This window comes from Pseudoalteromonas sp. S16_S37 (assembly GCF_014694405.1).
In the GTDB taxonomy this organism is placed as follows: domain Bacteria; phylum Pseudomonadota; class Gammaproteobacteria; order Enterobacterales; family Alteromonadaceae; genus Pseudoalteromonas.
In genome coordinates this window covers 57,672-115,342 of sequence record NZ_JAAUWV010000008.1, presented here as the reverse complement: position 1 = coordinate 115,342, position 57,671 = coordinate 57,672, and the positions used below count along the sequence as shown (strand labels likewise).

Annotated in this window: 51 protein-coding genes (2 of these 51 cut by a window edge); 30 read left to right on the top strand and 21 right to left on the bottom strand. The window is 41.9% G+C overall.

Annotated features, from left to right (window positions below; genetic code table 11):
• From HC733_RS06235 to dnaA, 7 genes are all read right to left on the bottom strand, one after another.
• Window positions 1-236, bottom strand: partial view of a hypothetical protein gene (locus HC733_RS06235; RefSeq protein ID WP_190364190.1) — the 5' portion only. It extends 205 nt beyond the left edge of the window; the window shows 236 of its 441 coding nt (coding positions 1-236); the start codon lies at window positions 234-236; the stop codon falls past the left edge of the window.
• Between the two features lie 136 nt (window positions 237-372).
• Complete coding sequence (gene glyS, locus HC733_RS06230) at window positions 373-2,442, bottom strand: glycine--tRNA ligase subunit beta (RefSeq protein WP_190364189.1); 2,070 nt, start codon at window positions 2,440-2,442, stop codon at window positions 373-375.
• A 2-nt stretch (window positions 2,443-2,444) separates the two neighbouring features.
• Entirely contained in the window at window positions 2,445-3,344 is a 900-nt protein-coding gene (gene glyQ / locus HC733_RS06225; protein WP_190364188.1) for a glycine--tRNA ligase subunit alpha, read from the bottom strand.
• Window positions 3,345-3,523: 179 nt separating this feature from the next.
• On the bottom strand, window positions 3,524-5,947 hold the full coding sequence (gyrB, locus tag HC733_RS06220; RefSeq protein ID WP_190364187.1) for a DNA topoisomerase (ATP-hydrolyzing) subunit B: 2,424 nt from the start codon (window positions 5,945-5,947) through the stop codon (window positions 3,524-3,526).
• 12 nt (window positions 5,948-5,959) lie between these two features.
• Entirely contained in the window at window positions 5,960-7,048 is a 1,089-nt protein-coding gene (gene recF / locus HC733_RS06215; RefSeq protein ID WP_190364186.1) for a DNA replication/repair protein RecF, read from the bottom strand.
• A 1-nt stretch (window position 7,049) separates the two neighbouring features.
• Window positions 7,050-8,153, bottom strand: coding sequence for a DNA polymerase III subunit beta (gene dnaN / locus HC733_RS06210; RefSeq protein ID WP_190364185.1), 1,104 nt, complete (start codon window positions 8,151-8,153; stop codon window positions 7,050-7,052).
• A gap of 14 nt (window positions 8,154-8,167) precedes the next feature.
• Window positions 8,168-9,568, bottom strand: a complete 1,401-nt coding sequence (dnaA, locus tag HC733_RS06205) for a chromosomal replication initiator protein DnaA (protein ID WP_190364184.1) — start codon at window positions 9,566-9,568, stop codon at window positions 8,168-8,170.
• 563 nt (window positions 9,569-10,131) lie between these two features.
• On the opposite strand from dnaA, the gene rpmH reads away from it, so the two are divergent.
• From rpmH to HC733_RS06170, 7 genes are all read left to right on the top strand, one after another.
• Window positions 10,132-10,266: a 50S ribosomal protein L34 gene (gene rpmH, locus HC733_RS06200; RefSeq protein WP_008488847.1), complete on the top strand. Its 135-nt coding sequence runs from the start codon at window positions 10,132-10,134 to the stop codon at window positions 10,264-10,266.
• Between the two features lie 5 nt (window positions 10,267-10,271).
• Window positions 10,272-10,733, top strand: a complete 462-nt coding sequence (rnpA, locus tag HC733_RS06195; protein WP_190364183.1) for a ribonuclease P protein component — start codon at window positions 10,272-10,274, stop codon at window positions 10,731-10,733.
• A gap of 58 nt (window positions 10,734-10,791) precedes the next feature.
• A complete protein-coding gene (gene yidD, locus HC733_RS06190) occupies window positions 10,792-11,085 on the top strand; it encodes a membrane protein insertion efficiency factor YidD (protein ID WP_190364182.1) in 294 nt (97 codons plus the stop codon).
• 8 nt (window positions 11,086-11,093) lie between these two features.
• Entirely contained in the window at window positions 11,094-12,728 is a 1,635-nt protein-coding gene (yidC, locus tag HC733_RS06185) for a membrane protein insertase YidC (protein ID WP_190364181.1), read from the top strand.
• A gap of 335 nt (window positions 12,729-13,063) precedes the next feature.
• The gene (locus tag HC733_RS06180; protein WP_190364180.1) at window positions 13,064-13,753 is read left to right on the top strand and encodes a cytochrome c biogenesis protein CcdA; all 690 of its coding nucleotides are present in this window, start codon (window positions 13,064-13,066) and stop codon (window positions 13,751-13,753) included.
• 9 nt (window positions 13,754-13,762) lie between these two features.
• Window positions 13,763-14,224: a TlpA family protein disulfide reductase gene (locus HC733_RS06175; RefSeq protein ID WP_190364179.1), complete on the top strand. Its 462-nt coding sequence runs from the start codon at window positions 13,763-13,765 to the stop codon at window positions 14,222-14,224.
• 10 nt (window positions 14,225-14,234) lie between these two features.
• Window positions 14,235-15,083, top strand: a complete 849-nt coding sequence (locus tag HC733_RS06170; RefSeq protein ID WP_190364178.1) for a TlpA family protein disulfide reductase — start codon at window positions 14,235-14,237, stop codon at window positions 15,081-15,083.
• 177 nt (window positions 15,084-15,260) lie between these two features.
• Here the strand turns inward: HC733_RS06170 and HC733_RS06165 are convergent, their stop codons facing one another.
• The 12 genes from HC733_RS06165 to HC733_RS06110 all read right to left on the bottom strand — a co-directional run bounded on the left by HC733_RS06165 (window position 15,261) and on the right by HC733_RS06110 (window position 29,933).
• On the bottom strand, window positions 15,261-16,436 hold the full coding sequence (locus HC733_RS06165; RefSeq protein ID WP_190364177.1) for an iron-containing redox enzyme family protein: 1,176 nt from the start codon (window positions 16,434-16,436) through the stop codon (window positions 15,261-15,263).
• A 27-nt stretch (window positions 16,437-16,463) separates the two neighbouring features.
• Window positions 16,464-17,201: an SDR family oxidoreductase gene (locus HC733_RS06160; RefSeq protein ID WP_190364176.1), complete on the bottom strand. Its 738-nt coding sequence runs from the start codon at window positions 17,199-17,201 to the stop codon at window positions 16,464-16,466.
• A gap of 15 nt (window positions 17,202-17,216) precedes the next feature.
• The gene (locus HC733_RS06155) at window positions 17,217-18,158 is read right to left on the bottom strand and encodes an MBL fold metallo-hydrolase (RefSeq protein ID WP_190364175.1); all 942 of its coding nucleotides are present in this window, start codon (window positions 18,156-18,158) and stop codon (window positions 17,217-17,219) included.
• Window positions 18,159-18,168: 10 nt separating this feature from the next.
• Complete coding sequence (locus tag HC733_RS06150; RefSeq protein WP_190364174.1) at window positions 18,169-19,176, bottom strand: 3-oxoacyl-ACP synthase III family protein; 1,008 nt, start codon at window positions 19,174-19,176, stop codon at window positions 18,169-18,171.
• Window positions 19,173-20,276, bottom strand: coding sequence for a 3-oxoacyl-ACP synthase III family protein (locus HC733_RS06145; protein ID WP_190364173.1), 1,104 nt, complete (start codon window positions 20,274-20,276; stop codon window positions 19,173-19,175). Before HC733_RS06145 ends, HC733_RS06150 begins: the two co-directional genes overlap by 4 nt.
• Window positions 20,273-21,067, bottom strand: a complete 795-nt coding sequence (locus tag HC733_RS06140) for a hypothetical protein (protein WP_190364172.1) — start codon at window positions 21,065-21,067, stop codon at window positions 20,273-20,275. Before HC733_RS06140 ends, HC733_RS06145 begins: the two co-directional genes overlap by 4 nt.
• Window positions 21,064-21,780 carry a glutathione S-transferase family protein gene (locus tag HC733_RS06135; protein WP_190364171.1) on the bottom strand — a complete coding sequence of 239 codons (717 nt, stop codon included), beginning with the start codon at window positions 21,778-21,780 and terminating at the stop codon, window positions 21,064-21,066. Before HC733_RS06135 ends, HC733_RS06140 begins: the two co-directional genes overlap by 4 nt.
• Complete coding sequence (locus tag HC733_RS06130; protein ID WP_190364170.1) at window positions 21,777-23,372, bottom strand: class I adenylate-forming enzyme family protein; 1,596 nt, start codon at window positions 23,370-23,372, stop codon at window positions 21,777-21,779. Before HC733_RS06130 ends, HC733_RS06135 begins: the two co-directional genes overlap by 4 nt.
• 18 nt (window positions 23,373-23,390) lie before the next feature.
• Window positions 23,391-24,023, bottom strand: coding sequence for an anthranilate synthase component II (locus tag HC733_RS06125; RefSeq protein ID WP_190364169.1), 633 nt, complete (start codon window positions 24,021-24,023; stop codon window positions 23,391-23,393).
• Window positions 24,014-25,438, bottom strand: a complete 1,425-nt coding sequence (locus tag HC733_RS06120; RefSeq protein ID WP_190364168.1) for an anthranilate synthase component I family protein — start codon at window positions 25,436-25,438, stop codon at window positions 24,014-24,016. Before HC733_RS06120 ends, HC733_RS06125 begins: the two co-directional genes overlap by 10 nt.
• The gene (locus tag HC733_RS06115; RefSeq protein ID WP_190364167.1) at window positions 25,438-26,934 is read right to left on the bottom strand and encodes an AMP-binding protein; all 1,497 of its coding nucleotides are present in this window, start codon (window positions 26,932-26,934) and stop codon (window positions 25,438-25,440) included. The genes HC733_RS06120 and HC733_RS06115 overlap by 1 nt, the downstream gene beginning before the upstream one ends.
• Before the next feature lie 632 nt (window positions 26,935-27,566).
• Window positions 27,567-29,933: a winged helix-turn-helix domain-containing protein gene (locus tag HC733_RS06110; protein ID WP_190364166.1), complete on the bottom strand. Its 2,367-nt coding sequence runs from the start codon at window positions 29,931-29,933 to the stop codon at window positions 27,567-27,569.
• Between the two features lie 195 nt (window positions 29,934-30,128).
• Here HC733_RS06110 and mnmE point away from each other — a divergent pair, with 195 nt between their 5' ends.
• On the top strand, window positions 30,129-31,493 hold the full coding sequence (mnmE, locus tag HC733_RS06105) for a tRNA uridine-5-carboxymethylaminomethyl(34) synthesis GTPase MnmE (protein WP_190364212.1): 1,365 nt from the start codon (window positions 30,129-30,131) through the stop codon (window positions 31,491-31,493).
• 38 nt (window positions 31,494-31,531) lie between these two features.
• Here the strand turns inward: mnmE and HC733_RS06100 are convergent, their stop codons facing one another.
• Complete coding sequence (locus HC733_RS06100; protein WP_190364165.1) at window positions 31,532-32,305, bottom strand: EAL domain-containing protein; 774 nt, start codon at window positions 32,303-32,305, stop codon at window positions 31,532-31,534.
• Window positions 32,306-32,945: 640 nt separating this feature from the next.
• Between HC733_RS06100 and mioC the strand changes: the two genes are divergently transcribed.
• The 20 genes from mioC (at window position 32,946) to HC733_RS06000 (ending at window position 52,614) form a co-directional block, all read left to right on the top strand.
• Entirely contained in the window at window positions 32,946-33,392 is a 447-nt protein-coding gene (gene mioC / locus HC733_RS06095) for an FMN-binding protein MioC (protein WP_190364164.1), read from the top strand.
• Between the two features lie 423 nt (window positions 33,393-33,815).
• The gene (gene mnmG, locus HC733_RS06090) at window positions 33,816-35,705 is read left to right on the top strand and encodes a tRNA uridine-5-carboxymethylaminomethyl(34) synthesis enzyme MnmG (RefSeq protein ID WP_190364163.1); all 1,890 of its coding nucleotides are present in this window, start codon (window positions 33,816-33,818) and stop codon (window positions 35,703-35,705) included.
• 15 nt (window positions 35,706-35,720) lie between these two features.
• On the top strand, window positions 35,721-36,341 hold the full coding sequence (rsmG, locus tag HC733_RS06085; protein ID WP_190364162.1) for a 16S rRNA (guanine(527)-N(7))-methyltransferase RsmG: 621 nt from the start codon (window positions 35,721-35,723) through the stop codon (window positions 36,339-36,341).
• Window positions 36,342-36,355: 14 nt separating this feature from the next.
• Window positions 36,356-37,141, top strand: a complete 786-nt coding sequence (locus HC733_RS06080) for an AAA family ATPase (protein WP_190364161.1) — start codon at window positions 36,356-36,358, stop codon at window positions 37,139-37,141.
• A 15-nt stretch (window positions 37,142-37,156) separates the two neighbouring features.
• Entirely contained in the window at window positions 37,157-38,080 is a 924-nt protein-coding gene (locus HC733_RS06075) for a ParB/RepB/Spo0J family partition protein (RefSeq protein ID WP_190364160.1), read from the top strand.
• A 139-nt stretch (window positions 38,081-38,219) separates the two neighbouring features.
• Complete coding sequence (locus HC733_RS06070; protein WP_190364159.1) at window positions 38,220-38,600, top strand: ATP synthase subunit I; 381 nt, start codon at window positions 38,220-38,222, stop codon at window positions 38,598-38,600.
• A gap of 15 nt (window positions 38,601-38,615) precedes the next feature.
• Window positions 38,616-39,467 (top strand): F0F1 ATP synthase subunit A, encoded by an 852-nt coding sequence (gene atpB, locus HC733_RS06065; protein ID WP_190364158.1) that lies wholly within the window; start codon window positions 38,616-38,618, stop codon window positions 39,465-39,467.
• Window positions 39,468-39,523: 56 nt separating this feature from the next.
• Window positions 39,524-39,757: a F0F1 ATP synthase subunit C gene (gene atpE, locus HC733_RS06060; RefSeq protein ID WP_070988097.1), complete on the top strand. Its 234-nt coding sequence runs from the start codon at window positions 39,524-39,526 to the stop codon at window positions 39,755-39,757.
• A gap of 57 nt (window positions 39,758-39,814) precedes the next feature.
• Window positions 39,815-40,285 carry a F0F1 ATP synthase subunit B gene (gene atpF, locus HC733_RS06055; protein ID WP_190364157.1) on the top strand — a complete coding sequence of 157 codons (471 nt, stop codon included), beginning with the start codon at window positions 39,815-39,817 and terminating at the stop codon, window positions 40,283-40,285.
• A gap of 15 nt (window positions 40,286-40,300) precedes the next feature.
• Complete coding sequence (gene atpH / locus HC733_RS06050; protein ID WP_190364156.1) at window positions 40,301-40,834, top strand: F0F1 ATP synthase subunit delta; 534 nt, start codon at window positions 40,301-40,303, stop codon at window positions 40,832-40,834.
• Window positions 40,835-40,848: 14 nt separating this feature from the next.
• Window positions 40,849-42,390, top strand: coding sequence for a F0F1 ATP synthase subunit alpha (atpA, locus tag HC733_RS06045; protein ID WP_190364155.1), 1,542 nt, complete (start codon window positions 40,849-40,851; stop codon window positions 42,388-42,390).
• A 58-nt stretch (window positions 42,391-42,448) separates the two neighbouring features.
• Window positions 42,449-43,309: a F0F1 ATP synthase subunit gamma gene (atpG, locus tag HC733_RS06040; protein ID WP_190364154.1), complete on the top strand. Its 861-nt coding sequence runs from the start codon at window positions 42,449-42,451 to the stop codon at window positions 43,307-43,309.
• A 32-nt stretch (window positions 43,310-43,341) separates the two neighbouring features.
• Window positions 43,342-44,727, top strand: coding sequence for a F0F1 ATP synthase subunit beta (atpD, locus tag HC733_RS06035; RefSeq protein ID WP_190364153.1), 1,386 nt, complete (start codon window positions 43,342-43,344; stop codon window positions 44,725-44,727).
• Window positions 44,728-44,741: 14 nt separating this feature from the next.
• A complete protein-coding gene (locus tag HC733_RS06030; protein ID WP_190364152.1) occupies window positions 44,742-45,158 on the top strand; it encodes a F0F1 ATP synthase subunit epsilon in 417 nt (138 codons plus the stop codon).
• Window positions 45,159-45,479: 321 nt separating this feature from the next.
• Entirely contained in the window at window positions 45,480-47,618 is a 2,139-nt protein-coding gene (locus tag HC733_RS06025) for a winged helix-turn-helix domain-containing protein (protein WP_190364151.1), read from the top strand.
• 639 nt (window positions 47,619-48,257) lie between these two features.
• Window positions 48,258-48,416, top strand: coding sequence for a hypothetical protein (locus tag HC733_RS06020; protein WP_190364150.1), 159 nt, complete (start codon window positions 48,258-48,260; stop codon window positions 48,414-48,416).
• A gap of 45 nt (window positions 48,417-48,461) precedes the next feature.
• Window positions 48,462-49,016, top strand: a complete 555-nt coding sequence (locus tag HC733_RS06015; protein ID WP_190364149.1) for a hypothetical protein — start codon at window positions 48,462-48,464, stop codon at window positions 49,014-49,016.
• Between the two features lie 860 nt (window positions 49,017-49,876).
• Window positions 49,877-50,563, top strand: coding sequence for a helix-turn-helix transcriptional regulator (locus tag HC733_RS23375; protein ID WP_274602015.1), 687 nt, complete (start codon window positions 49,877-49,879; stop codon window positions 50,561-50,563).
• A gap of 60 nt (window positions 50,564-50,623) precedes the next feature.
• On the top strand, window positions 50,624-51,220 hold the full coding sequence (locus HC733_RS06005; RefSeq protein ID WP_190364147.1) for a hypothetical protein: 597 nt from the start codon (window positions 50,624-50,626) through the stop codon (window positions 51,218-51,220).
• A 275-nt stretch (window positions 51,221-51,495) separates the two neighbouring features.
• Window positions 51,496-52,614: a cupin-like domain-containing protein gene (locus HC733_RS06000; protein WP_190364146.1), complete on the top strand. Its 1,119-nt coding sequence runs from the start codon at window positions 51,496-51,498 to the stop codon at window positions 52,612-52,614.
• 40 nt (window positions 52,615-52,654) lie between these two features.
• Here HC733_RS06000 and HC733_RS05995 read toward each other — a convergent pair whose 3' ends face one another.
• The gene (locus HC733_RS05995; RefSeq protein ID WP_190364145.1) at window positions 52,655-53,482 is read right to left on the bottom strand and encodes a class I SAM-dependent methyltransferase; all 828 of its coding nucleotides are present in this window, start codon (window positions 53,480-53,482) and stop codon (window positions 52,655-52,657) included.
• Between the two features lie 531 nt (window positions 53,483-54,013).
• On the opposite strand from HC733_RS05995, the gene HC733_RS05990 reads away from it, so the two are divergent.
• A complete protein-coding gene (locus HC733_RS05990) occupies window positions 54,014-56,449 on the top strand; it encodes a penicillin acylase family protein (protein ID WP_190364144.1) in 2,436 nt (811 codons plus the stop codon).
• Window positions 56,450-56,463: 14 nt separating this feature from the next.
• Window positions 56,464-57,671, top strand: partial view of a cyclic peptide export ABC transporter gene (locus HC733_RS05985; RefSeq protein WP_190364143.1) — the 5' portion only. 544 nt of this gene lie beyond the right edge of the window; the window shows 1,208 of its 1,752 coding nt (coding positions 1-1,208); the start codon lies at window positions 56,464-56,466; its stop codon lies beyond the right edge, outside the window.

Sequence of the window (57,671 nt, the reverse complement as noted above, 5' to 3'; positions counted from 1 at the left end):
AACTCATACACCTTGCCTGGCGTCATAAATTTCGCTTTAACGGTATAAATGCCAGCACCTTGTGGTTTAAGGATGTAGTGAGGTTCAGCATCCCATAGCGTAAAGTCACCACGTAGGTACATGGTACGCTCAAGTGTCTCTGATATTGTCGGACCGCTGGTACTATTTGATAAACTGATCTGACTTGAACAGGCAGACAACAGCAATGCCAATACAGCCAATGTAAGTTTTTTCATATCACCACTCCACTATTATTGACCAAGGTTAAGTACATCTTAGTGAATACTTGCTTACTCTTAGCCTAATAATTTTATTCATTCTCTCGAAAAAAAAGCCAGCACACTCGTGCTGGCCTTCTTGTTAAAATCCGTATTAGTTTTGCAACACAGAAATATCAGCAGTGTTTAAGAATAAACGACTTAGCTGGCTTAGCAGTGCCAAACGATTTTGTTTAACTGCTTCATCGTCGGCCATAACCATGACATTATCAAAAAAGCTATCAACCGCATCGCGTAAGCTTGCGAGTCGAGTTAACGCTTGTTGATAGTCGCCTTGCTCATAGATAGGTGCCAATTCAGTCGTCAGCGCCGCTACTTGCTCAGCCAGTACTTTCTCAGCATCTTCACCTAACAATGCACTGTTAACTTTTGCATCAGAGGTAACATTGTTCTTAGCCAGTATATTGTTCACTCGCTTATTTGCTGCCGCTAATGCTTCGGCCTGCGGTAACGTACGGAAGTGGCTTACGGCTTTTACGCGACGGTCAAAATCAATAGGTGCGGTTGGACGACGTGCCAACACGGCCTGAATAACGTCAACGCTAATTCCTTCGTCTTGATACCAAGCACGGAAACGACCCAGCATAAACTCAAGTACATCGTCAGCAACATTATCGTTACTCAGTTTATCGCCAAATAGCGCTCTAGACTTAGCAACGATATCGTTGATATCAAGCGCGAGCTCTTTTTCAACCATAATACGTAGTGCACCAATCGCAGCACGACGTAGAGCAAATGGGTCTTTATCGCCTTTTGGTGCTTGGCCGATACCAAAAATACCCACTAAGGTATCAAACTTATCTGCCAATGCGACGGCATAACTAATTGGGTTAGAAGGCAGAGCGTCACCTGCAAAACGCGGCATGTATTGCTCATTTTGTGCAAGTGCAACCTCTTCAGCTTCACCGTCTACTCGAGCGTAATGCATACCCATCACACCTTGCACATCGGTAAACTCCATGACCATTTCTGTCATTAAGTCGGTTTTACTTAACAAACCTGCACGCTCAGCAAGTGCCTTATCTGCACCAACTTGCTCAGCAATGAAACCCGCAAGGGCTGAAATACGCTCAGACTTGTCTTTTAATGTTCCTAATTGCTTTTGGAACAGAACGGTATCTAAAGAAGCTAAACGACTTTCAAGGGTTTTCTTCTTATCGGTTTCGAAGAAGAATTGCGCATCGGCTAAACGTGGACGCACTACCTTCTCGTTACCAGAAATAACCACACTTGGGTCTTTACTCTCGATGTTAGAAACAAATAAGAATTTGTTGATTAACTTACCTTGCTCATCTAACAGCGGGAAATACTTCTGGTCGTCTTTCATGGTGTAGATAAGTGCTTCAGCCGGCACGTCTAAGAACGACTCTTCAAATGAAGCAGTTAACGTCACAGGCCATTCAACAAGTGAAGTTACTTCTTCAAGCAAGTCTTCATCCATCGCAACTTTTGCATTAACTTTGGCTGCGGCTGCTTCAATTTGTGTTCTGATCAACTGCTTACGCGCCTCATAATCGGCAATAACATAAGCGCCTTTAAGCACCTCAAAAACTTCGTCAGCGTGGTTTACTGTAACACGCTCTGGGTGATGAAAACGATGGCCCTGTAGTTCGTTGCTGATCTGCTTATCAAGCACTTCACCCGAGATTTTCGTACCACCAAGTAGTGCTGCAACCGTATGCACTGGACGAATAAATTGCGTCTTATTTGCCCCCCAACGCATCGGTTTAGGAATTGGTAATTTAGCCAAAGCCTTGTTGATAGCATCAGCAAGTAATTCGGCTGCTTGCTGACCTTTTACCGTAGCTCGATGTATTAACCACGCACCTTTATCTGTTTCTAAAGTTTGTGCTTCAGAGACTTCAACACCACAACCACGCGCCCAGCCTTGAGCCGCTTTAGTGGGGTTACCCTCTGCATCAAACGCAGCATTGGTTGCTGGACCACGTTTTTCAACAACTTTATCTTGCTGCTGGGTTTCTAACGCATTTACTCGCAGACCCAAACGGCGAGGCGACGCATACCATTCGATGGCTTGGTAGCCCAATTCAAGCGCAGCAAGTTCACTTGCCATATTATCGCGAAATGCCTCAGCAAGCTTACGTAAGGCTTTTGGTGGTAGCTCTTCAGTACCAATTTCTACTAATAGATTTTCAGTCAACATGCTTAATCCTTACAAAGCGGGAAACCAAGTGCTTCACGTGCATCATAGTATGCCTGAGCACATGCTTTAGACAGTGCGCGCACACGTAAGATATAACGCTGGCGTTCTGTTACTGAGATGGCATGTCGCGCATCAAGTAAGTTAAAGGCATGAGATGCTTTCATTACCTGCTCATATGCAGGTAAGGCTAAACTAGCTTCAATGAGCTTCTGGCTCTCTTTTTCACATTGATCAAATTGTGCAAACAATGCGTCTACATCAGCGTGTTCAAAGTTATAAGCAGACTGCTCTACTTCATTTTGATGGAACACATCGCCATAGGTCACTTTACCCATAGGACCATCCGTCCAAACTAGGTCATAGATGCTGTCTACACCTTGTATATACATGGCAAGACGTTCTAAACCATAGGTAATTTCGCCAGTCACCGGTGAGCACTCTAAGCCACCAACTTGTTGAAAGTAGGTGAACTGTGTTACTTCCATGCCATTTAGCCACACTTCCCAACCTAGGCCCCAAGCACCAAGAGTCGGTGATTCCCAGTTATCTTCTACAAAGCGCACTTCATGCGTTAGAGTATCAATACCCATCGCTGCAAGAGAGCCTAAATATAGCTCCTGAATGTTATCTGGAGACGGTTTAAGTACCACTTGAAATTGATAGTAGTGTTGCAAACGGTTTGGGTTTTCCCCATAGCGGCCATCTGTTGGGCGACGACACGGTTGCACGTACGCACTCGACATTGGCTCAGGGCCAATAGACTTTAGGAAAGTCAGTGGATGAAACGTCCCCGCACCTACTTCCATATCTAATGGTTGTGCGATCACACAGCCTTGCTGCGCCCAATAATCCTGTAAAGCCAGGATCAACCCTTGGAAGGTTTTTACGTCATATTTTTGCATAGTTGGCTTAATTATAATTAGGATCTTTATTGCCCTTGAAACAAGCGCAAAGCAAGTACGCGCCAGCAAGGAATAATGATTGAAAATTATGCTCAGTATACCGCGAGCTGTGTCACGTTTTAAGCGTTAAAATACAAAAAAGCAGCCATTTGGCTGCTTTTTTTCAACGTTTGAGAGTATTAAACGTCTAAGTTAACTACGCGCAATGCGTTAGTTTCAATAAACTCTCTACGAGGCTCTACTTGGTCACCCATTAGTGTTGCAAAAAGCTGGTCTGCAGCGATGGCATCTTCAATGGTTACACGTAGCATACGACGAGCGCTTGGGTCCATGGTGGTTTCCCAAAGCTGGCTTGGGTTCATCTCACCCAGTCCTTTATAACGTTGTGTATACAAGCCGCGTTTCGACTCACCAATTAACCACTCTAAAGCATCTACAAAGTTATCAACTGGATAGGTTTTTTCGCCACGCTGAATATAGCCATCTTTACCAAGTATCTTACTAATGTTTTTACCTGTGTGAGCAATACGCACATAGTCTTTAGAAGTGATAAAGTTGTAATCAAGCGTATATGACTTATCTACACCATGTTGGCGAATTTTCACCACTGGGTAATACATATTTCGTTCGTCATCAAAGCTAACGTCGGAGCTAAAGATAGTCGCGTCTTCATCGCAGTGGACTAAATCTGCTACCAAAGATTCAGTCCAAGCTTGAACTTTAGCTTGATCAGATAAATCCGATTCCGTTAATTCAGCTTGGTAAATCAAGCGATTGGTAACCGATGCTGGATATTTACGATTCAGTCTATCTATGATCTTAACGGTATTTTGATAGTCATTAACGATTTCAGCAAGCGCTTCTCCTTCAACCGCTGGCGCACCTTCACTTGGGTATAGCGCCGCACCGTTTAAAGCTAATGAGGTTAGATAAATCGTCAACGCAGCGTCATCTTTAATGTACTGCTCTTGCTTACCTTTTTTCACTTTGTAAAGTGGCGGCTGAGCTATATATACGTAACCACGCTCAATGATTTCTGGCATTTGACGGTAAAAGAAAGTCAAAAGAAGCGTACGAATGTGAGAACCATCGACGTCAGCATCGGTCATGATAATGATACGGTGATAACGAAGTTTGCCTGGGTCATATTCATCACGACCAATGCCACAGCCTAGTGCGGTGATAAGAGTTGCCACTTCTTGAGAAGAAAGCATCTTGTCGAAACGCGCTTTTTCAACATTCAGTATTTTACCTTTCAATGGCAAAATAGCTTGGTTTTTACGGTTACGACCTTGCTTTGCAGAACCACCCGCAGAGTCACCCTCCACTATGTATAGTTCAGAAAGCGCTGGATCTCTTTCTTGACAGTCAGCGAGCTTGCCCGGTAGACCAGCTAAATCCATGGCACCTTTACGACGTGTCATTTCTCTCGCTTTTCTCGCCGCTTCACGCGCACGTGCTGCATCGATAATTTTGCCAACAACTGTTTTAGCATCTGCAGGGTGTTCAAGTAAGAACTCAGTTAGCTTTTCAGCCATCGCCTGTTCTACTGCAGCTTTAACTTCGCTTGAAACTAGCTTGTCTTTCGTCTGCGATGAGAACTTTGGATCTGGTACTTTAACACTTACAACAGCGGTTAAGCCTTCACGTGCATCATCACCTGTAGCATTACTTGTGGTCTTAGCTTTTTTATTAAAGCCTTCTTTTTCCATGTAAGTATTTAGCGTACGCGTTAACGCAGCACGGAAACCAGCTAAGTGTGTTCCACCATCTCGTTGCGGAATGTTATTGGTAAAACAATAGATGTTTTCTTGGAAACCATCATTCCACTGCATAGATACTTCTACACTGATACCATCTTCACGCTCAGTAGTAAAATGGAAGACGCTTTGATGAACTGGCGTTTTCTTACGGTTTAGATACTCAACAAAGGCTCTAATACCACCTTCGTATTTAAAGTGATCTTGTTTATTTTCTTCTCGCTCATCGAAAAGGATGATGCTTACGCCCGAGTTCAAAAATGATAGTTCTCGTAAACGCTTAGCAAGAATATCGTAATGGAAGTTTATGTCTGTGAAGGTTTCACTACTTGGCCAGAAACGAAGTTCAGTACCCGTTGTGTCCGACTCTCCAATCTCTGCCAATGGCGCATCTGGCACACCCATCGTGTACTTTTGCTGATGCACTTTGCCTTCGCGGCGGATTGTTAATTGTAGTTTTTCAGAAAGCGCATTTACAACCGATACACCTACACCGTGTAGACCACCAGATACTTTATATGAATTGTCATCAAACTTACCACCAGCGTGTAATACGGTCATGATAACTTCAGCAGCAGACACACCTTCTTCTTCATGGATTGAAGTAGGAATGCCTCGACCATTATCGCGAACTGATACAGAACCATCCGTGTGGATAGTAACAAAAATATCATCACAGTAGCCCGCTAAAGCTTCGTCGATGGAGTTATCTACAACCTCGAACACCATATGATGTAGACCTGTCCCATCATCAGTATCCCCTATATACATTCCTGGACGCTTTCTTACTGCATCCAATCCTTTCAGTACTTTAATACTGGACGAATCGTAATTTTCAGACATGGTTTCTTCCAATTATTTTGTTATTAAGCTGCCATGTTTCACGTGGAACATACTACATGCTCTTTGCATCGGTTCCACAACAGCAGAAATACTTTCAGCGGTGATGGCTGTAATGAACAATTGAGATTGACATTGTGCCAGTAAAGCAGAAACACTCTGCATCGCTTCTTCACCTAACTCTGAAGGTAAGTCATCAATAAGCAGTATTGACTGCTTATCCGTCTCCGACTCAATTAAGCTATTTTGCGATACTTTCAACGCATACAAAAGCAGCTTGAGTTGACCTCGAGACAGAATATTTTCCACACCGTGACCTTGACTAAAAAAGCTAAAGTCAGCCTTATGGGGCCCTCTACTTGTATAGCCAAGCTTAATATCACGTTCAAATTGTTGTTTTAGTTGTGTCGCAAGACAATCTTTCCATCCTGCATCATAACGTAATTCTAACCCAGAAAATATGGGTATCTGACCAACTATTTTATCAAAAAATAGCGCCTCAAACCTACTTATATACGCTTTTCTATGATTATTTATTTGTTCAGCAAGCCTAACAAATTCCTTGTCCCAATATTGGATCTGTTCCGCGTAGTTTGACGGCCTAGACTTAAGAAGCGCATTCCGCTGCTTCAGCACTTTATTAAAATCACGCCAAGCAGAAAAAAACGAATGTTCCACGTGGAACACACCTAAGTCTAAAAACTTTCTACGCTCTTTTGGCCCGCCAAAAAACAATTCATAGCTTTCTGGTGTAATCACCTGAACCGGAATGAGCTGAGCAAGTTCAGACATTCTTCTACTAGACTGTCCTTGAATTTTCAGCTTAGTTTCACCCGCTTGGTCTTTACTTATACCCACTGGTATAGACAAGTTATGTATTTGTTTTTTTGCATGAACTACACATCGAGCTTGTTCATGGCGGATAAGAATTTTATGCTTGTTTGTTCGAAAGGATTTTCCATGGGAAAGAAAATAAATGGCCTCAAGTAATGAAGTTTTACCGCTGCCGTTAGCCCCATATATAATATTGATGTCAGGACTTGGCTCAAAAGCCAGCGCCTCGATGTTACGAAAATCACCGAGGCTTAAATGCGTTAAGCTCATATTACAAACGCATTGGCATCACAACGTAGGTTGCTTCTTCATCCCCAACACCTTCAATCAAAGCGCTGCTGTTAGAATCAAGCAAGGTAAACTGAACATCTTCTGTTTTTAATGTATTGAGTACATCCAAAACATAAGAGACGTTAAAACCAATTTCTAAATCATCACCTTGATATCCAACTTCAACCACTTCTTCCGCTTGTTCTTGTTCTGGGTTATTTGCACTGATTTTTAAAATACCGTTAGATAAATTCAAGCGAACGCCGCGAAATTTCTCATTTGACAAGATTGATACGCGTTGAAATGCACTGCGCAACCATTCACGATTGGCATGTACAAGTTTGTCGCCACCTCGTGGTAACACGCGACGATAATCAGGGAAGCGACCATCAACAAGCTTACTTGTGAATGTAAACTCGGCATCTATTAGACGAACATGATTTGCGCCAAACTGAATTGTGATGCTCTCATCATCTGCAGGTAACAAGCGCATAATTTCTTGTACGCCTTTTCTTGGGATAATCAATTGGCGCTGAGTGTTTACTGAACTCGCTAAAGTTTTTTGCGCGATAGCTAAACGGTGCCCATCGGTTGCTACCGTTTTAATTTCATTATTATCTACTTCAAAAGACATACCATTTAGATAATAACGAACATCTTGGTTAGCCATCGAGAAATGCGTGCTTTCTAATAATTTACGCAATTCCAACCGAGAGCATTGAAACTCTACTTCACCGTCCCATTGTTCTAGGTTAGGAAAATCTTCCGCAGCAAGCGTTGTCAATGAAAAACGACTTTTACCACTCGTAATTAAAAGCTGATGTTCTTGGCTTTCAAGTTTTAGCTCACTCCCATCGGGCAAGCTCTTACAGATATCAAGTAACTTTTTAGCTGGCAAAGTTACTTTCGCATCTGGACATGGCTGTTCCAAGTTTACAGTCGCGACTAACTCAATTTCTAAGTCAGTCCCTGTCATTGCCAAGGTACCATTATTTATCTCTAACAACACGTTAGATAAAATAGGTAATGTATGCTTGCGCTCAATAGCGCCAGACACTTGCATGAGCGGCTTTAAAAATTGCTCTCTTGAAATGATAATTTGCATAACTTAAACAGCCCTTAAGATGACAATGTTCTGATCAGGTTTTGATAATCTTCTTTTACTTCGTGAGATTCATCACGAAGTGCCTTCACTTTGCGACATGCATGTAAGACCGTTGTATGGTCTCTACCACCAAATGCATCGCCTATTTCAGGCAAACTATGGTTGGTTAATTCTTTAGATAATGCCATTGCTACTTGGCGAGGTCGAGCCACTGAACGGCTACGACGTTTAGATAGTAGATCGGATACGCGAATACGATAATATTCCGCAACCGTTCGCTGGATATTATCAATAGTAACCAACTTATCTTGCAGTGCTAAAAGATCTCGAAGTGCTTCTTTAACAAAATCAATAGAGATAGGACGACCGGTAAAGTTGGCATTTGCAATCACACGGTTCAATGCACCTTCAAGCTCGCGCACATTTGAACGTAGCTTTTTGGCAATAAAAAACGCCACTTCGTGAGGCAAATTAATATTACTTTGCTGCGCTTTTTTCATTAGGATTGCGACTCGAGTTTCAAGCTCTGGAGGCTCTATTGCAATCGTTAAACCCCAACCAAAACGAGATTTTAGCCTATCTTCAACGCCCTCGATTTCTTTTGGATAACGGTCAGAAGTTAAGATAATTTGCTGGTTACCCTCAAGCAGCGCATTGAAGGTATGAAAGAACTCTTCTTGAGAGCGTTCTTTATTAGCAAAAAATTGAATGTCATCAATCATTAATGCATCTACACTGCGATAATAACGTTTGAACTCTTCAATGGCGTTATTCTGTAATGCTTTAACCATATCCTGAACAAAACGCTCTGAATGCATATAGACAATTTTTGCGTCTGGCTTTTTATCTAAAATACCGTTACCAACAGCGTGTAACAGGTGCGTCTTACCTAAGCCCGTGCCACCATAAATAAACACAGGGTTAAATGCAGAACCAGGATTATCCGCTACTTGCGTTGCTGCCGCTTTTGCTAATTGGTTAGATTTACCTTCAACAAAGTTATCAAAGGTATAGTTTTCTTTAATATTCGACTTGTAGGCAGATTTGGGAGCGGGTTCAACTTTTTCACTACTTACTGGCGCTTTTGGCGCAGCAGTCGAGTGATGACCATTTTGCGTATGTGTAGCTACCTGCGCAGGCTTATCTTGCGCTCCAGCTTGCCCAAGAATAGGCTTACTACCAACATCAAAGCGTAACTCTGGTGCTTCATCACCACAGATCTCAATCAGTAGTTCGTTAATACGATTAAGGTACTTCTCACGAACCCAGTCCAATACGAAGCGATTAGGCGCGTAAATCGTTAAGGTATCTTCGGTACTCTCTGCTTGTAGTGGTCTAACCCACATACTAAATTGCTGAGATGGTAATTCATCTTGCAATACATATAAACAACTTTGCCAAACCGACAGATACACGCTGAACTCCAAAAGCAGTTAATATTCCCGGACACCAAAAAACTGTGATGTGAATAGATACGGGAATTATTATTTATTATCATTAAATTATTTGTGGAAGCCGAGTATTATGAAGCGATCTTATCCACAACTTCAATATTGACTTTTCTAAAAATGAGGATCTTGTTGATAAAAAAATACAAACCTTTGTTTTTATATACATTTTATTTTAGATCCAAGAATTAGATCATAGCAAAAAACCACCAAGATCTCATTATTAATTTACGATCTATTTCAGTTTTCCAGAGCTTTCTGCCAGATTTTGCGCAATACCTGTGGAAAACTTCAATTAGATCAGATCGATCACGATCTACTAGGTCGATCCAAAGATCTTGCTATATAATAGTGCCAACCCTAACTGACAGGCTTATTATCGCTATGGACGTAAAAAACCACCAGCGATGTAAGATTATGATTGACTTTAGGGCCTGTCGGCATTACTATCTCGCGCTCGCAATGGCACCTGTGCCAGGATCGCGACCTGCATAGGATGTTTTAAACTTAACCGATCGGATGGAATTGTTATGAAAAGAACTTTTCAACCTAGCGTATTAAAGCGCAAACGTACTCACGGTTTCCGTGCTCGCATGGCAACTGCAAATGGCCGTAAAGTACTAGCACGTCGCCGTGCTAAAGGCCGTAAAGTACTTTCTGCTTAATATTAGTGGAAAGCTTTAGCTTTGGCAGGGAGTTACGTCTGTTAACTCCCTCGCATTACTCCCGTATATTTCAAGAACCTGCTCGCGCAGCAACCCCCTTCTTTACTTTACTAGCAAAACCAAACGATGTTGGACGTCCGCGTCTAGGTCTAACAGTGGCTAAAAAACGTTGTAAGTTAGCCTGTCAACGTAACCGTATTAAACGACTTGCTCGCGAAAGTTTTCGTTTAAACCAACATAAGCTCGACAATATAGATATTGTTTTAATGGTTAAAAGTGGCATTGCAGAACAAAGTAATGAAGAGTTAACCAAACAACTCGACAAGCTATGGCGAAAAATCAACGAGCGCTGTAAACCTGGAGCGGCAAAACCTCAGCCGTTTAAAAAGCGCCCAGCGAAAAATGCTAAAGCAAATAAATCGCCAGCAAAAAACCTGCAAAAGCGCGATAATCCCTCTGATTCATAGCTTTAAAAGGCTATTTAAGGTATCTTTAGCTCACCTTTTGAACATAGTTAATGTGACAATGACAAATAAAGTGTTTCAGCGTTGGTGCCTGCAGATAATTGCTCTACCCAAAGCTGCCTTAATTTTTATCATTAGGGGTTATCAACGCTTTATTAGCCCAATGCTGGGTCCGCACTGTCGATTTAACCCAACCTGCTCAAGCTACGCAATTGAGGCAATTAATTGTCATGGATTGCTAAAAGGGAGTTGGTTAGCAGTTAAACGCATATTAAAATGTCACCCTTTAAGCGCAGGCGGGGATGATCCCGTGCCTGATAAATCAACCCAAGTTAAACACCAACACGAGAAATAAGAGCTGTTATGGAATCACAACGCACGTTTTTATTTATTGGTTTATTGCTTGTATCGTTTTTATTGTTTCAAGAATGGAACAATACGTATAACAAGCCAATTGCCGATACCAGTGCCACCACGCAAGTGACCACCCCTACATCAACCCCTGTATCGGAAGACGTTCCGGCTTCTAGCCAAGGAGATGTGCCAGTTGCAGCAACTAAGGCCATTCGTTCAACCGTATCAGTGACTACAGATGTATTTGAAGTAAAAATTGATACTAAGGGCGGTGATATTGTTGAGGCGAAACTTCTACAGCATGCCGAAAGTCATGGCAGCGAAGAACCTTACTTATTACTGGGCGAGTTTGAAAACAAACAATACATCTCACAAAGTGGTTTGATTGGCTTAAACGGCCCTGATGCTTCTCGTGATGGTCGCCCTGTTTATCAAAGTGAGCAAACAGCCTACACACTAAACGGTGATGAATTACGCGTGCCACTTACCTTTGTTGATAGTAAAGGTATCACTTTTACAAAAACATTTGTGTTTAAAGCAGGCAAGTACGATGTTGGCCTAGAGTACAACGTAAATAACAGCTCAGCCGACCCAATTCAAATACAGCTGTATACACAAGTAAAACGTACTATCCAAAGCAAAGGCAGCATGGTTGACCAAACCTATTTAGGTGCAGCTTATGGTACATCTGAAGAGCCATACGAGAAGTATAGCTTTGACGATATGAGCGAAGCGAATCTGAATAAAAATACTCAAGGCGGTTATATTGCTTTTATTCAACACTACTTTGTAAGTGCTTGGGTACCTGACCAAACTATCAACAGTACTATTTATTCTTTACTGCGTAATGGCCAAGGTATTGTGGGGATCAAAAATGAGCCTCAAAATATCGCAGCCAATAGCAGCGCGACACTATCGGCAACTTATTACATGGGTCCAAAAGATGGCGATGCACTAGAAGCTATTCAAAAAGACCTAGATTTAACCGTAGACTATGGTTGGTTATGGTTCATTTCTCAGCCGCTATTTGTACTATTGAAGCTGATATACAGTGTCGTAGGCAACTGGGGTGTGGCGATCATTGCAATCACCATTATCGTAAAGACGGCACTTTACCCGCTTACCAAAGCGCAATACACCTCTATGGCTAAGATGCGCATGCTACAGCCAAAAATGCAGGCATTAAAAGAGCGCTATGGTGATGACCGTCAAAAGTTCGGTCAAGCAACGATGGAGCTATACCGCAAAGAGAAAGTAAACCCTATGGGTGGCTGTTTACCGCTGTTGCTGCAAATGCCAATTTTCTTGGCGCTGTTCTACGTATTCTTGGAATCAACAGAACTTCGCCATGCCGAGTTTATGCTTTGGTTAACTGATTTATCATCAAAAGACCCATACTATGTGTTACCAATCTTGTTTGGTGCAAGTATGTTCCTAACGCAAAAACTGCAGCCAATGACTGTGACAGATCCAATGCAACAGAAGATGATGACGTATATGCCATTGGTATTTACTTTCTTCTTCATTATTTTCCCATTCCCATCAGGTCTTGTGCTGTACTGGTTAGTATCTAACTTGATCACCATTGCACAGATGCTAGTTATCTACCGCGGTATGGAGAAAAAGGGTCTGAAAGTTAGATAAGCCCTATTAAGATTTAATCACCATAAAACGCTCACTACCATGTGAGCGTTTTTATTTCCGACTTTCCTTCGTTGTCATATCTCCCATTAACCAAACCGCTTCCTTTGAACTGGGCTTTCGCAGCAACCACACATTACAGCGATAACAATCACACATCGTCACACAACGAATAAATGAGTGTACCCAAAACCAAATTCATATCAATTTAAGCAACACAACATATTGATTTAGCTGTTTTTATTTATTTTATATATATTTCAGTCGTTATTGATACCAATCTGGGACAATTCAATTAACTTTGAGGCGACCTTTACAACAACGCAGCGAAAAAGAGCATGTCAGAATCATTCTTTATTGATTTACTACAGCAAGACACACCCAGCTTATATTGGCTTGGGATTGCATTATTGATGGGGGTTTTAACTAGTCTCTCGCCTTGTATCTACCCGATTATCCCAATCACCGTTGCAACTTTAGGACAACAACACAGCGGCTCTCCAATTGCTTTGAGGGCTTTACTGTACTGCTTGGGGGTAGCGCTGGTATATACCGCTTTGGGTGCGACCGCCGCCATAACGGGGCAATTTTTTGGCACAGTTGCAAGTAACCCATATGTTCAAATCGTCTTTGCCAACGTCTTATTGCTCTTTGCTTTTATTTTAAAGGGCTGGATACCTCTCCCAGCTTTTATTACGCAGCATAGTTTTCAAACAAACTCAAAGTCGGCATTTTTGATGGGCGTCGCCAGTGGCTTTGTTGCAGCTCCCTGCAGCTCTCCAGTGTTGGCTGCAATTTTGCTGTTTGTAGCCCAAAAGCAAAGCCTCTCATGGGGCGTATCTATTCTGTTTATGTTCTCAGTTGGTATGTGCTTACTGCTATTTTTAGCGGGTATTTTTAGTGGCTTTATTACTAAGTTGCCAAAATCAGGAAAGTGGCTGAGCACCATCCAATGGGCTTTATTTTTGCTGTTTTTATTGATGAGTGAATACTACTTACTGCGCGCCGGACAACTTTTATATCTATAAGGAAAGATAATGAAATATCGAAACTCACTGAGTGCGATGGCACTGGCTATAGCGAGCTTTTCTAACCAAGCTGCAGAGCCTGTCAAACCGCCTTTCAAAGCAACCTCTATCTCGGGTGAAACTTTGCCTACTGGCAAATCACCTATTTATCTCAAGTTTTGGGCTACTTGGTGTAGCTACTGCTTAGAGGAAATGCCGCATCTTCAAGGCACATATGAACATACCAAAGACACCTTGGAGGTTATCTCCGTTAATATCGGCTTTAACCAAAATTTAGGACTTGTTAAGCGCTATATGGCGAAACATGACTACACAGTACCGACGATTTTCGATGAGCGCGGGGAATTAGTAAAAAAATACAATGTCACGGGTACTCCAACGCATATTTTGCTCGATTCACAAGGCAAAGAGGTATTTCGCAGTGCACTGTTAACCGATGAATTAAAGCAACGTCTTAGCGCATTAAAATAAGGAGTCTGTGATGAAAAAAAAGCACATCTTAGTAGGTTTATGTACCCTGTTAGCCTTTAGTAACGCAAGTTTTGCACAGAATATTCCCAAGCAAGGCGGCGCCTTTAGCATGTTTAAAAAAGACGAAGCGATAAGCTCTTTAAAGCATGGCAAAGTAGAGGTGATCTTTATTAATCTATGGGATGAGTACTACACCCCTACCACACTGCCTCCTAAGCAAGCTGATGTAACGCGCGTGTTTTTACAGCCCGATATTAATGTTGATAACAACGTGCTCAACGGCTTTGTCGAAGCCTATCCACAGTTTTCAGGGTTACAAATAGACAAAAATCAAAAACTAGCGCTATCACTGGGAGTATGGCAAACCCCCTCGCAAGTAATTATGAATGATGGTCAGGTGCAACAAATCAACTTTCTTGGCAAACAATCATCACCCGATACAGTGGTAAGTCACGACAATATTTTACTTGATGACAAGCCAGACACCGACATTACGCTCAAAGACACAAATGGTAAAGCGCACCATTTTGGTCCTAGCAGCAACTCACAAGTGCTCTTTTTTAGTGACGCATTATGCCCTTTTCAACACCTACCTAAATGCGAGCAAAAAATTAATGCGAACAATCAACTCGTTGATTTAAGCGAGATACCGGTAAAAACAATCATTAAACCTTTTTACATCACAGCGCAGGATGTGACCTCTTATCAGCAACGCTTTGAGCTAAATCATCCGGTGATCTTAGATGCGCATAACCAGCTGTTTCAAAAGTATGAGATAACCAGTTTACCGTATTGGATTGTATTAAACAGCGACGACAAGGTTATATATCGTGGCGAAAAGCCACCAAAACGACTTTAGTTCCCTTAAGTTCATCCCCAAACAAATCGACTGCTATGGCAGTCGATTTTTTATCTGCTGTTATATTTGTATCATCACAGCAGCTAATTTATTACGGCCATAGCCGAGAATAAGACACAAAAAAGCCACGCACTATGTGCATGGCTTATGTTGTTTACTGAGCGATTGCGCTAAAGCTTATACCGCTACATTATCTGGCTGTTGGCGATAGCTACGCTCGGTGTTTTTCGCAAAGCAGCGAGTAAAGCCATAGTCTGTTAACGCCAAGACTCTCAGCGGCGTGTCACCCGTGTTTTGCGTGTAATGATCGTACCAACGCGGCACATAGGCTAGGTCGCCAGCAGAGACTTTGATCTCTTGATCATCCACGTGCACGATACCCGAACCACTGAGTACATAAAATACAGACTCATGCGCATGGCGATGCTTTTCATTTCGTTTACCCACTGGGATCTCTAACAAACGTGGGTCAATCACTTCACTGGCCACTTTAAAGCGCGTTACCTCAAAACTTACATTTTGATCTTGCGCATCGTTTTTATAAAGTGGTACGCCTTGTTTATTAGTCACACTCGCATATAAATCATTTAGCTGAGTTAAGTTGGCGTACGGCTTTTCATCAGTAACCTGCTTTACTAACTGTTTGAGCTGACGAGCTTCTAACTCTTCATACAGCTTTCTAAAGTAACGGTCACGCAGTGTAAGTGAATGATCAATAGCTTCTTCAATGGCCAACCAATGTGTTTCGGTATCATCATTACAGGCATCTAACGCAATGGCTTCGATCACCTCAGAATGTTCATCATCACATTCCATATGTAGGCTTAAGTACAATAGCTCTTCTGCTGGTACCCCTAGCTGCGTTAAGCCATTAAAAAAGTGGCTGTAAATGCGTGGTACAACCCCTTCAGTACCCCACCCTAAAAATGCCGCGGCGCGGATCAGATCGCTATTTTTTAAGTAATCTAAGCAATCGTTAAAGTAGCCTATTGTGTAATCTCTAAATTCAGTCGCATCTGGATTATCTAGAGAAAATGTATTGGTGATCATGCGGCGCAGCAAGTTTGAGTGGCAGTTTTCTTGGTCTTCTTCCCCAGCCTCTTCCCATAAATTGTGAGATAACTCTGCGCGGTAGTAATCGTTATCACACTGCATCATTAATGCTGATAACAAACGGGTAAACCCTCGTGAATAGTAAAAGTGCTGACTAATCACAAAACCATAGTCTTCCAAGCTTAATTTGTTGTTATTGCAGGCGATGAATAACGGGTTATTCCAGATCGGATGCTTTGCTACGAATGATTCGAATCGTTCACCAATACGCTGATGACGGCTATTTTCATGTTTACTCATTATTTCTTTCCTTAGTGACAAAATGACTTACCAAGCCAAAAGCTGGCTATCTAAAACAAACTTACCGTGATACTTATCTGAGGGTTCTAATGCAGCATTAACGATACTTCGGGCGCCTTGCTCTGCACTTCTAGGGGCCGCATCAGTGCCCATATCAGTTTGGCACCAACCTGGAGATACCACGCTGACCACTAAATTAGATTGCGCGTACTCTTTGGCAAGCTGGGTTGAATACATGTTTAGTGCCGCTTTTGAAATTCGATAAGCAGTGCCATTCACGCCGTAATATTCATTATTTGTGTCAGCAGCAAAAGAGACCGATCCTAGGTCGCTGCTCACATTAATGACTTTGCCAGACGGCGATCGCGCCAACAGTGGTAACACGCTTTGGGTTACCTCAATGGTGCCAAACAGGTTGGTTTTAAGCGTGTCATTGAGATCATCGAGCTTAAGCGTTGCCGCGCTCGACTCCCAATCAAAAAACACCCCTGCGTTGTTGATCAGTACATCCAAACGCTGATAACGATCGGCAAGAATTTGTGTAAATAATTTGATACTGGTGCTATTGCTAATATCTAGTGGAATAAAATCAGCTTCTAGCCCTTGCTCTGAAAGTAAGCGACAAGCCGCTTTCCCAGCTTGTTCATTTCTCGCCGTCAGGACCACTTGATGCCCTAATGCAGCCAACTTTTTAGCCGTTTCAAAGCCCAGTCCTTTATTTGCCCCTGTGACGACAATCACTCTGTTATCTTGATTATTGCTCATACTCATATTCCTTATTTATTCGACCAATTCGGGTTGTGGTACCACGCCAAGCAAAGTGAGCATTAGCAAAGTACCGTTATAGTGAAGCTTTTTAGAAACGAACGTGCCTGTGGAGTCGCGCGTTAGCTCAGAGATATGTTGTGCGGTCTTTTGTGTGTCTTGGTCATGCGCCAGATAAGCCTCTTTGGCTTGCTCAATAAAGCGATATACGCCCTGCTCGGCAAGCTTCGGGGCTTGTTGCGCAAGGGCGCCGTATAGCACACCATGATGACCCAGCACCAATTGCGCAATTGCTAAACCTTGTAATTTAACTAAGGAGTCAATATAGGCTGGATAGTCTTGGAATATGAGCGGCTCCCATTGGCTAGGAGAGACCATTTCACCCAAGGTATCAGACACATATAAGCGCCTATATCGCGGCTCATAAAAACTCAGTAAGCACTTGGCATGACCAGGCGTAGCCAACGCAACCATGCTGTGGTCCGCATCAAAATGTACTTCATCACCATCCTCAAGCACCGTCACCGGAATATCGGCCAGCGCCATTCGATGCTGTTCTAGTTCCACATCAGGTCGCTCAGCCTCTGGCATGATGCGATACAAGCTTTGCGTTAATTTGTAAGTCACCTCATTCGCCTTGGGATTACGCAACGCTTTTTTAGTCAGTGCCGAGGCATAGACCTTTGCATGTGGTAGCCAAGGTAAAAGCAATGGCACGGCACCGATATGGTCATAGTGTGAATGGGTGATAAACCAATGCTTTATTAAGCCAAGATCCGACACAATACTTTTTAATTGTCGTAAGATAAGCAGCGCGAGCGGCTCAACCGAGCCTTCAATTAATGCCCAACCATCTGACACTTTTAATAAGAATATTGGTACATCAATCGTGCCTAATAAGTGTAAGCCGTTGTCATGCTCACCCATATGCGTTTGCCACTGTCGTGTATTTTGCATAATACCCTCCTTAAAACTGCACCAATGCGCCAGCCCATGTGGCTCCGGCACCGTAAGACAATATCAATACCCGATCAGCAGATTTAACAACGCCCTCATGGCAGCTTTGAGCCAAGGTAACGGCTGTAGATGCTGAGGCCATGTTTCCGTATTTCGTGACATTGATAGGCATTTTTTGCGGATCAATATCTAATCGCGCTTGGATCTCTTCTAGCATTCGTAAGTTAGGTTGATGGACTATAAACTTGTCGATATCTCCAACCGATAACTGGTTTCTCTCAAGCAACTGCTGTGCAATTTCACAAAATTTACTCACACCATGCTGAAATACATCTGGGCCGTTCATACGCATAAAGCTATGCCCTTGCTGGTTATCATCAGCACGATGGAATTGACGTTGTGCGGTGCCAGGTACGCGTGTTACTAGGCTTTCCCATTGACGCCCATCGCCGTTGATCACCACATCGATGATTTTCCCGGTCATCGGGCTGTTATCGCGAGGCTGATCAGAGATAACCGCAGCACCACAACCATCACCAAGCATTACCGCCAAATTACGACCATCGTCGCTGGTATCCATACGCTTAGATAGCAACTCGCCAGCCACCACCAAAATGCAGCGTTTATCATCTGCGGCAATAAAGTTTTTAGCGATGTTAATGCCATAAAGCAGGCCACTACATTGCGCTCGAATATCAAATGCAGGGACCTCTTTAAGGCCTAATTTGCTCGCTAAAATGCAGGCTTGAGACGGGTCATGAACATCAGGGCTGAGGGTATTCACAATCAGCATATCGATGTCTTCGATATTTATGCTTGCCGTTTCAATGGCCATTTTTGCTGCTTCTAGCATCAAATCGCTACATGCTTGCTCAGGCTGCGCGTGAAAACGTGTTTCTACACCAATGCGCTTGCGAATAAACTCATCAGAGGTATTGATAACCTTTGATATCATATGGTTATCAACACAGTTACTTGGCAAATAAAAGCCTGTGCCTAAGATATATGATGGCTTCATTGGGATTCATTCCTTGTTGTGTTTTGACTATCTAAAATGCTTTGGTGTATTTGCGGGCTGCATTTGGGTAGCTCCCCTAACTGCCAAACTTGGGCACCAAATCCCCAGCCCACCGATGGGCTTGCAATCACAATTTGGCTCCCTGCAGCAATTTTTTGCTGCAGCAGTGCGAGGTTGAAAGCCAGTGGCATAGCAGCAGATACGGCGCAGCCATACTCTTGCATGATTTTGATGGTTTTTTCGCTAGGGATCTTTAAGTAGGCACACCACGCATCGATCAGCTTTCTGGCAGGTTGATGAAACACATAAAAGTCGATATCCGAAGGTTGTATCGCGCTTTTTTCTAATGCGCTATACACCAATTTAGGTAGCGTTTTTGGTACGAATTTACCCATTTCACTGGCTCCCTCTTCTGGCATGTGAAAGCTCAATCCAGTCGGGGTTTTCGGTTGCTCGTCCCATTTCACCGTTGCCAAAGAATAGTTGTTTGGAAAACTTTGATAGGATTGAGATTGAATGCCCAAATTAGGGTCATCATGGCGGCTAAGCACGATGGCGGCATAGCCATCGCCAAAATTCATACCATTGGCTTCGGTTCTATTCAAAGAGTTACTGGACGTTTCAAATACCACCAGCAACACCTGTTTTGCACGTCCTGTTTTTATCGCATTGTGGCCAATTTGCATGGCATCCATCATAGTTGAACATTCATTTTGAATATCAAATTCAATGGCATTTTCAAGCGCTAACGTCTGTTTAAGCGCTTGGCTAACGCGAGGATATAACAGCTTTTTAGGCAAACCACACTGCTCATTTTGCGACAATTGCACCACATTGGTCGTGCCGCTTATGAGCATGTCTATATCCTGCGCTTGCAGCTGAGCCAGCGATATCGCCTCTGCCGCAACGCTATGGGCAAGTTGTAGTGGCGTATGACGTGAGCTATCTGTAAAAAATCGCTGCTCAATTCCCCACTTATCTTGCCATGCCAGTTGGTCGGCTTCACTTATTTCACTAAACCACTGCTCATCAAAATTCCTAACCGCAATACTTGGCACTCTGGCCGCAACGGCTTTGATGGTTACACCACATGTATTCATAACTCATCCTTAATCAATAATTCACGCGCCACTACACGCTTGCGAAACACTTCATAGCTCACCCACAACACCTTGCTTGTGGGATTACCTAACAACGCCCAAAGTAGCCATTGCGTCTGTGGCAACTCGTTTTGTAAGCGCGAATGAACAGCCTCTTGCAGGTACCTAGGTAAGTCAAGCAACACGGGAGTAGTAACGTTGCTTTGCTTGACCACTTGTATGATGGCATCACTAAGCAATACGCTCTCCTGTTCATCAACTTCAGATAAACTAATATCATTGTCATCAGTAAGTACTAACGTACGGACATGTTCTAATGGCAGTTCTTGGCTCACCATCATGCAGCTTGCTGTCTCGTCAGCTTTATCAAGCAACGCGGCGCGAGCGCCATTAAATAATTGCGAAGCCACAGGTTGAGTAAATGAATTGGCTTCAACCACCAGCACTCGCTGCATGTCAGTACAACTTAAATAGCCATTGGCAATCTCAAATGCTTGTGCCCATGAGGTGTCTTGAAGGTCCAACACAAAGGCATTACTTGCAGCTAAATGATGTTGGATTGGATAACCTAAACGTGGCGACTGAATCGCAGTGTCATCGGTTAAATGATCTATGCTCATACTCAGTGTGAGGATCAAATCAATGCTTTGTGCGCTCACTTGCTGCTCAGATAACAAGCTTGGAACAACATCACTGATATAATTCATGCATGTTCCACGCGTGTGACCCGTCGCCAGTAACTCAGCTGACAGCCCCATCAACCGCAAAGTATTGCTTGCTTGTGTATTCATACTGCGCATTCCTTTTGCATTGTCATCTCTAAAAAATTGCCGTAATAACGGCTTCGTTTGCTCAGCATCTCGCTCAGTTGTTGCACATAATCTACGGGAAGTAAGGCTGAAAATTTGCTGCTCGGTGCCTGTATCGCTTGCTGCAAATTAGGCAATGAACGAATAGCCGCGATGGCATCACTAAGCTGCCCATCAAAAAGCTGATCTAAGCTTTTAAGCAATAATGTCAATGGCATCACCCATACATGCCTTAAAGAAGCTTGGTTATTATTAAGCTCGTTCAACAAGGGTAAAATGCCGTGTAATGACTCGCTCAGTGCATCAACACTGGCGTTAAACTCCTGCTGATCGGAGGCCCCCATTAAGGTGCTAATTTTGCTATGCACAAAATCAATCGCCGCCATGTCATTCATCACTTTTGCTTGTGACCAAGCATCCGTAGGTAGTAGGTTGTATTCTCGATAAACTTGAGCGAGCCACAGCGCAATAACCGTTGAGTCGCAAATACTATCGCTATCAACCACTAACGTTGGAACTCGGCCAAGCGGGTTGTAACGTAATAAAGCCGCAGGTTTTGCTTTATAAATATCGAGCTCCACATAATGATGATCGAGGTCCAGTAACGCCAATATGTAGCGTACGCGCATTACATAGGGGCAAATACCGTAGCCAAATAACTCTATGCGAGGGGGTAATAAATGTGATTTGTTCATGCAACCTCCATTAGTTGACGAAGTCGACGTTTAAGCTTTTTACCCGTGACACCCGTATGGGCATGAGCAGACTGAAATGTCAGTGCACTCAGAGGTGGAATTTCATTTAGTTCAAGTACTTGATTTATTTTTTGCAGTAACTTATCGGGGATCACTAATTCGGCTTCTGGGATAAGCTCAACGCAAATATGGGCTTCGCTCACCCCCGCCTTATCTGTTGGCGCGCCATAGATACTGCATTCAAAGATGTCGCCAAAATGCGTTAGGATAAGCTCTTCGGTTAAGCAGCTATAAATAGTGCCCAGCTCGGTATGGATAGGGTCGGTAGTACGGTCAACATGATAGAAAAACCCTCGCTCATCAAAATAAGCCAGATCCCCGGTTAGCCAGTAGCCCGCTAATTTTGCCTGCGCTGTTAATTCTGGGTTGTTCCAATATCCAGCTGTCACCGTATTCGATTTCACACCTAGCTGACCGATTTCTCCCGCTGGCAACTGCTCGCCATTGGCCCCCAAAATAGCAGCCTCCACCCATTCAAAAGGTCGACCAATACATCTATTAAACTTGTTTTGGCTCAGTGAGTGGATGTTTCTAAACATCGCAAAACCAAATTCAGAAGACCCTAAATTATCGATAAAAACAGAGCCCTCTTGACGCTGACCATTAACGTAATGATGGCCAAGCGCGATCAGCTTACGGATATGCGATTCATGATTTGCATCCCCAGTTGCTATCCAGTAACCCACCGACTCAAAATCTTCTTGATTGAGCGTTTCTCGGCATAAATCGACGTATGTTTTAGGAAAGGCAACAACCAAGTCATGGCGATACTCTCTCATGCTTTGCGCAATGGCACTGGCGCGTTTATCGCTAAGTACATGTACTTTTGCACCTCGTAGCAAACTCGACATAAGTACTGAAATAGCCGAGCTATGTGAATGAGGCAGCGCGCTTAATACTCGCTCTCCTTTTTGTTTGTGCAGTTGACTTCGAACACCAAAGAAAAACCCTTCATGACTGAACATCACCGCTTTTGGCACCCCTGTTGTGCCTGAGGTATGAGCTAATAACACCACATCATCTGCTTGATACTGCTTCATAGGAGGAACAGGCTCGGAGCACAGCGCCATCAATTGCTTATCAGTCAAAAGTTGCATAAAGTCGCAATCCAACTGGCGCAAAGCGGTATGATTATCTTCATCACTGATCAGCACATTAACTTTGTTCATCTTGCAAAATGCTAAGGTGATGTCTGGCGCGAGCTTATTATTGATGGCCACCGCAATCGCGCCTAAACGTGTCAATGCCAAGTAATGTAGGAAGTAGCTCAAGTTGTCTTGTAAATACAAGCCAACTAAATCACCTTCATGCACCCCAAGCGCGCAGTATTTGCTGGCTATTTGTGTGGCGCAGTGCTGTAGATGCCTGACACTAAATGAGGTTTGCTGCCCCACATACAGTGGAATAGCTTGATCAACCTGTAATGCCGTGGCATTGATATCGATGGGCAAAGTGGCCAGCATGTCCAAAAAGTTACCTGCGCCAATAGTTCTATCTTCTTGTATTTGTTTGATTACTTCTTTAGAAAACATCGTTCACATCCTATTGAGTTAAGCGGCTTCAACGGTACGAGGCTTATTACTAAGCTTGCTCAGACCTGTTTCTTTGAGCCAGTTTTTCAACATGGCTTTGCCCCCTTCAGAGGCAATGGATTCTGGATGAAATTGCACGCCATAAATGGGCAAGGTTTTATGCTTTAGTGCCATGATCTGAGATGAGCTCACATCACTGATGGCATCTTGGGAAGTCATGGCAATAACATCGAGTGAATGAGGCAGTGGCCAAGCCAAACTTAAACTGTGGTAGCGAGTAACACGCAAAGGAGATGGTAGACCTGCAAATAAACCAGAACCATCGTGCACTATGCTTGAACACTTGCCGTGGACAGGCTTATCAGCATGTTTAACCTTAGCGCCAAAGACATGGCCAATCGACTGATGCCCAAGACACACGCCTAAAATAGGAATTAGGCCAGCAAAGTAACGAATCGCTTCGCAGGAAATACCCGCTTGCTCGGGGCCAAAAGGACCCGGTGAGACAATCAAGCCATCGGGTCGCAAAGCGATAAGGTCATCGATACTCACCTCATCGTTGCGTACCACCTTTACCTCTTGACCGAGTTCCGCGACATAGTGGACCAGGTTATAGGTAAAGGAATCATAATTGTCTATCATCAGTAACATGTTGATTCTTCCTTATCTTTTTTAGTTTCTTCAATACCTAACGCTTCCAACATGGCGCGGCTTTTATTGAGGGTTTCCTGCCACTCATTGACAGCCACAGAGTCAGCAACAACCCCAGCACCAGCTTGGATATGTAAACATCCGTCTTTAATTAATGCCGACCGTATCACGATGGCTAAATCCACATTTTGCTCAGATAAGACCCCAACGCCGCCGCCATAAAGGCCTCTGCGTACTGTTTCATATTGATCTATCAATTGCATGGCTCGAATTTTTGGCGCGCCACTTAGCGTGCCCGCAGGGAGTGTGGCGCGAATAACATCCAGTGCCGAGGTGTGGGCTAATTGCTCTGCGCGAACCTCAGAGGTGATGTGCATCACATGAGAAAAATGCTCTACGGACATCATTTTTGGTACCGACACGGATGCCAGTTTTGCCACTTTACCCACATCATTTCTTGCCAAATCAATGAGCATTAAATGTTCAGCACACTCTTTTTCATCGTTAAGTAGCTCTGCTTCTAAACGCTGATTGGTTTGCTCACAGCTGGTTCTATGCCGTGTGCCGGCCATGGGGAATGACACGATCTGCCCATCGTGGGAGCGCACCAGCGTCTCAGGGGAAGCGCCAAAAATGCAACTGTTGTCCATCCGGACATAAAACGCATAGGGTGAGGGACTGGCTTTACGCAGTTTGGCAAAAAAATCAATGCCCTGACCGCTAACATCGATACACATCCGCTGTGACAACACCGCCTGCATAATTTCGCCATCAGTAATATGTTGCTTGAGCTGCTCTACGGCTTGCATAAAGTATTGCTTATCAAACTGATAGCGAACATCTCCTGTTGTGCAATCTGCTAGCCAGTCAAAGCCGTTGGCGGTTAGCTCAAGATCAGCTAACGCTCCTTTTGGTGCATAAGAGACTAACCACATACGAGCTTGCTGATGATCCAAAATCAGCAACTGTTTAGGCAGCATTAAGGCAATATCAGCAGAGTCGGTTAGATCTTGTTTATTTGGAAACGGCAATTTTTGAGGTTCAAAATAGCGAACACTTTCATACCCCCAAAAACCAAACCAACCACCTGAAAAACAAGGTAAATGAGCAGGTGTATTAATATCGAACTCGTTTAGTAGTTGCTCAAGGGTTGGCCAAACTTGTGTCGCGTCTTCAATTGGATAATGTGTGTCTTCCTGAGACGTTTTTAACACCAATGCATTGTTCTTAACTCGAATACTGGCAAGCGTAGACAAACCTATCACCGAAAAACGCGGTGGCATGGTTTTGTTACCAGCATTGTTATATTCAAAGATAAAAGACTGCGTTGGTTCTGCGTAACGTTTATATAAATCAATCACTTGATCTATTTGATAAGGCAGCTCACGCAGTTGATGTGAATAACTAAACTGCATTACGCCACCTCTTGTGTAACACAGTGAAGCTGTTTGCGAATCACCTTGCCATTATCATTGCGAGGTAAAGCATCAAGCAGAGAAATAGTAATAGGACGTTGATAACCAGATAAGTTATTTTGACACCAAAGTTCGACCTTTGAGATAAGCTCATTTGCCTCAGGCGTGTGTGTCACTGCATATAAAGCCGCTTTTGTCAGGCCGTTTTCATCTTCGCTCGGCACTAACGCCAGCTCTGTTATCGCACTAAAATCATTGAGTATTCGTGCTTCAATGTCACTGGGTACAACCCAACGACCATTGACCTTGAATAAGTCATCGGCACGCCCTTTAAAGTGAATAAACCCCTGCTCATCACGCAGTGCAAGGTCGCCGCTGTTATACCAACCATTTTGAAACTTAGTCTGTGTTGCTAGAGGATTGCGCCAATAACCTTGCGAAAGCGTTGGTCCTTTCACCCACATAGTGCCAGACTCACCATCTTCAAGCACATTCCCTTGGGCGTCACGGATCTCGATTTGATATTCTTGTAATGGCTTTCCTATCGTCCCCGCGGAAGCCGTTTCAGCGCTGTGGCTACAAAAGATATGACATAACTCAGTGGACCCTAAGCCATCTAGAATCGTGGTATTGTGATTGTGCTGCCATTGTTCAAAGAGCTTTTTAGGTAACGGGGCCCCCGCTGAAACAGCCCTTCGTACACTTATAAAAGCATTATGTGTATGGCTATCGTTTAGCAACGCTTGATACATCGCCGGTACGCCACAAAATATGGTTGGTCGATATTGCTCTAAATTAGCAAGTACCTTTTCTTTACTAGGCCAATCACTATCAAGTACCACACTGGCACCAGATGCCAATGGGAAGAACAAGCTATTGCCAAGCCCATAACCAAAGAATGATTTAGCCAACGAATAAAATCTATCTTCACTTTGCGCTTTTAATACATCCTGAGCATAATAACGCACACTGTTGAGCGCATTACTGCTGCTATGCATCACCCCTTTTGGATTGCCCGTTGTACCTGATGTGTACTGCATAAATGCCACATCATCAGCTTGCTTATAATGAAAGTTGTTCCAGCCGTTGTGGCTATATTTCAGGAGTTGTTGATGGGTGTATGATTGCGCCACCACGCCGTTGTGATAAAGCTCAAATTTAACAGCTTGATTGCGCTGGCTGACAACTAAACTAGCCTGACTATCATCAATGATAAAACCTAAACTCTGTTGCGAGAGTTTTGGGTTGACCACAATCGGAATAGCACCCATGGCGATACACGCTAAAAAGCAGCTATGTAAAATAACCCCATCGTTCAGCGCTATCACAACTCGGTCATTCGCTTTGATATCTAGATGCTGCAATGTACTTGCTAAGGCACAAACCTGTTCTAACAAAGCCTGATAAGTCAGTGAGCCTTGCTGTGTACAGATCACTTCTTTTTGTTTGTTGTCAGCATCGACGAGCCATTTAACAGCTAAGTTTTCAAAGCCCATAACTGTGCCTCCACCAGCTTAAACATGCTGCACGAAAAAACCTCATTAAAGTGCAAATCATTCCTTTTGCCTCCTTTTGTTGTCATCAGAAACTACTGCATAAAGCTTAATAGTGTGCGTTGCCCTACTACTCGATTTTCGAGTGTTGAGACCCTCATCCCAGGCTAATTTTGCGCAGGCAAGACCTTATAACTAAAATGGTTTTTATAGCGACACAAAAACGCTAAAACATGAGTAAAATTTAAATTTTGAATATAAAGACGAGATAAAAAATAGATTAACTATATGAATAGTTTCATTAAATTTTATTTTTTAAAACACAGTTAATTGCAAAAGAAATGACAAATGTTCTAGGTACTAGACACGCTTACGATAGCTAGTATTAAAAAGGTTTCGACAATAATCAGAGCCTGGCATTTGGCATATCTGAAAACACGGTTTATTGAGTGCTTTGCGTTAATGCGATGAGCATCGCATCACTCATTGCCGGCTAACACACGTAATACCTCGTTAACCTCAAGTTTGGATGCGCGTTTTGAAAGTGAGAAATGTATGTACAGTGAGAGGATAACCACCTAACACTTGTCAACAAAAAAGGCCCATATGGGCCTTTTCGTTATCCAAATTAGAGGTTATTTAAGCCCAGATTGTAAGTTCCACTCTGACTCACAATACACAGAGTAAGGCTTTTGCAGCGCTTTGAACCACTTCTGAGGCCTTATTTGCCCCTGTCCACTGAGTAGTTGCTTTAGAATTGATTCATCCTGCTCACGCCAGTAGGGTGCAAAATGCTGTTTGGTTTTTTTCAGCTGTGCAATGGAGTTGTCTATGTCTTTGGCTCGAAAATAAGCAAATGCGGCATAGTCGTAAATAAGCTTTTTATTAAATTGACCAGACTCAGCAAGCGCGATTGCCTGTTTATCATTACCCAGCTGCAGTTGCGTATAAATCAAAGAATACACGGCATAACTCTGCGAATCTTTCATTTTTAAATCATCATAAAGGCGGTTTGCTTGTGTCAAACTCTCAAGTGCTCCTTGATATTGCGCTAAAGCAAGTTGGCTCCAGCCTTTTAATAGATAAGCATCCGCTTTGATGTTTGCGAAGTTATCAACACCTGACAACTGAACCAACAGCCTTGTAAATGTATCCTTAGCACTTTCTAGAGCCTGTATATCGTCACTCGAAATACCTTTGTCCATCTTCGCCATAGCCAGCAATAGTTGGTTGTAATACCGCAGCGGCGCAATATCGAGTTCGTGTTTTAATACATCGGCAGCGAGGTTGATATATTGCAGTGCTTTGTTTCCTTCATGCAATTGAATAAAGTAAAAACCAAGGTAATTGGCTATTTTTATTTGATAAACAACCTCTTGTTGCTCAGCAGCCAAATCCAACGCACTTATCAATGCATTGAGTCTTTCATCTAACGGGGCCAAGTAGTTTTGCCCAAGGGCAAAATAGGTCTTCATCAATAGGCTCAGATTGCCATTCGCTGTGTAGTAACGCACTGATTTATGTAAGCTCTGCAAGCTGGCTTCTAAATCAAGTGGTTGATCTTTATCAGGCCTTGCAGTTGGTGGATTGCCTATGTAATACAAACGTTGTGCTTCGGACTCCGTCATATCATGTATATCAAATAATCGCTTGGCTTGCAGAGCAAAATGTTCAGATCGCCCTTTATCTTGCTGTAACCATGCAATCGCTGATAGTTTGTGATAAATTTTTGATCTGAGCACATCGTTATCAATCTCATCAACGCCCATCAAAGCCTGCTCTAACAAACTATTGGCTGTGTCATAATCCCCTTGTGCCAGTTTAAGTTCTCCCCAATATTCAAGCATTCTTGCTTTGAGCATGGATTGCGCTTCTAATTTAGGATCGCTATTTAACTTATTAAAAATCTCATTTGCTTGCGCTAAGCGACCGGTATGCCAGTATGTTCTGGCTAACTCCACTTGCGAGTGTAAATTGTTGGGGTCGTGCAATACCGACGCTTCAAAATAGCGCATGGCTAAGCCAACCCCTCTGGTTTCTAGCGCATACAAACCTTCAAGGTAATCTTTGGTAGAAAAATCATTGTCAGACACCTGATATGTGCTGACTATGCCATTTTTACCTATTATTTGTTTGGCTAACGTTGCAGCTAAATCTGCCAAAGGGTGTGTCAAATCATCGCTATAAATAACGCCTTTTTTGGCCTTACCCGCTTTATCCGACAAGGTATAATGAAATACAAATAAGCCATTTTCTTGCGAAACGCTGGCTTCTAACCAACGATCTGCGTGCCCTTGCTGAACCAACGCTTCAAGTGTTTCTCCCATGTTTTCATGGGCTTCATGCTCTTGTGAAAACAGATGGTAAGCAGGTTTGTCGGGGATCACGGTAAATACCCCCGAATCTTTTAGATTCTGTATCAATAAATGACGTAAACCATAATTTAACCAATCAAACTCGGTTTCCCCTGTTAGATTTTTGAAAGGTGCGATAAGTAATCGATCATTATGATTTTTTTCATATTTAGAATCCGCAATAAAGCTATTTTTTGATACTAAAAAAGTCACAGCGCCGCTAAAGAATACTAACGACAATGCACATAAAAAAATAACGATAGGCTTTTTAAACCAATCAGCAAGCGTGTACTCACTTTTCTTAACGGTCGAAAGTACATTTTCGTTGGAATCAACATGCAGTGATTGTGGCTCACTGATCCAAACATACCCTCTTTGTGGATAGGTTTTAATAAATATGGGGTTTTGTACATTATCTTTTAGTTGCTTGCGCAACTCCCTGATGCTTTGCGTTAAAGAACTCTCTCGATACTCGCCATTAACCCACAGGGCTGATAACAGTTCGTCACGTGTGATCACACGTCCTGAGTTTTGCAAAAAATACTCTAATAGCTGAGCCAACTTAGGCCTAAGCTGAATTTCCTCCTGTTCGCTATACAACACACCCAGTTCAGGGTCAAAAGTGTAAGTCTCAAAAATGTACGCCATATATTCCTTCACAACTTCCATAATGTAATAAAATTACTACATTTGTAGTAAAGTAAACCAATCGTATTGTATTATGATCATAAGCTTACAGTCCAATAAATGAGACAAAAGCATGATAAACCCGCCACCATAGCTGCGCTGTCCAGTTTGAGATACAATTGACTATTATGTAACGCTCAATTGATACTCAGCATGATCACAAATCAAGATACTATTGTTGCCCAAGCCACAGCACCAGGACGAGGTGGTGTCGGTATTATTCGTGTTTCCGGTCCACTTGCAAGCCAAGTGGCGCAAACCATCATTGGCAAGACACCAAAAGTTCGCTACGCCGAATATGTACCATTTAACAACTTAGCAGGCGAGCAACTAGATCAAGGTATTGCATTATTTTTCAAAAATCCCCATTCATTTACGGGCGAAGATGTACTTGAGCTGCAAGGCCATGGTGGTCCAATTGTCATCGATATGTTACTGAAAGAGATTTGTCAGATCTCTGGAGTAAGACTCGCGCAACCAGGCGAATTCTCAGAGCGCGCCTTTATGAATGACAAAATGGATTTAACCCAAGCTGAAGCCATTGCGGATCTGATCAACGCCACCAGTGAACAAGCAGCAAAGAGCGCCCTACACTCTTTACAAGGTGACTTTTCAAAACATATCAACACGCTGGTGGAAAAAGTGATCCACTTACGTATGTATGTTGAAGCGGCGATTGATTTTCCTGATGAAGAAATCGACTTTTTGTCAGATGGTAAAGTCAGTGGCGACCTTAATGCCATTATTGAACAGTTAGACGAAGTACGTAAGCAGGCTAAGCAAGGCAGTATCATGCGTGAAGGTATGCGTGTGGTCATCGCGGGTCGCCCCAACGCAGGTAAATCAAGCTTACTGAATGCCTTAGCAGGTAGAGAAGCGGCCATCGTTACCGATATTGCGGGCACCACCCGTGATGTTCTGCGCGAACATATTCACATTGATGGTATGCCACTGCATATCATAGATACCGCAGGCCTACGTGAAAGCCCAGATAAAGTAGAACAAATAGGTATTGAGCGCGCCTGGGAAGAAATCCGCCAAGCCGACCATGTGCTGTTTATGGTCGATGGCACCGACACTCAAGAAACCGACCCTACCAAGATCTGGCCTGAGTTTATGCAGCAATTACCGCAAGGGATGGCCGTTACAGTAGTGCGTAACAAAATTGATTTATCAGCAGAAACGTCGGACATGTGCCAACAAGGCAACTACCCTGTACTGCGTTTAAGTGCTAAAAACACCGAGGGGATTGATTTGCTGCGCGATCATCTAAAAGCCTGCATTGGCTATCAAGGCGCAACCGAAGGCGGCTTTATGGCACGCCGTCGTCACTTAGATGCACTAGAGCGTGCCGCAGAGCATTTAGATATAGGTAAAACCCAGTTAGAAATGCATGTTGCGGGTGAGATCTTGGCTGAAGAGCTACGCTTAACCCAACAGTATCTAAATGAGATCACCGGTGAATTTACCTCTGATGATCTGCTTGGCAAAATCTTTAGCTCGTTTTGTATTGGTAAATAATTAAGCAAACACCAATAAGTATCCGCTTATTGGTGTTTTCATTGAATTAGGGATTGAAAATCAACGCTTGGTAAGCTCTCAAACCCAGGCTTTGCAAATAAATAGCCTTGCATTAAGGTAACACCCGCCGTTTTTAGCCATTGATATTCTTCAACCATCTCTATGCCTTCGGCCAATGCGGTAATGTTAAGCTCTTTGAACATATTCAAGCAGTGACCAACGATTGACTGACGCACGGGATCAAGATGAATATCACGGATCAACGCCATATCGAGTTTTATTATATTGGTTTGAAAATCAGCCAATAGATTTAGCCCTGAATACCCCGCACCAAAATCATCAGTCGCAGTTAAAAAGCCAAGCGATTGATAGTATTTCACAACCAGTTCAATATGATGGCTATCTTCTACCTTTTCCACTTCTGTGAACTCAAACATAATACGTTCAGTAGGAAAGTTGTATTTCTTTGCCGCCTCTAAAGTTGTACGAATACAACGTTCAGGCTGATAAATGGCATTTGGTAAAAAGTTAATACTTAAATAGCTATCCACATTAAGCTTTGCAGCCAGTGCAATGGCTTTTACACGGCATAGTTGATCAAAGGTATAGCGATTTGTCTCATTTACTTGGGAAATAACAGACCATGCAGACTCGTTATTAAGCCCTCTAACAAGAGCTTCATAACCAAATATAGTGTGCTTATCTACATCCACAATAGGCTGAAATGCCATTGTAAAATCGAAACTTAGGGAGTCTGCATTTTCACAATTACGACATGTTTGTCGCTCGCAACCGATGGAATGTTCTGTCATTTCTAGTCCTTGCCCGCGCTATGTTACTAAAGACTAGCGCTCATAAATGTACATCGCAACCGCAAAACGTTGCTTTATAGCGATCTTATACGAGCAACAACGGGTAAAAGCACACACAAAATAGCACTCACTAATTGAAGATCTTGCTGTCACTGTCAGGTGCGCAACTCGCCCTTATGAGAAAAAGAGTAAATAACAACCAACCTAAACGCTGTTCAAAAGCAATTTAAGATCATTTTTTGTATTTTTTAGATTATTTAATTATATAGACAGAACTTAGTAGATCCAAAACGCTCAAAGCTATTTTGCAGATCTACGTGTTATTCACATCTAGACTGTCCACACTATACATTGTTCATAGCAAATCCTTTCTTTGTAATTGGAATTAACCTCTTGGCATGCATTTTTAAGGTTAAAAATAAAGTTATGGTACACATATAGTCAGTTTATCCACAAAATTCACACCAAAAACAAAACCAGAATAAAATATTCACTCTTTATTTTTCAGTAGGTTACATATAAAGCCACCTAGTTGTTCATTTAACACGCTAATATTTTTATCCCAATAAAACCGAACAACACTTTACATCTATCAAAAGCGCTTTATGATGTCGCCATTCGCATATAGGGTAGAGAAAACATGCACCATATAGAGATCATTATTGGCAGCCAAATGGGTTCTGCTGAATATGTCGCTGAACAGCTCCAAGAAGCGCTTGAAGATCAAGCCATTATTGCGACATTGCATGAACAACCTGTGGCAAGTGACATATCACATCCAATATGGTTAATAGTGACATCCACCTATGGTGCTGGAGACTATCCAGATAACCTTATCCCGTTCATTAATGAATTAGATCAAAGGGATAGTTTGGATCAGGTATATTTTGCAGTGGTTGGTTTAGGTGACTCTAGCTACGATACCTTTAATTATGCGGCAAAAAATTGCGAAAAATTGCTGATCAATAAAGGTGCCAAGCAGCTTCTACCTAATTTAGAGTTAAATGTGCTTGATGAAGCTTTACCTGAAGAGACGGCTTTAGCTTGGCTACCTAAGTTTATTGAAGAAGTAACCAAGGCTGCTTAATAGATCTTTTCAATAAGTTATACACAATTTTTAAAAAAATAAGATCGTATTGTGGATAACACTTGATCTAATGGCTGATCTAAACATAGTTATCCATGGGATAAGTTTAACCGGATCTTGCCCTGTGTATAAAAGAGCGCTTTGATCAGAGCTTGTACGCCCTTAGATCCGATCTAATTCACATCTATTGATCTGGTTTAATTTATTGTTTTATATAAAATATATAGCCTTACTCACAGAAAAGCCGATCACTAGTAGTAAGATCTAATAAAAGATCTTTAAAAAGATCCTTATATATAATTAGTGATCAAGTTTCGCTTTTTAGGTGTTGCTCAATATTTAAACATTTCACTTCTGAGCATTTCTAGGTAGAATACGCTCCCTTTCAGAATTTGCTGGTTGTTTTTAAGTAGGATCCCGTAAATGATTTATCATGAACATTTTGACGTAATCGTAGTAGGTGGTGGACATGCAGGCACAGAGGCAGCACTTGCTTCAGCTCGTATGGGCATGAATACCCTATTGTTGACCCATAATATGGATACTTTAGGTCAGATGTCATGCAACCCTGCTATAGGTGGAATTGGTAAAGGTCATTTGGTTAAAGAGATTGATGCTTTAGGCGGTGCGATGGCCAAGGCTATCGATAAAGGTGGCATTCAATTTAGAACATTAAATTCTTCAAAAGGACCTGCTGTGAGAGCAACGCGCGCTCAAGCAGATCGCGCTTTGTACAAAGCGGCAATCCAAGATATTTTACAAAAGCAAGAAAACCTAAAGATCTTCCAGCAATCTTGTGACGATCTTATTGTTGAACAAGATCAAGTAAAAGGTGTTGTTACGCAAATGGGACTGCGCTTTAGCGCCCATTCTGTTGTGTTAACTGTAGGAACTTTCCTTGGTGGTCAAATCCACATCGGTATGGAAAACTACAAAGGTGGTCGTGCAGGCGATCCTCCTTCAATTGCACTTGCACAAAGATTGCGTGAATTACCATTTAGAGTTGATCGCTTAAAAACAGGCACACCGCCACGTATTGATGCCCGTACCGTAGATTTTTCTGTGATGCAGGAGCAACCTGGCGATACACCGACTCCAGTATTCTCGTTTATGGGTAAACAGTCTGATCATCCAACGCAGATCCCTTGTTATATCACTTATACCAATGAGCAAACTCACGATGTAATTCGTGCAAATTTACATCGCTCACCTATGTATGCGGGTGTTATTGAAGGGATTGGACCACGCTACTGTCCGTCTATTGAAGACAAGATCGTACGTTTTGCTGATAAAGAAAAACATCAAATCTTTGTTGAACCTGAAGGGTTAACCTCTTATGAGTTATATCCAAATGGCATCTCAACCAGTTTACCATTTGATGTGCAACTTCAGATCGTGCGTTCTATCAAAGGCTTTGAAAATGCTCATATTTGCCGCCCAGGATATGCAATTGAATATGACTTCTTTGACCCTCGTGATCTAAAACAATCTTTAGAAACTAAGTTTATCAGTGGATTATTCTTTGCTGGTCAAATCAATGGTACGACAGGGTACGAAGAAGCGGGTGCACAAGGGTTGATAGCTGGTATGAACGCAGCACTTAAAGTACAGGGTAAAGAAGCTTGGACACCTCGCCGTGATCAAGCTTACGCTGGCGTATTGATTGACGATTTAGCCACATTAGGAACTAAAGAACCTTATCGTATGTTTACGAGCCGCGCTGAATATCGTTTGTTATTACGTGAAGATAATGCTGACTTACGTTTAACCGAAAAAGGCCGTGAGCTGGGTTTAGTAGATGATGAACGTTGGGCTGCATTTAACAATAAGCTTGAAGTTATGGAGCAAGAGTCGCAACGAATAAAGTCAACTTGGATCCATAAAGATCACCCTGCACTTGCGCAGGTGAATGAATTATTGAAAACTCCGTTGATCCGAGAAGCGAGTTTAGAAGATCTGATCCGTCGCCCTGAAGTGTCTTATCATGAACTGATGAAAATTGAAGGATTGGGATCTGATTCTGATAATATTCAAGCACTTGAACAAGTTGAGATCCAAACTAAGTATGCGGGTTACATTGCTCGTCAGCAAGATGAGATCAATAAACAACTTCGTCATGAAGAAACGGTACTGCCTGAAGATTATGATTATTCTTTAGTGAGCGGGTTATCAAATGAAGTTGTCGCTAAACTTAGCGATGCTCGTCCGCAAACCATTGGTCAGGCTTCGCGTATTTCTGGTATCACCCCAGCCGCTATTTCGCTATTATTAGTATATCTGAAAAAGCAAGGGCTCCTGCGCAAGTCTGCGTAGTTGCATAGGAATACTGTGTTACAGCAACAACTGACTTCTTTGTTAGCGCAAACGGAACTTGCGCTAAGTGAACATCAACAAGCGCAATTAGTGCAATATGTTGAGTTATTAGATAAATGGAATAAAGCCTACAATTTAACCTCCGTTCGCGATCCAAAAGAGATGATGGTAAAACACATCATGGATTCTTTGGTGGTAGCCCCCCATTTAGCCGGTAAACATTATATTGATGTCGGTACAGGCCCTGGATTACCAGGTATTGTGTTGGCAATTGCCCTACCCGATACGCAATTTGTATTGCTTGATAGTTTAGGCAAACGTGTTCGTTTTTTAATGCAAGTAAAACATGCGCTTGGGCTAGATAATGTGACTCCTGTGCAGTCTCGTGTTGAAGAATATCAGCCAAGTGTTAAATTAGATGGGGTACTCAGCCGTGCTTTTGCATCTTTGCAAGATATGGTTGATTGGTGTGGACACTTAATAGACCAGTCTGGACATTTTTTGGCACTTAAAGGGCAGTTCCCAGCGCAAGAGCTTGAACAGTTACCTGCTGGAGTTAAATTGCAGCAAGATATTCATCTTCACGTGCCAAAGTTGGATGCAGAGCGACATTTAATTATTCTTTCTAAAGATTAGTATTCGAGGGCAACGTGGCAAAAGTCATTGCAATTGCAAACCAAAAAGGTGGCGTTGGCAAAACCACCACGGCTGTAAATTTAGCAGCGTCTATGGCGGCAACTAAGCGCAAGGTTTTATTAATAGATTTAGACCCGCAAGGTAATGCAACCATGGGTAGCGGTGTCGACAAATATGGCGACGTAGCGACCATCTATGACTTGCTCATTGAAGAGCAAGCAATTGACGACGTGATCTGCAAAGAAACATCTGGTGAATATCACCTTATCGCTGCAAACGGTGATGTAACGGCTGCTGAAGTAAAATTGATGGAGCTGTTTGCCCGCGAAGTGCGCTTGCGCAATGCTTTGGATGCAATACAAGATAAATACGAGTTCATTTTTATCGACTGTCCACCTTCATTGAATATGCTTACCGTTAATGCCATGGCTGCTGCAGATTCAATTTTAGTGCCTATGCAATGTGAGTATTATGCACTGGAAGGTTTGACGGCGTTGATGGATACCATTACACAATTGGCTAAGCTGGTTAACCCCGAATTACAAATTGAGGGGATTTTAAGGACCATGTATGATCCGCGCAATCGTCTAGCTAATGATGTATCTGAGCAGCTTAAACAACACTTTGGTGACAAAGTATATCGCACCGTGATCCCAAGAAATGTACGTTTAGCTGAGGCGCCAAGTTTTGGTGCGCCCGCGATGTATTATGACCGGGCATCAAGTGGTGCAAAAGCCTATTTAGCTTTGGCAGGCGAAATGTTACGTCGTAAAGAAAAACAATCCGCAGCGGTTGCCTAAGAGGATAATAACAACATGTCGGTAAAAAAACGCGGTTTAGGCCGAGGCTTGGATGCTTTATTGAGTTCATCGAAGCCAGCGCAAAGCGCTGAGCCTGTTGAAACTGTACAACAGGCCTCTAGTTCATCTAGTGAGTTAACACTCGATGGTGACCTAAAACGTATTCCCATTGAATTTTTGCATCCTGGAAAGTATCAACCGCGTAAAGATATGTCTGAGCAGGCGCTAGAAGAGTTAGCCAGCTCGATTCGAGCACAAGGGGTGTTACAGCCGATTGTGGTGCGCCCTATTGCAGATAAACAGTTTGAGATCATTGCTGGTGAGCGTCGTTGGCGTGCAGCGCAGATAGCCCAGTTAGATGTTGTTCCTTGTATTTTAAAAGATGTTCCTGATGAAGCCGCAGTGGCCATTGCTTTGATTGAAAATATCCAACGCGAAGACCTTAATGCGATGGAAGAAGCGGTTGCGCTAGATAGGTTGTTACATGAATTTGAGCTAACACATCAGCAAGTAGCCGATGCGGTTGGCAAGTCGCGTACGACAGTCACTAATTTACTTAGGCTCAATAATCTTAACGATGATGTTAAAATTTTGTTGGAGCATGGTGACATCGAAATGGGCCATGCACGCTGCTTATTGGCGCTCAATGATGAGCAACAGTCAGAGGCTGCTAGAACCGCGGTTGCCAAAGCGCTTACTGTGCGTGAAACAGAGAAGCTGGTGCGCTCAATTTTAGAGCCTGTGGAGAAAAAACAGGCAAGAGAAAAAGATCCAGATGTCAAATTGTTAGAACAACAATTAGCCGAAAATTTAGGCGCCAAAGTAGAGATAAATTATAACCAAAAAGGCAAAGGTAAATTGGTTATTTCATATGCCAATTTAGATGAATTAGACGGCATACTGGGTCGTATTCAATCTGATATGCAGCAACCTTCCTAAAGTGCGAATAATCAACAAATGTGGCGGTGAAAAAGCGCCACATTTTGTCTCATCAAGTTGCAAAATCACCAAATATAAGTATAATCTCGCCAGTTTTAGTACCCTGATTAAATTTTACGCCACTAAAGGTTAACTAAAAGTGACTCAATCGTTAGCAAGCCCATACAGGCGTGCCGCATTAAAAGGTGTTTTATTTCAGGGCGTCGTGGCATTAGCCATCGCAGTTATCGTTTTTATATGTTGGGGAGCTTTGGCAGCTCAGTCGGCTTTGGCCGGTGGAGTGATAGCCGTGCTTCCCAATTTAGTATTTGCCATCTACGCCTTTCGTTATATGGGCGCAAGTAAGGCAAACCAAGTGCATCAATCGTTCAAACGAGGCGCTGGGTTAAAATTTTTGTTAACTACTGCACTGTTTTTAGTGGCATTTAAAGTCCTGGTTTTGACACCTTCATGGTTGATAGTCAGTTTTGTCTTGGTGACCATAGTGCATTGGTGTACATCGATTTTTTTTAATCATTAACTTTTAGGAAAAACAATGGCTGCAGAACAAAGCTTACAAGGCTATATTCAGCACCACCTTACGAATGCCAAAATGTGTTCGACCGACACCGGTCTAGCATTTAACAAGGCATGTAGTGAGGCTGGTTTCTGGACTTGGCATGTAGATACTTTGGCTTGGTCAATTCTATTAGGTCTTGTTTTTATCTGGATTTTCAAAAGTGCCGCTAACAAAGCAAGCACTGGCGTGCCAGGTAAAATGCAATGCTTCGTAGAAATGATCGTTGAATTCGTTGACTCTAACGTGAGAGATACTTTTCATGGTAAGAGTAAACTGATTGCTCCTTTAGCCCTGACTATTTTTGTTTGGGTATTTCTGATGAACTTGATGGATTTGATCCCAGTTGACTTCCTACCATTTGCTGCAGGGCAAATCGGTGCGGCAACTATGGGCATGGATCCGCATGACGTTTACATGAAAGTGGTACCAACTACTGACGTTAACTTAACGTTTGCGTTGTCACTGGGCGTATTCGCACTCATTATCTTCTACACCATCCGTACTAAAGGTGTGATGGGCTTTGTAAAAGAGCTAACACTACACCCGTTCACGGCTAAGAACCCAGTTGTTCAGGCGTTACTTATCCCTGTTAACTTTGTGATGGAATTTATTACACTGATTGCTCGCCCTATTTCGTTGGCGCTGCGTCTACACGGTAACTTATTTGCGGGTGAATTGATTTTCATCATCATCGCATCTATTGGCTTGTTCCAGTTACCATTGCACTTTATCTGGGCAGTATTCCACATCCTAGTTATCGTATTGCAAGCATTCGTATTTATGATGTTGACCGTTGTTTATTTAAGTATGGCAACGTCGGATCACTAATAAATATAAAACACCAAATTCATTAACTTTTAATTTTTAAATAATCGGAGACAAAAATGGAAATCGTACTAGGTCTTAAATATATCGCTGTAGCACTATTAATCGGTTTAGGTGCGTTAGGTACTGCAATTGGTTTCGGTACTCTTGGTGGTAAATTCCTAGAGTCAGCTGCTCGTCAACCTGAGCTTGCGCCTCAACTTCAAGTTAAAATGTTCATCGTTGCTGGTCTTATCGATGCGATCGCGATGATCGGTGTTGGTATCGCAATGGTATTGTTGTTCGTAATGTAATTACTGGTTTTCTAAGCCAATTTGTTTATCGAACAACTAATTTGAGGAGGAGCGGTTGTGAACTTAAACGCCACTCTACTAGGTGAATTAATCGCGTTTATCGTTTTCGTATGGTTCTGCATGAAGTATGTATGGCCACCGCTAAACGGTGCGATTGAAGCTCGCCAAAAGAAAATTGAAGACGGCCTAGCTGCTTCTGACGAAGCAGAAAAAGAACTTGAGCGCGTACGTCTTGAGGCTGCTGAGCAGCTTAAAGAAGCGAAGTCTCAAGCGGCGGACATCATCGAACAAGCGAAAAAGCGTGCTGCGCTAATCGTAGATGAAGAAACCACGCGTGGTCAGCAAGAGCGTGAGAAAATCATTGCTCAAGGGCACTCTGAAATCGAAGCTGAGCGTAACCGTGTGACAGAAGACTTGCGTAAGCAAGTTGCTATTCTGGCAATGGCAGGCGCAGAGAAGATTTTAGAACGTGAAATCAACCAAGCTGCACACAGTGACATCGTTGAAAAACTTGTCGCTGAGCTGTAATAAGGAGGTGTGAGCATGTCTGAATTGGCTACTATCGCTCGTCCTTACGCAAAAGCAGCTTTTGAGTTTGCTGTTGAAAAAAGCGCGATTGACGCTTGGAACGAGATGCTGGTTTTTGCTGCTGAAGTAGCAAATAACGAGCAAATTAAAGGTTTCCTAGCTGGTAGCGCTTCTGCAGAAAAACAAGTAGATATTTTTACTAAAATTTGTGCAGAGCAAATTAACGACCAATTTACCAACCTGTTAAAGGTGATGGCTGAAAATGGTCGTTTGATTGCACTTCCAGCAGTTGCAACTTTGTATGCTGAATATAAAGCAGAATACGATAAAGAAATCGACGTAGATGTGATTTCTGCAACTGAACTGGCTGAAGAACAGCAAACAAATCTAGTAGCGGCACTTGAAAAACGTTTCGCACGCAAAGTTAAGCTAAATTGTAGTGTTGATGAAAGCACAGTTGGTGGCCTTGTTATCAAGGCTGGTGACACAGTCATCGACGGCTCAGTTCGCGGTAAATTAAACCGTTTAGCTACTACACTACAATCGTAATTGGGAAAAAGAGCATGCAACTTAATTCCACAGAAATTTCTGCGCTGATCAAGCAACGTATTGAACAGTTTGAAGTTGTAAGTGAAGCTCGTAACGAAGGTACAATTGTATCTGTTACTGACGGTATCATCCGCATCCACGGTCTTGCAGACTGTATGCAGGGTGAGATGATTGAGCTTCCTGGCAACCGTTATGCTATCGCACTAAACCTTGAGCGTGACTCAGTAGGTGCTGTAGTAATGGGTCCTTACGCAGACCTTAAAGAAGGCGTAAAAGTACAAGCAACTGGTCGTATCTTAGAAGTACCTGTTGGTCGTGGTCTACTTGGTCGTGTTGTTAACACACTAGGTCAGCCTATTGATGGTAAAGGTGCATTAGAGAACGATGGTTTCGAACCAGTTGAAAAAATCGCACCAGGTGTAATCGAGCGTCAATCAGTAGATGAGCCAGTACAAACTGGTTATAAGTCTATCGATGCGATGATCCCTGTTGGTCGTGGTCAGCGTGAGCTTATCATCGGTGACCGTCAGACTGGTAAAACTGCACTAGCAATCGATGCTATCATCAATCAAAAAGGTACAGGCGTTAAGTGTGTGTACGTAGCGATTGGTCAAAAAGCATCTACTATTGCTAACGTAGTACGTAAGTTAGAAGAGCACGGAGCACTTGAAAACACAATCGTTGTTGTTGCATCTGCTTCTGAATCAGCTGCGCTACAATTCTTAGCGCCGTTTGCTGGTTGTACTATGGGTGAATACTTCCGTGACCGCGGTGAAGATGCGCTAATCGTATATGATGACTTGTCTAAGCAAGCTGTTGCTTATCGTCAAATCTCATTGCTACTTAAGCGTCCACCAGGTCGTGAAGCATACCCAGGTGACGTATTCTACCTTCACTCACGTCTTCTTGAGCGTGCATCACGTGTAAACGCTGATTACGTTGAAAAGTTCACAAACGGTGAAGTGAAAGGTAAAACAGGTTCATTGACGGCATTGCCAATCATTGAAACTCAAGGTGGTGACGTTTCTGCATTCGTACCTACTAACGTTATCTCAATCACCGATGGTCAGATCTTCTTAGAAACTGACTTATTCAACGCAGGTATTCGTCCAGCTGTTAACGCTGGTATCTCGGTATCTCGTGTAGGTGGTGCTGCGCAAACTAAAATCGTTAAGAAACTAGGTGGTGGTATCCGTCTAGCGCTAGCTCAATATCGTGAACTAGCAGCGTTCTCTCAGTTCGCTTCTGACCTTGACGATGCAACTCGTGCACAACTTGAGCACGGTGAGCGCGTAACTGAGCTAATGAAGCAGAAACAGTACGCTCCAATGTCTGTTGCTGATATGTCTCTGTCGTTATTTGCAGCTGAAAAAGGCTACCTAAAAGACATCGAAATCAACAAGATCGGTGACTTTGAAGCGGCTCTTATCGGTTATGCAAACAGCACATACGCAGAGCTAATGGCTCAAATCAATGAAACAGGTAACTACAACGCTGAGATTGAAGCGCTGCTTAAAGAACTTCTTGAGAAGTTCAAAGCAACGCAAACTTGGTAATTTAGTTATGCTTGGTGAGTGTTATCGCTAACACTCACCTTGATTCGGAGAGAGAGTCATGGCCAGCGGAAAAGAGATTAAAAGCAAGATCGGGAGTATCAAGAATACTCAAAAGATCACCAGCGCAATGGAAATGGTTGCCGCTTCAAAAATGAAGAAGGCACAAGACCGTGTGGCTGCAAGCCGTCCATACGCTGAGAACTTACGCAAAGTGATCGGTCGTGTTGCTCAAGCTAGCCTTGATTTCCGTCATCCGTTCTTAGCAGAACGTGACGTGAAACGAGTTGGTTATATTGTTATCTCTACTGACCGTGGTCTATGTGGCGGTTTGAACTCAAACGAGTTCAAAAAAGTGGCATTAGACGTAAAAGCGTGGAAAGAAAAGGGTGTAGACGCAGAGTTTGCAACCATTGGCAGCAAAGCTGCTGGTTTCTTTAAACGTTTTGGTGGTCAACTACTTGCTAAAACAGCAGGGTTAGGAGATACCCCTTCAGTTCAGGACGTAATTGGTCCTGTAAAAGTAATGCTTGATGCATTCTCTGAAGGAAAAATTGACCGTTTGTACGTGGTATACAACAACTTTGTAAATACCATGAAGCAAGAGCCCGTAATCGATCAGTTATTGCCTTTGCCAAAAGCTGAAGAAGAAGTATCAAGCTACGCTTGGGACTACTTATATGAGCCAAGCCCAGAAGCGATCTTAGAGACGCTATTGGTACGCTTTATTGAGTCACAAGTTTACCAAGGTGTAGTTGAGAATGCTGCCTCTGAACAGGCTGCCCGTATGGTTGCGATGAAAGCAGCAACTGATAACGCAGGCGACCTGATGGATGAGCTGCAACTTGTATACAACAAAGCGCGTCAGGCAGCGATCACACAAGAAATTAGTGAGATTGTTGGCGGCTCAGCTGCTGTGTAACGCTTCGGCAAAGTTTAACGAGAGGAATAGACATGAGTTTAGGTAAGGTCGTCCAAATTATCGGCGCCGTTGTGGACATCGAGTTCCCACAAGACAACGTGCCAGCCGTATATGACGCACTAAAAGTAACAGAAGGCGACTTAGCTGGTTTGACTTTAGAAGTTCAACAGCAGTTAGGTGGCGGTGTGGTACGTGCTATCGCACTTGGTACTACTGACGGTTTACGTCGTAGTACATCAGTAGAAGGCACTGGTGGACCAATCATGGTTCCAGTTGGTACAAAGACCCTTGGTCGTATCATGGACGTATTAGGTCAGCCTATCGATGAAGCAGGTCCAATCGGTGAAGACGAGCGTATGTCTATCCACCGTGCTGCGCCTTCATACGAAGATCAATCAAGTTCAGTTGAGCTACTAGAAACAGGTATCAAGGTAATCGACCTTGTATGTCCGTTTGCTAAAGGTGGTAAAGTTGGACTATTCGGTGGTGCCGGTGTAGGTAAAACCGTAAACATGATGGAACTTATCCGTAACATCGCAATCGAGCACAGCGGTTACTCAGTATTCGCAGGTGTTGGTGAGCGTACTCGTGAGGGTAACGACTTCTATCATGAAATGAACGATTCAAACGTACTTGATAAAGTATCGCTTGTATACGGTCAGATGAACGAGCCACCGGGTAACCGTTTACGTGTTGCTTTGACGGGTCTAACTATGGCAGAAAAATTCCGTGACGAAGGTCGTGACGTACTTTTCTTCGTAGATAACATCTACCGTTATACACTAGCCGGTACTGAAGTATCAGCACTTCTAGGCCGTATGCCATCAGCGGTAGGTTACCAGCCTACACTAGCTGAAGAGATGGGTGTACTGCAAGAGCGTATCGCTTCAACTAAGACTGGTTCAATCACTTCAATCCAAGCGGTATACGTACCTGCAGATGACTTGACTGACCCATCACCAGCTACAACGTTCGCGCACTTAGATGCAACCGTAGTACTTTCACGTGATATCGCGTCTCTTGGTATCTACCCTGCGGTAGACCCACTAGATTCAACATCTCGTCAGCTTGACCCTCAAGTAATCGGTCAAGAGCACTATGACACTGCACGTGGTGTTCAAACAGTTCTTCAGCGTTATAAAGAGCTAAAAGACATCATCGCAATCCTAGGTATGGACGAGCTATCTGATGAAGATAAGCAAGTTGTATCTCGTGCACGTAAAATCCAGCGTTTCCTATCTCAGCCGTTCTTCGTTGCTGAGGTATTCACAGGTTCACCTGGTAAATACGTTTCATTGAAAGACACTATCTCAGGCTTCAAAGGCATCTTAAACGGTGACTATGATGATATGCCAGAGCAGGCTTTCTACATGGTTGGTTCTATCGACGAAGCAGTTGATAAAGCTAAAAACATGTAATTTAGGGGGTTGATATGGCATTAACAGTACAACTTGACGTAGTAAGTGCAGAGCAGAGCATATTCTCTGGTGAAGCGGCTACTATCCAAGTAAGTGGTAGTGAAGGTGAGTTGGGTATTCACCCTGGCCACGCCCCACTATTGACTGGCCTAAAACCTGGTATGGTACGTTTTGTAACAAAAGATGGTACAGAAGAAATCATCTATGTTGCAGGTGGTACGCTTGAAGTACAACCAAACGTTGTTACAGTCCTTGCGGACGTAGCAATGCGAGGTGAAGACTTAGACGAGCAAGCTGCTGAGCAGGCTGTACGTGATGCTGAAGCACAAATGGCATCAAGCGCTGCTACTGAGCTTGATCACCACGCTGCGGCTGTACAACTAGCTGAAGCTATTGCTCAGTTGCGCGTTATCCGCCAACTGCGTAAATAAATACAAACCTATCTGGTTTAAAAAGCCCATGCAATGCATGGGCTTTTTTATGCTCATTTAAGGTTATTAAAATAACAATTCACTGATAATAGGTAATATTTGTATCTTAAAAGTCAGGCAGTGTTATCATCTTTACAACATACAAATATTATTAATATTTTCATTTTAAGTTGCATTTTTTTGTGTAAAATGTAATCGTTTTTGAATGGTTTTGCTGCATTAACACTTTTGTTTATGGTTGCTACATGAATATTTTTATTGAGTTTAGAACATGAATCGGTACAATCCTGAACAGTATTTTGGAGCACTAAATTACTCATAATGAATGAAGTAAGGTTTTTACGGCAAGTTAAGGAAGTAAAATTTGGGGCTTGGACGTTGGACCCAAAGAAGCAGTGTATTTATGATGGTTCTACGGAAAGAGAATTAGAACCTCTATTATTTAGACTTCTTTGCTATTTTATCATCAATAACGAACAGATCATCACTCGTCAAGATCTGGTTGATGATGTTTGGTGTCAAAAATACGTAGATGACAATGCAATAAACCGTGCTATGTCAGAATTGCGAAAAATTCTCAAATCTGATCTGCAAAAAGGCATAGTTGTTAAAACTCACTACCGCAAAGGATATAGCTTTTTCCTCGAACCAGATATTATTTATCATCAAGAACTGCCAAGTGAAGAATCTCCAACTGTATCTGCACAAAAACCGAAAGAAAGTAATGCTGTTCCAACACAAAAAGCGCCCACAATGAATCGAACTAAGCTTGGCTTGTTATTATTAGCTTTGTTTTTATTCGCTGTTGGGTATATGTTCACCGTGAACTATCAAACTCAAGACGATGAATTACAGATAAAACGTAAAAACATCACCGAAAAAGTACTGTCATGGGTCCCTGGACGCTACTCACAGCTGCGACTTTCTTATGATAAAAAACTGTTGGCATTTTCTTTTGCGCCACAAGGAACTAAATCATATTCTCTCGTAGTTAAAGAGCTCGATAGTGGGTACGAAAGACGTTTAGGAGATGAGGGCGTCCACTACTATCCTTTAGGTTGGTCTACAGACTCAAGTAAGCTCTATTACCGAGCTAAAACAGAAGAAACCTGTGAAGTTTGGGAAATTAACGCTGACTTTAGCGAAGGAAACAAAGCACTTTTTGATTGTAATATGACAGGCCTTGTAACCGGTAGCGGTGTGAGCAAAGATCGCATCGTGTATTCTAAATCTGGATATAGAAATAGAGATGAATTGGCTGCTTTAACTAGCCGAGATTTAAAAACAGGCGAAGAATTCCAAATTAGTTCACCTAACTTGAATTCATATGGTGATCACTTTTTAACTTATATTCCTGAGAAAGAGGTAATACTCTTTTTGCGTCGTCAATACGACACGCATGAGCTATACATGACGGACCTTGATGGTGGCGATCAGGTTAAGTTATTAGAATCTCCTAGCAGAATATGGTCAGTTAATTATGATGCTGAGTCAGACCTTATTTTATGGTTTGATAACAAGAAAAACATTGTCTACGGTTACAGCTTAAGCCAACGTAAGTTGGTTAAAAAAGACCAGTTAAACACATCACAAAGTTACGCTATTTTTCAATTCATTGATAAAGATGAAATGTTGATCGTGAGCTATCCATTTATCTCGTATATCTATACGTTGGACTTCAATAATAAGGCCGTGAATGCTGATATACAGTTAAGCCTTGGTAGTATGGGTCCGATTAAGTTTAAACAAGGTTATCTGGTAATAACTGATGATGGGGCTGGCAAAGTTGTCACTCAAGTTGATAAAAATGGCAATAGTGAAGTGCTGGCTATTCCTCCTGGAGACATCAGTAATATTAGATACTATGAGCAAAAAGATTTACTACTTGTTCACCATCGCCGTAAAATCGATATATATCAGTACTCAGACTTATCGCTGGTGGATTCTATATCAGCTGATGGCGCAATTATATCGGCCGAATTCTTAAGTGATACGGAAGTTGGTTATGTTGTATTGGGTGAGCATAAAGTTAAAAGCAGTTCGTACAAATATTCTTTAAAGTTTAAGTCAAATACCTCCATTCCGGCGCAAAATTCTGTGTGGATAGGCCGTCTTGATGATGAAACTCTAATTTCATTGTCTTCGAATGATACCGTTGTACTTTATGATATTAATTCAGGTACGACCATTCAGTCCTTTGATCTTCCGAAGGCTCGGTACATGCATTCAATAGCAGTAGGCAACGGCTACATTTATCATTCAGATGGTAAGCGGATTTACCGTATTGACCGTGATAAGGAAAATGCGGTTGAAGAAGTATATGAAGTAGAAGCCTCAAGATATGTGATCAGAAGTATTAGCTACTCACCTCACAATAAAGCACTTTGGATGAATATTATTGAAACCAATGAAAACCAATTACTCGAGCTAAAAATAGCTCAGGAAGAAGCCACTTATTAGCCTTTTCTAATCAAAGAATATACCGTCGTTCTAATAGCAGCCACTCGCTGCTATTTTTTTGTCTACAGACCCACATTTGTATTAAAAAAGCGTGTACTGAGTGCGTCAGTTGCTTATCTAAATGTGAGTTTTAGATGCTTGCTTTGCCACTACACTTGTTTTTATAAAAGAGAAAGTATCGATCAAGAAGTACATTGTGTGGCTCCGACGGTTAGACGACAACTATGGAGGTCCCAAAAAAGCCTTGGTAATGCTTAATGAGTAAAGAGGTATTAGACATGCGCAACTCAATGCTGAGTTGGCCACACCAAGGTACCCCATGTTTGATTTATTTAGTTTGGGTATAAATCTTTCTAACGTACTTTAAAAGAGTTGCATCCTTTTTAGAGCCTGTGAGTGAGCCTTGTTTTAGGTAATTTTCTATGTTTTTTGACTCATCGACGCCTATTGTTGTCGCATATTTTACTAAGGTTTAGATAATGTTTCTGGAAATTAAATAATAAGCATTTAAATCATATATTTATGAAAAAACATTATGAAGTAATGTGTAAGATTTGATAATTACATAAAAACGAGAAACTTGGGTAATGTAGTAATCGTTCTCAAACAACAATACAAAACAACAAAGGAATTACTATTATGTTACCTACTCTAAAATTAAAACTAAAAACTAAGAAAGTTAAATTGCTATCTGGTAGCCAAGCGTTAAATGCAAAGCAGACTCAACAAATTGCGGCTGGCGCAGGTGGCGGCTCAGAAACTGAGACTTACGATGCTCGATTAGTGAAACAAAATTAGTCTAGTGCCTAGTGGAACATTTGAAAATTTCGTAAGGAGACTCAATTGGGGCTAACATATTCGCTGCTTGCAGTATCTTTGAGCCTGAAACCGACAGTTGGCGTGTTACAGTTGCAAGAGCCTGTTCGTGAATACTACTATTCTAGAGAATCCGGCACTGTGCTTCATGAGTACGCTTTATCTGAAGAGGATAAAGTAACGAAGGGACAGACACTATTAACATATTTGAAAACCCCAGAACAAACACAGAGAACGATTGTTTCTCGTACGGCAGGGTATCTAGAGTATGTAAATAGTGAGCTGTCTGAGGGCAGACACATTGCTGCTGGAGAAATGTTATACAAAGTTAAATCCAATCTAGTATATGGTTGGTATTACATAGATACTTTAGATAAAAAAGACTTGAAAGCGCATTCAAAACTCTGGGTGTGTCCTCAAAGAGGCACACAATGGACGTTTAATATTGATGCAGTCAAGGATGATAAAGTACTCGTTTCGTCCGTTGTAAACGCAAAAGACTACAATAATTTGTATGAACTAAATCAACAAGAGTTGGTTATGTATCATAGCGAGTCTGCATGTGTGAAGAGTGTTCAATAAAAGTTCGCTCTTCACCGTCTTGTCAAACATTCAAGGTCATCCTCCTAGTGTTAGCCTTATCATCATCTTCTCGTAACCTTTTAGCTCCCAAAACCGTATATCCACATTAAATTTAAACTCACTGGGTGAACCTGTACTTTTAAATTCAATAAAAACAAATGCTTACAATTGTTCCTTCAATGATAATTTCCTGAACTGTATCGGGGGAATATTGTCAACTATTACAAGTAAAGATAACGCCGATAGTAGATAAACAAGTTTTACTAGGAAAATTCACCTAACTCGATCTGGTTAATTAAACATATACACCCGTTTATAAGGCTTATGCAGTTGCTATTTTCGAAATGTGCCTACTGATATTAAACCGTATTGATAACATGTATGTGTTTGTAGTCATTAATAACGCTGGTATGGGTCATTGCTCAATGTCTCTCGTATCGCACGTCAAAACTAAAGTGGTTACTTACAACGAGTTTTAGCGATAAGTATATTTTTAACCTCTTTTGAGTCAGTTAAATAATAAACTAAGTGGGCTTGATTTTTATACTGGGATAGGTGTTGTCCAGCAAAAGACGGTTGCGATTATGTCGAGTTGGTTGTGTCCATTTCAAATACAACCATTGTAGATTTGGAAAACAAGTAAATGTTGTGAAAAATGATTTAATTCATAAATTGATATGCGTCATTATTAATCAATATGGAGATCATTTTTCTAGTAATGTTTTGATTTAAAATGTTGTTTTTATTGGTTTGTTTTTGTTTTTCTGTGTTTTGACGCGAGCCATTTTAGCGCCCAGAATAGACTCAGAACACAAACTACTTTGTGTTGATTTTTAAACATATAATGCACGGAGTTAATGATGAATAAACTAACAGAAATAGATTTTTATGGACCATTTAAAAACAGTTCCGTACTAAACGACTCGATTGCACAGTTCGAGACTGTACAGCATGGTGTTGAGTTAACTAATACACTAAGTGACATAGCATTAAGCTCAGGGTATGAATGTTTAGCCTTTATCGATTATGCGCCTATGTCGACTGCAACGTACCAAAAGCATCTATATGGGAAGTATGGTGCAGACGTTGAAGGTTATCTTGATAGTGAAGAAATATATAAATATTGCAAAAATGGGTTTCGCTTGACCTCTTTGGCGTCGCTTCTAGCGGAACGTTCTGATATTGAGCAATTATATGTATTGCCTCTAAGAGGTGTGTCCGGCATTGTTGGTGCGCTTGTATTTAATATTCCCAAAGATTTCTTGGAATATAAGGGAATAGAGTTAATTGATTGGTTTTGGACTATTTTATCACCCTACTTACTTCAAGCCGCTATTCGTTGTCGCACGGATAAAATTAACATCACGAAACGTGAAAAAGATTGTCTGATGTGGGCATGTGAGGGGAAAACGTCTTGGGAAATTAGCCAAATATTAGGTGTGTCAGAGCGCACTGTGAATTTCCACTTATCTAATTGCATTGAGAAAACCAATAGTGCAAATAGGCAACAAGCAATTGTTAAGTGTATTGTAAAAAATCTAATTTAAGCCGTGCTATTGCAACAAAAAACAAACTAGCATAGTGAAAAAACATTTGTGGAGTGTACTTTGAAAAACAAAATTAAACTGGCCGTGTTAGTAACCTCTTTATTTGGTCTGGGTGCTTGCTCGGTTGGTGATAGAGTTGTCAAGCATGGTGCCGATGCACACCTATTTGCAGGCAATATTACCGCGTTGGATAGCCAACATGTGGGTAAGTTAGAAGTCACTAATGGGAATGCTACTTTGGGGCGAAATACCGTTTATAAGAGTGTCGCTGTTACTAATGGCAACATAAAAATAGGCGAGTTTAGTCAAGGTGGACCTTTGCAGGTAGGTAATGGCGAAATAGTGATTCACGGTAACGCAGAGATTAGCGGTGATGTGGCGATTACCAATGGCGCAATCACCATATTTGAGCAAGCTAAAATACATGGTTCGGTGGAGATCTCTAGCGGAGATATCATCGTCAAATCGGGTGCTCAAATTCAAGGAAATATTGTGTTTAAAAAGCCTGGCGTGATTAGTGCTCAGTTTGAAAACCACACGCCTACTTTGGTGATTGGTCAAGATGTTAAACTGGCGGGAAGCATTCATCTATATCGACCAATAAATTTGCAGTTGGATGACTCAATCAATATAGACCTTATCAATATTCATTATTAACTGATTCAATCATCCAAATCGGAGCACTTTAGGCCATATAAAAAGTAACAATAACGGTAAAAGTGACAGTACATCGACAGATGTGGGTACGCTAAGATTATTTCGGCTGTATCTATGTGGTAGAAAAACGGTTTGTAAGTTGGCGCAGAATAAGTGCTCAGTTACAAAGGGAATGAGGCATTTTTCTACCCGCATAGTTACGTAAATTTGATGGAATGATTCTCGGCATGTCACATACGGCATCATTGTCAGTGGTTTAGGCCGATGGAGCAAATATGAATAGCTTTGGAAAAATAAAAAGAATATCGAGTGAAGAGGAGTTTCTTCCTTTTTTAAAACAAGGTATCCCTGTAATTGTGACTGGTGTTGTTGAAAATTGGCCAGGATTCAACCTCTTCTCAATGGATTACTTTGCATCTTACTATGCTGATGTTGAGTTGCCTTGCAAACTTGATCAAGGCATACAGCGCATGACTCTGACTCAGTTATCGGCGCATCTAAAAAATAGCGAGTCGCAAGTATGTTATGCCCCACAATTGCCGTTTTTCAATTATTTAAATAGGGGAAAAGAAGGGGACCTCGGTTCTCAAGCATGTCCTGCACCCACTTGGTTAGATAACTTTAATGAAGCAAATATTTGGATAGGCCGAGGCGTAACACCTTTGCATTTCGATGGTTATGACAACTTTTTAGCCGTGATTGAAGGTCAAAAAAAGCTCATGTTATTCCCACCAGATGCAATGGCCGCGGCACAGACCAATCGACAATGGTGCCTACTAAGAGCGCATGCTTTAGCCGAACACTATACAAACTATTTTGAGGTGATCGTTGAGCCAGGAGAGATGCTATATCTGCCACCATATTGGCTCCATGAAGTCTCTGTACCAACAAAAAATGCTATCTCAATAAACTATTGGTATCACCAGCAGTACGGTCAACGGAAGTCGTATTTCCTACCTCATATAGAAGGGGTAATGCAAAATTTTGAAGCTTCTTTAAGTATGCTTACAGAGTCGGAAGTGACATATATCTTGAGTATTTTCGAGGATATGCTCGCACAGTTTATTGAAGGGATATTTCCAACACCTCAGTCTCACCTAACTTGGTCACATCATGGCAGAAATAATCAAGCTTTGCATGAAAAGCAATATATAAGGCCAGAGTTTATATATAAAAATGGTGAGCAAAGTACATTGCTAAAAATAGCAAAGAATACACTTTTTTGCATTGAGCAAATGGCTGCAGAATTGAATGATGGTGAAAAGCAACACTTTAATCGTGTGATGAATCAGGCGAAAAATAAAATTAAATGTGGCTGTATCCCTGAACCATATAAAAAGTTTGAAAGAAATGAAGGTGTTGAAAATATATATTATAGGTCTTCATTTTTATAATGTATTTTTAAAAACCCCATTTTGGGGTTTTTTATTTTAATTAGATTATAATTTGTTTTTGCCTGCTAATAAACTGCAATAAACTGGTATAGGTTTTTTGGCGATCTAAATGGTGGAAGGTGGGGTTATAGTGTGATTTTTTTCTTAAGATTGTACAGCCATTTTGGTTCAGCTTGTGTGGCTCTTCCAATAACAATACTTCTGCTTCATCTCCACAGGAATTTAACATCCACTCTATGGCCTGATAATTTTCTTTTTGAGAGGGGGTGTTGTGAAAGATCATTAACCCTCCTTGAGGGTTTAGAAGAGGCCAAAACTCCGTAAAAAACCTTTTATATTCGATATGATCATTCCAAGCCCAGTCAATATTTTTATGGCCTTCGTGCAGCGCTACGTTAGAAAAACTTTGCCCAGTCATGTGTTCGAAAATATCATCATGGCCAATTTGTGAAATGGCCTCACGGATTCCTTTGACGTATTTATGATCATCATTAAGGTCTTCAAAACTAATAAGTTTTGGTTGGTAATCTTGTAAATAATATTCAGGATTAACGCCACAGGCTTTACCTCCTGAGCTAAACCATTCGAAGATGGCCGCTTCGTCATTTAAATTATCTGCCGATGACAATAATTTTTGTGTTTTTTCTAATAAAGCAGCCTTTTCCTGTTTGATATCGTTCACGTTATCTGCAAGTGCTCTAAGCACATACATAGTTGAGTGACCAGACCCATACTCGATGATCTTTTGTGGACGAGTCATTCTTGCTAACGAATATAAAAGTATTCCAACGTGTTCTGTCCCAGAAGTTGCTAAATATGGGTTGCAATACTCATTTGCTACTTTTAAAAACTGTGAATCTAAGGGCATATACCAACGTCCTGTAATTTTCTAGCAGTTAAGCAATGTTTATAGTTATCTGACCAGCATACTGAGCAAAAAATCAAAGATCTAGCTGTCATTTCATGTAGTTCTATATCACAAATGCCTAAGTTCCCTCTTAGCATGGGCTAATTGAGAAGGTTTATAAGTACTGTTCATACATTCTTGCCATATATAAAAGGACCAATAGCAAAAGGCTGACAGAGTTAACAGGTTTTTTTATTTTTTGCGTTGTTACAAAATAACAACTAATCAAAAAAGGAATTTCCGAAGCAAAGATTTTTAAGAAATGAAATTGTTCGGATATTTTGATTGCTTACATATCAAAAATTAACATTTAAGTATTTTTGATATGTATAGGTTTTAGTTTTGCGAAGTTGATAATTTATAAAATTATGGATGGTGAAAATAAATAATTCATTGTTCTACCTTGTATAGCAAAGCCAAAAAAGTGACGGATTAATATAGCCGGTATTAAAAAGCCGAAAATAAGAAATAATAATGGAGTGAGTATCAAGAATGCGTTCAATATTCTTAAGGTTTTTCCTATTAGTCATACTGCCTCTCGTAGCTATTCTAGGCTATGTATATGTCTCTATGGACTTTGGATTGCCGCAAACCAGTGGCGTTATTCAAGTAAGTGAGACAAAAAATGATATCAGTCTGACCAGAGATAAAAATGGCGTAGCTTATGTAGAAGCTACTAGCGATGAAGATGCTTTTTTTGGTATCGGCTTGGCACATGCACAAGATCGACTATGGCAACTTGAGTTACAACGCCGTATTGCTCAAGGACGTTTAAGTGAAATTCTAGGTGAGTCTGCGTTAGCCCTTGATGCAAGAATGCGCACGCTTAACTTCCAAGACATAGCTAAAACTGAATGGCATGTGTTATCGGATGAAGCTAAAAGTTCGCTCAGCGCTTATACAAAAGGTATTAATACTCGTATTAGTAGCAATGACTCGCTACCAATAGAGTTTTTGTTTTTTGATATTAAACCTGAACCCTGGACTGAAATTGACTCGCTTGCGTGGAGTAAAGTATTTGCGTTGAGTCTATCAAACAGTATGTGGACTGAAATTGCTCGGTTTTTGTCGATCCCTTATTTAACCCAAGCACAACGTGTTGAATTATTTGAAGGTATTGAAGATACACAGATCAGCCATGTTGATGAAAGTGTTTCTAATGCCTTGACGGCAATGCTTGAAGTGCAAGAAGACATCGAACAGCGCTTTAAAATTGGTGGTGATTATGTCGGCAGTAATGCATGGGTAGTATCTGGTGATTTAGCCGAAAACAACAGCAGTCTATTGGCAGGAGACCCTCATGTCGGCTTACAGATCCCTTCAAATTGGTATGTAGCGAGTCTGGTTGGCGACAAAATTAATGCGAAAGGAATGACCTTGGTAGGCCTACCCGTAATTATATTTGGCCGCAATCAGAATATAGCGTGGGGCGGCACCAATATGATGGCTGACGTACAGGATCTGTATTTTGAGCAGGTAAATAGTGCCAATGCCAACTTGTACTTAAATGATGGTGAGTGGGTGCCTTTTGAGGTTGAAAAGCAATATATAACTGTACGCCCTGATTTCCCTACTATTTTACGAGAAGATACAAAGCCTGTTGAAATTGAGGTTAGAAAAACAATCAGAGGCCCAATTGTGAGTGATGCGTTTGGTCTGTCTGATCAACCAATTTCTTTGCGCTGGCCTGCGTTAGATACCGGTGGCACTACTTACGAATCTTTCTTCAGACTTAACTATGCCCAAAACTGGGAATCATTTAAAGGAGCGTTAGCTTACCACGTTTCTCCAACCTTGAATTTCTTGTACAGCGATCGCCAAGGCAATATCGGTTACCAAGGTGCTGGCCGTATCCCTGTGCGCAAGAAAGGAAATGGCGATATCCCTCTTATCGGCCAGTTAAATGGTGATAATTGGAATGGCTATATTCCATTTGAGCAAATGCCTCGCATTTATAACCCTAAACAGGGCTACATCGTGTCAGCGAATAACAACATGATGGGAGATCAGTATCCGTATCATATTTCTTATGATTGGGCTCCTTCAGCACGTGCTGATCGTATAGCGCAATTGCTTGAACAAAAAATTCGCTCTGGTGAAAAGCTGACCGTTGAGTACATGAAAGAGATGCAAGGAGATACCGTTAGCTATGGCGCGCATGCGTTGATTGATCTTCTGGTGAATACGCCTATGCAAACAGAAGAACAAAAGCAAGCACAGCAGTATTTAGCAAGCTGGAATGGCGATATGTCTGCGGATAGTCAAGCTGCTGCGATTTTTTACAGTTGGAGCCGCTTTTTACGAATTGTACTGTATTCAGACGAGTTTAAAGCACCATATGGACGTGCAAAGAACAGCGGTTTAATGAGCAGCTCTTATATGAACGTAACATATGACCAGATTGCGCAGGCACTGACAAAAAGTGATGCAAATTGGTGTGATGATGTGACGACTGAAGGGTTGGAAAATTGCGATGTGGCTATCCAAAAAGCACTGAACATGGCGATTTCGCAACTGACTAAGCTAGCAGGTTCCGACATGGAAGACTGGCAATGGGGTGAAATACACACCACGGTTTATAAACACACACCATTTAGTGAAGTGAACATGCTTAAAGACCTGTTTGAGCGTCGTATTGCCAGCAGCGGTGGACCAAACACTATTAATGTAGGTACTGCAAACTTCGTAGAGTCTGAAGGCTTCGAACAGTATTTCGGTGCGGCACATCGCCAAGTTATTGCGCTGGGTGACAACGTGCAAACACACTTTTACATGAACTCGACAGGCCAATCAGAGAATGTGTTTAGTGAATACTATGACGACATGATTGAGCCGTTTAATGGGTTGCAATTCCTTGAACTACCGAACGTAGCTAAAGGCACACAGCTTGTGCTTAAGAATGCAAATACAACAAACACTAAGCAGTAGATAGGGAACAGAATATGAAGCTTTTTGATGCTTTTAGTAGACAAGCGCCTAATAAGGTTTTTTTCTCAATACTATTGGGGGCGCTCTCTGGTATCTGTTACGCACTTTTAATACCCATTGTATTGAGTGCTATCAGTGAAGATCCTGCATCTGTCGTAGAGTACGAGTCGACCATTAGAACCGTATTTTCCTATGATGTTAGTGATTATAAAGTCGCCACACTGTTTTTGATTGTGTGTGTCTTTATTCTTGTGACGCGAACATTGTCGCAAGTTATCTTAACGCGTGTGTCTATCGATTTGAGTACAGAAATGAGGATCGGCTTTTACAAGCGTATTATGGCTGCCTCAACGGATGTACTTGAAAAAATGGGTTCAGCTAAACTACTTGCAACCATTACGACTGATGTAGGTCGCATTGTATCTGGTGCGCGTATGCTACCTGATGTACTCATTAACAGTGTAACAATTATTGGCCTACTAGGATTCTTAATTTATCTGAATATCAATGTCTTCTGGTTTGTTATTGGGGCGATTACTTTTGGTGTTATTACTTATCAATTACCTATTTTGTTAAGTAACGTTTACCTATCTCATTCTCGAAAGAAAGTAGATGACCTGTTAGAGGCTATTAATGGCCTTATTTATGGCAACAAAGAACTAAAGCTTAACGATGTAAAAAGCCGCATCTACCTTGATGAAGTACTTACAAAGAATGAGCATGATGTTCGTGATGCAGAAAAAACGGGTAACACCATTACGCGTGCTGCAGCTAACTATGGTGACATGATCAGTTTCTTTGTTATCGGCATAGTGACTTTCATCTTTATCAACTATGAGGCAATGAGTTCGGATGAGTTGGTAGGTGTTGTGATGGCGCTACTTTACATCACAGGCCCTGTATCAATCGTGATCAATTCGATTCCACAGATCATTGTATCGCGTGTGTCATTGAATAAGGTGAACAAAATTTTCCAGGAAATTCCACCAGAGAACATAAATCACGATGTTTTCCCCCTTGAGGATTGGCAGGAAATCCGTTTTTCGCAGGTTGGTTATCAATATCCTGAGCGTGATGGCTTAGAAGGTTTCAAAATTGGGCCGATTGATTTCACCATTGAAAAGGGACAAATCACTTTTATCGTAGGTGGTAATGGTTCAGGTAAGTCAACGTTAAGTAAGCTGCTTACACTTCACCATCAGCCAAGTAGTGGCACGATCAG

Excerpts from the sequence above, each read along its gene's own strand:
- atpD (WP_190364153.1), top strand. The coding sequence starts at position 43,342 with ATGAGTTTAGGTAAGGTCGTCCAAATTATCGGCGCCGTTGTGGACATC.
- HC733_RS06180 (WP_190364180.1), top strand. The coding sequence starts at position 13,064 with ATGTCAGAATCATTCTTTATTGATTTACTACAGCAAGACACACCCAGC.
- HC733_RS06000 (WP_190364146.1), top strand. The coding sequence starts at position 51,496 with ATGAATAGCTTTGGAAAAATAAAAAGAATATCGAGTGAAGAGGAGTTT.
- glyQ (WP_190364188.1), bottom strand. The coding sequence starts at position 3,344 with ATGCAAAAATATGACGTAAAAACCTTCCAAGGGTTGATCCTGGCTTTA.
- atpH (WP_190364156.1), top strand. The coding sequence starts at position 40,301 with ATGTCTGAATTGGCTACTATCGCTCGTCCTTACGCAAAAGCAGCTTTT.
- HC733_RS05995 (WP_190364145.1), bottom strand. The coding sequence starts at position 53,482 with ATGCCCTTAGATTCACAGTTTTTAAAAGTAGCAAATGAGTATTGCAAC.
- HC733_RS06145 (WP_190364173.1), bottom strand. The coding sequence starts at position 20,276 with ATGAATACATGTGGTGTAACCATCAAAGCCGTTGCGGCCAGAGTGCCA.
- HC733_RS06020 (WP_190364150.1), top strand. The coding sequence starts at position 48,258 with ATGTTACCTACTCTAAAATTAAAACTAAAAACTAAGAAAGTTAAATTG.
- glyS (WP_190364189.1), bottom strand. The coding sequence starts at position 2,442 with ATGTTGACTGAAAATCTATTAGTAGAAATTGGTACTGAAGAGCTACCA.
- HC733_RS06110 (WP_190364166.1), bottom strand. The coding sequence starts at position 29,933 with ATGGCGTACATTTTTGAGACTTACACTTTTGACCCTGAACTGGGTGTG.
- atpB (WP_190364158.1), top strand. The coding sequence starts at position 38,616 with ATGGCTGCAGAACAAAGCTTACAAGGCTATATTCAGCACCACCTTACG.
- gyrB (WP_190364187.1), bottom strand. The coding sequence starts at position 5,947 with ATGTCTGAAAATTACGATTCGTCCAGTATTAAAGTACTGAAAGGATTG.
- HC733_RS06175 (WP_190364179.1), top strand. The coding sequence starts at position 13,763 with ATGAAATATCGAAACTCACTGAGTGCGATGGCACTGGCTATAGCGAGC.
- HC733_RS06160 (WP_190364176.1), bottom strand. The coding sequence starts at position 17,201 with ATGAGCAATAATCAAGATAACAGAGTGATTGTCGTCACAGGGGCAAAT.
- HC733_RS06115 (WP_190364167.1), bottom strand. The coding sequence starts at position 26,934 with ATGGGCTTTGAAAACTTAGCTGTTAAATGGCTCGTCGATGCTGACAAC.
- HC733_RS06130 (WP_190364170.1), bottom strand. The coding sequence starts at position 23,372 with ATGTTTTCTAAAGAAGTAATCAAACAAATACAAGAAGATAGAACTATT.
- HC733_RS06155 (WP_190364175.1), bottom strand. The coding sequence starts at position 18,158 with ATGCAAAATACACGACAGTGGCAAACGCATATGGGTGAGCATGACAAC.
- HC733_RS06170 (WP_190364178.1), top strand. The coding sequence starts at position 14,235 with ATGAAAAAAAAGCACATCTTAGTAGGTTTATGTACCCTGTTAGCCTTT.
- HC733_RS06150 (WP_190364174.1), bottom strand. The coding sequence starts at position 19,176 with ATGAAGCCATCATATATCTTAGGCACAGGCTTTTATTTGCCAAGTAAC.
- HC733_RS06075 (WP_190364160.1), top strand. The coding sequence starts at position 37,157 with ATGTCGGTAAAAAAACGCGGTTTAGGCCGAGGCTTGGATGCTTTATTG.
- HC733_RS06140 (WP_190364172.1), bottom strand. The coding sequence starts at position 21,067 with ATGAATACACAAGCAAGCAATACTTTGCGGTTGATGGGGCTGTCAGCT.
- atpA (WP_190364155.1), top strand. The coding sequence starts at position 40,849 with ATGCAACTTAATTCCACAGAAATTTCTGCGCTGATCAAGCAACGTATT.
- HC733_RS06025 (WP_190364151.1), top strand. The coding sequence starts at position 45,480 with ATGAATGAAGTAAGGTTTTTACGGCAAGTTAAGGAAGTAAAATTTGGG.
- HC733_RS06100 (WP_190364165.1), bottom strand. The coding sequence starts at position 32,305 with ATGACAGAACATTCCATCGGTTGCGAGCGACAAACATGTCGTAATTGT.
- HC733_RS06120 (WP_190364168.1), bottom strand. The coding sequence starts at position 25,438 with ATGCAGTTTAGTTATTCACATCAACTGCGTGAGCTGCCTTATCAAATA.
- rpmH (WP_008488847.1), top strand. The coding sequence starts at position 10,132 with ATGAAAAGAACTTTTCAACCTAGCGTATTAAAGCGCAAACGTACTCAC.
- atpG (WP_190364154.1), top strand. The coding sequence starts at position 42,449 with ATGGCCAGCGGAAAAGAGATTAAAAGCAAGATCGGGAGTATCAAGAAT.
- HC733_RS05990 (WP_190364144.1), top strand. The coding sequence starts at position 54,014 with ATGCGTTCAATATTCTTAAGGTTTTTCCTATTAGTCATACTGCCTCTC.
- dnaN (WP_190364185.1), bottom strand. The coding sequence starts at position 8,153 with ATGCAAATTATCATTTCAAGAGAGCAATTTTTAAAGCCGCTCATGCAA.
- yidD (WP_190364182.1), top strand. The coding sequence starts at position 10,792 with ATGACAAATAAAGTGTTTCAGCGTTGGTGCCTGCAGATAATTGCTCTA.
- mnmG (WP_190364163.1), top strand. The coding sequence starts at position 33,816 with ATGATTTATCATGAACATTTTGACGTAATCGTAGTAGGTGGTGGACAT.
- HC733_RS06030 (WP_190364152.1), top strand. The coding sequence starts at position 44,742 with ATGGCATTAACAGTACAACTTGACGTAGTAAGTGCAGAGCAGAGCATA.
- HC733_RS23375 (WP_274602015.1), top strand. The coding sequence starts at position 49,877 with ATGAATAAACTAACAGAAATAGATTTTTATGGACCATTTAAAAACAGT.
- HC733_RS06165 (WP_190364177.1), bottom strand. The coding sequence starts at position 16,436 with ATGAGTAAACATGAAAATAGCCGTCATCAGCGTATTGGTGAACGATTC.
- yidC (WP_190364181.1), top strand. The coding sequence starts at position 11,094 with ATGGAATCACAACGCACGTTTTTATTTATTGGTTTATTGCTTGTATCG.
- atpE (WP_070988097.1), top strand. The coding sequence starts at position 39,524 with ATGGAAATCGTACTAGGTCTTAAATATATCGCTGTAGCACTATTAATC.
- HC733_RS06135 (WP_190364171.1), bottom strand. The coding sequence starts at position 21,780 with ATGAACAAATCACATTTATTACCCCCTCGCATAGAGTTATTTGGCTAC.
- mioC (WP_190364164.1), top strand. The coding sequence starts at position 32,946 with ATGCACCATATAGAGATCATTATTGGCAGCCAAATGGGTTCTGCTGAA.
- HC733_RS06125 (WP_190364169.1), bottom strand. The coding sequence starts at position 24,023 with ATGTTACTGATGATAGACAATTATGATTCCTTTACCTATAACCTGGTC.
- recF (WP_190364186.1), bottom strand. The coding sequence starts at position 7,048 with ATGAGCTTAACGCATTTAAGCCTCGGTGATTTTCGTAACATCGAGGCG.